Source organism: Bartonella sp. AP4SXKL (assembly GCF_042195845.1).
GTDB lineage: Bacteria > Pseudomonadota > Alphaproteobacteria > Rhizobiales > Rhizobiaceae > Bartonella.
The window spans coordinates 57672-104585 of the sequence record NZ_JBHIPA010000009.1; the positions used below are offsets into that span (position 1 = coordinate 57672).

The 46914-nt window shown below is 36.2% G+C and carries 38 protein-coding genes, 3 tRNA genes and 2 pseudogenes (1 of these 43 cut by a window edge); 20 read left to right on the forward strand and 23 right to left on the reverse strand.

Annotation, left to right across the window (positions count from 1 at the left end):
- Positions 1–143, reverse strand: partial view of a DEAD/DEAH box helicase gene (locus ACFIMI_RS06040; RefSeq protein ID WP_375620798.1) — the 5' portion only. 1261 nt of this gene lie to the left of the window's left edge; only the first 143 of its 1404 coding nucleotides appear in the window; it begins with the start codon at positions 141–143; the stop codon falls past the left edge of the window.
- Positions 144–288: 145 nt separating this feature from the next.
- A complete protein-coding gene (locus tag ACFIMI_RS06045) occupies positions 289–1062 on the reverse strand; it encodes an NAD kinase (RefSeq protein ID WP_375612145.1) in 774 nt (257 codons plus the stop codon).
- A 263-nt stretch (positions 1063–1325) separates the two neighbouring features.
- On the opposite strand from ACFIMI_RS06045, the gene ACFIMI_RS06050 reads away from it, so the two are divergent.
- The 5 genes from ACFIMI_RS06050 (at position 1326) to ACFIMI_RS06070 (ending at position 5379) form a co-directional block, all read left to right on the forward strand.
- Positions 1326–1402, forward strand: a tRNA-Arg gene (locus ACFIMI_RS06050).
- A gap of 530 nt (positions 1403–1932) precedes the next feature.
- Positions 1933–2100, forward strand: a complete 168-nt coding sequence (locus ACFIMI_RS06055; RefSeq protein ID WP_375629647.1) for a hypothetical protein — start codon at positions 1933–1935, stop codon at positions 2098–2100.
- A gap of 152 nt (positions 2101–2252) precedes the next feature.
- Positions 2253–2357, forward strand: a complete 105-nt coding sequence (locus ACFIMI_RS06060) for a hypothetical protein (RefSeq protein WP_375613508.1) — start codon at positions 2253–2255, stop codon at positions 2355–2357.
- A gap of 224 nt (positions 2358–2581) precedes the next feature.
- Entirely contained in the window at positions 2582–2806 is a 225-nt protein-coding gene (locus ACFIMI_RS09865; protein ID WP_375638426.1) for a hypothetical protein, read from the forward strand.
- Between the two features lie 2348 nt (positions 2807–5154).
- The gene (locus tag ACFIMI_RS06070; RefSeq protein ID WP_375613509.1) at positions 5155–5379 is read left to right on the forward strand and encodes a hypothetical protein; all 225 of its coding nucleotides are present in this window, start codon (positions 5155–5157) and stop codon (positions 5377–5379) included.
- A 529-nt stretch (positions 5380–5908) separates the two neighbouring features.
- On the opposite strand, the gene ACFIMI_RS06075 is transcribed toward ACFIMI_RS06070, so the two are convergent.
- Positions 5909–7477, reverse strand: coding sequence for a TerC family protein (locus tag ACFIMI_RS06075; protein WP_375612149.1), 1569 nt, complete (start codon positions 7475–7477; stop codon positions 5909–5911).
- Positions 7478–7913: 436 nt separating this feature from the next.
- On the opposite strand from ACFIMI_RS06075, the gene ACFIMI_RS06080 reads away from it, so the two are divergent.
- Positions 7914–7989: transfer RNA gene (locus tag ACFIMI_RS06080), tRNA-Lys, on the forward strand.
- A 1100-nt stretch (positions 7990–9089) separates the two neighbouring features.
- Here ACFIMI_RS06080 and ACFIMI_RS06085 read toward each other — a convergent pair.
- From ACFIMI_RS06085 to ACFIMI_RS06100, 4 genes are all read right to left on the reverse strand, one after another.
- Entirely contained in the window at positions 9090–10043 is a 954-nt protein-coding gene (locus ACFIMI_RS06085; RefSeq protein WP_375613484.1) for a YbhN family protein, read from the reverse strand.
- A gap of 15 nt (positions 10044–10058) precedes the next feature.
- Complete coding sequence (gene ybaL, locus ACFIMI_RS06090; RefSeq protein ID WP_375613485.1) at positions 10059–11810, reverse strand: YbaL family putative K(+) efflux transporter; 1752 nt, start codon at positions 11808–11810, stop codon at positions 10059–10061.
- 99 nt (positions 11811–11909) lie between these two features.
- Entirely contained in the window at positions 11910–14423 is a 2514-nt protein-coding gene (gene secD / locus ACFIMI_RS06095) for a protein translocase subunit SecD (RefSeq protein ID WP_375620802.1), read from the reverse strand.
- 91 nt (positions 14424–14514) lie between these two features.
- Positions 14515–14892: a hypothetical protein gene (locus tag ACFIMI_RS06100; protein ID WP_375613487.1), complete on the reverse strand. Its 378-nt coding sequence runs from the start codon at positions 14890–14892 to the stop codon at positions 14515–14517.
- Positions 14893–15072: 180 nt separating this feature from the next.
- Between ACFIMI_RS06100 and ACFIMI_RS06105 the strand changes: the two genes are divergently transcribed.
- From ACFIMI_RS06105 to ACFIMI_RS06130, 6 genes and pseudogenes are all read left to right on the forward strand, one after another.
- Positions 15073–17448 carry a mechanosensitive ion channel domain-containing protein gene (locus tag ACFIMI_RS06105; RefSeq protein WP_375613488.1) on the forward strand — a complete coding sequence of 792 codons (2376 nt, stop codon included), beginning with the start codon at positions 15073–15075 and terminating at the stop codon, positions 17446–17448.
- Positions 17442–17714, forward strand: coding sequence for a hypothetical protein (locus ACFIMI_RS06110; RefSeq protein ID WP_375612155.1), 273 nt, complete (start codon positions 17442–17444; stop codon positions 17712–17714). The genes ACFIMI_RS06105 and ACFIMI_RS06110 overlap by 7 nt, the downstream gene beginning before the upstream one ends.
- A gap of 561 nt (positions 17715–18275) precedes the next feature.
- The gene (locus ACFIMI_RS06115) at positions 18276–19202 is read left to right on the forward strand and encodes an outer membrane protein (protein WP_375613489.1); all 927 of its coding nucleotides are present in this window, start codon (positions 18276–18278) and stop codon (positions 19200–19202) included.
- 898 nt (positions 19203–20100) lie between these two features.
- A complete protein-coding gene (locus ACFIMI_RS06120) occupies positions 20101–20403 on the forward strand; it encodes a hypothetical protein (protein WP_375613491.1) in 303 nt (100 codons plus the stop codon).
- Positions 20404–20905: 502 nt separating this feature from the next.
- Positions 20906–21529, forward strand: a pseudogene (locus tag ACFIMI_RS06125) (lambda exonuclease family protein).
- Between the two features lie 72 nt (positions 21530–21601).
- Positions 21602–21795: pseudogene (locus tag ACFIMI_RS06130) on the forward strand (helix-turn-helix transcriptional regulator).
- Positions 21796–21889: 94 nt separating this feature from the next.
- On the opposite strand, the gene ACFIMI_RS06135 reads toward ACFIMI_RS06130, so the two are convergent.
- From ACFIMI_RS06135 to rpmH, 8 genes are all read right to left on the reverse strand, one after another.
- Positions 21890–21974 (reverse strand) — tRNA-Leu (locus ACFIMI_RS06135).
- A gap of 114 nt (positions 21975–22088) precedes the next feature.
- On the reverse strand, positions 22089–22709 hold the full coding sequence (locus ACFIMI_RS06140; RefSeq protein ID WP_375613492.1) for a 2,3-bisphosphoglycerate-dependent phosphoglycerate mutase: 621 nt from the start codon (positions 22707–22709) through the stop codon (positions 22089–22091).
- Positions 22710–22737: 28 nt separating this feature from the next.
- A complete protein-coding gene (gene dapB / locus ACFIMI_RS06145) occupies positions 22738–23550 on the reverse strand; it encodes a 4-hydroxy-tetrahydrodipicolinate reductase (RefSeq protein WP_375613493.1) in 813 nt (270 codons plus the stop codon).
- 1216 nt (positions 23551–24766) lie between these two features.
- Entirely contained in the window at positions 24767–25459 is a 693-nt protein-coding gene (locus ACFIMI_RS06150; RefSeq protein WP_375692345.1) for a glutathione S-transferase family protein, read from the reverse strand.
- A 139-nt stretch (positions 25460–25598) separates the two neighbouring features.
- Positions 25599–26243: a ribosome biogenesis GTP-binding protein YihA/YsxC gene (gene yihA / locus ACFIMI_RS06155; protein ID WP_375652905.1), complete on the reverse strand. Its 645-nt coding sequence runs from the start codon at positions 26241–26243 to the stop codon at positions 25599–25601.
- Positions 26240–28078, reverse strand: a complete 1839-nt coding sequence (gene yidC, locus ACFIMI_RS06160; protein WP_375689359.1) for a membrane protein insertase YidC — start codon at positions 28076–28078, stop codon at positions 26240–26242. The genes yihA and yidC overlap by 4 nt, the downstream gene beginning before the upstream one ends.
- Positions 28068–28460: a ribonuclease P protein component gene (rnpA, locus tag ACFIMI_RS06165; protein WP_375612257.1), complete on the reverse strand. Its 393-nt coding sequence runs from the start codon at positions 28458–28460 to the stop codon at positions 28068–28070. Before rnpA ends, yidC begins: the two co-directional genes overlap by 11 nt.
- 117 nt (positions 28461–28577) lie before the next feature.
- Complete coding sequence (rpmH, locus tag ACFIMI_RS06170; RefSeq protein WP_005864709.1) at positions 28578–28712, reverse strand: 50S ribosomal protein L34; 135 nt, start codon at positions 28710–28712, stop codon at positions 28578–28580.
- A 581-nt stretch (positions 28713–29293) separates the two neighbouring features.
- Here rpmH and ACFIMI_RS06175 point away from each other — a divergent pair.
- On the forward strand, positions 29294–30355 hold the full coding sequence (locus ACFIMI_RS06175) for an Mrp/NBP35 family ATP-binding protein (protein WP_375692346.1): 1062 nt from the start codon (positions 29294–29296) through the stop codon (positions 30353–30355).
- Between the two features lie 373 nt (positions 30356–30728).
- Here the strand turns inward: ACFIMI_RS06175 and ACFIMI_RS06180 are convergent, their stop codons facing one another.
- The 4 genes from ACFIMI_RS06180 to rsmI form a co-directional block, all read right to left on the reverse strand.
- Complete coding sequence (locus ACFIMI_RS06180; protein WP_375613497.1) at positions 30729–31520, reverse strand: pyrroline-5-carboxylate reductase; 792 nt, start codon at positions 31518–31520, stop codon at positions 30729–30731.
- Positions 31521–31576: 56 nt separating this feature from the next.
- Positions 31577–31822, reverse strand: a complete 246-nt coding sequence (locus tag ACFIMI_RS06185; RefSeq protein WP_375612261.1) for a hypothetical protein — start codon at positions 31820–31822, stop codon at positions 31577–31579.
- Positions 31823–31923: 101 nt separating this feature from the next.
- Entirely contained in the window at positions 31924–32292 is a 369-nt protein-coding gene (locus ACFIMI_RS06190; RefSeq protein WP_375613510.1) for a YraN family protein, read from the reverse strand.
- 4 nt (positions 32293–32296) lie between these two features.
- Positions 32297–33184, reverse strand: a complete 888-nt coding sequence (gene rsmI / locus ACFIMI_RS06195; protein ID WP_375613498.1) for a 16S rRNA (cytidine(1402)-2'-O)-methyltransferase — start codon at positions 33182–33184, stop codon at positions 32297–32299.
- Between the two features lie 1311 nt (positions 33185–34495).
- Here rsmI and ACFIMI_RS06200 point away from each other — a divergent pair.
- The gene (locus ACFIMI_RS06200; protein WP_375638534.1) at positions 34496–34654 is read left to right on the forward strand and encodes a hypothetical protein; all 159 of its coding nucleotides are present in this window, start codon (positions 34496–34498) and stop codon (positions 34652–34654) included.
- Between the two features lie 580 nt (positions 34655–35234).
- Here ACFIMI_RS06200 and ACFIMI_RS06205 read toward each other — a convergent pair.
- From ACFIMI_RS06205 to ACFIMI_RS06215, 3 genes are read right to left on the reverse strand one after another with little or no spacing between them, the layout of a single operon-like run.
- Positions 35235–36899 carry a 4Fe-4S dicluster domain-containing protein gene (locus ACFIMI_RS06205; protein ID WP_375647183.1) on the reverse strand — a complete coding sequence of 555 codons (1665 nt, stop codon included), beginning with the start codon at positions 36897–36899 and terminating at the stop codon, positions 35235–35237.
- 3 nt (positions 36900–36902) lie between these two features.
- Complete coding sequence (locus ACFIMI_RS06210) at positions 36903–37823, reverse strand: electron transfer flavoprotein subunit alpha/FixB family protein (RefSeq protein ID WP_375613500.1); 921 nt, start codon at positions 37821–37823, stop codon at positions 36903–36905.
- Between the two features lie 51 nt (positions 37824–37874).
- Entirely contained in the window at positions 37875–38621 is a 747-nt protein-coding gene (locus tag ACFIMI_RS06215) for an electron transfer flavoprotein subunit beta/FixA family protein (protein ID WP_375628246.1), read from the reverse strand.
- A gap of 513 nt (positions 38622–39134) precedes the next feature.
- Between ACFIMI_RS06215 and ACFIMI_RS06220 the strand changes: the two genes are divergently transcribed.
- The 3 genes from ACFIMI_RS06220 to ACFIMI_RS06230 all read left to right on the forward strand — a co-directional run bounded on the left by ACFIMI_RS06220 (position 39135) and on the right by ACFIMI_RS06230 (position 41864).
- Positions 39135–39953: a hypothetical protein gene (locus ACFIMI_RS06220; protein WP_375692347.1), complete on the forward strand. Its 819-nt coding sequence runs from the start codon at positions 39135–39137 to the stop codon at positions 39951–39953.
- Positions 39954–40131: 178 nt separating this feature from the next.
- Entirely contained in the window at positions 40132–41052 is a 921-nt protein-coding gene (locus tag ACFIMI_RS06225; protein WP_375613503.1) for a sulfite exporter TauE/SafE family protein, read from the forward strand.
- A gap of 2 nt (positions 41053–41054) precedes the next feature.
- On the forward strand, positions 41055–41864 hold the full coding sequence (locus ACFIMI_RS06230; protein ID WP_375613504.1) for a TIGR02186 family protein: 810 nt from the start codon (positions 41055–41057) through the stop codon (positions 41862–41864).
- 22 nt (positions 41865–41886) lie between these two features.
- On the opposite strand, the gene ACFIMI_RS06235 is transcribed toward ACFIMI_RS06230, so the two are convergent.
- Entirely contained in the window at positions 41887–42168 is a 282-nt protein-coding gene (locus ACFIMI_RS06235; RefSeq protein ID WP_375613505.1) for a DUF6460 domain-containing protein, read from the reverse strand.
- A 1091-nt stretch (positions 42169–43259) separates the two neighbouring features.
- Here ACFIMI_RS06235 and ACFIMI_RS06240 point away from each other — a divergent pair.
- The 3 genes from ACFIMI_RS06240 to ACFIMI_RS06250 form a co-directional block, all read left to right on the forward strand.
- Positions 43260–44885: an ABC transporter substrate-binding protein gene (locus ACFIMI_RS06240; protein ID WP_375628239.1), complete on the forward strand. Its 1626-nt coding sequence runs from the start codon at positions 43260–43262 to the stop codon at positions 44883–44885.
- A 372-nt stretch (positions 44886–45257) separates the two neighbouring features.
- The gene (locus tag ACFIMI_RS06245) at positions 45258–45446 is read left to right on the forward strand and encodes a hypothetical protein (RefSeq protein ID WP_375613875.1); all 189 of its coding nucleotides are present in this window, start codon (positions 45258–45260) and stop codon (positions 45444–45446) included.
- A gap of 356 nt (positions 45447–45802) precedes the next feature.
- Positions 45803–46914 (forward strand): ABC transporter substrate-binding protein (locus ACFIMI_RS06250; RefSeq protein ID WP_375692348.1); only part of this gene is annotated, 1112 nt, incomplete at its 3' end.

Below are 46914 nucleotides of genomic sequence, written 5' to 3' on the forward strand. Positions count from 1 at the left end.
CCTAAAACGTCTTTTCTTTGAAGGACATGCGGAATTGTTTCACTTTGAATAGGTGTCGGAGCTGTATACCCCGCTGATTTCACCGCATTAATAACCTTTGCGGAAAGACCTAAATCATCAAAACTGTTTAAAGATGGTATCATTTTTTTATCAACTGCTCTGTGATTTTAACTGCGCTATCTAATGATGATTATAACCAATATTCTACACTCTTTAAAAGTGTTAAGATGTTTTCACAAAAAAACTAACTATAACAATCATATACATATAAAACGCATAATACAATCATTAATAGCGAAATTGTTCTGATAAAATGCGCTCATCCCATGAATGATTTGAGTCAAAAAGGATTGAAGCTGTTACTTCTGTTGCCATTGAAATAGTAACTGAATGGACAGATTTAACTTCAATATTATCTGCAGCAGCGTTTACAGGGCGTTTGTCAGGTTCAAGCATATCAAAGCGCACTGTTACTGTATCGGGAAGCAAAGCTCCATGCCAACGCCGAGGGCGAAAAGGGCTAACGGGAGTGAGGGCCATAAGGGGAGCCATAAGAGGTAAGATAGGTCCTTGTGCTGATAAATTATAGGCGGTTGATCCAGCTGGTGTAGCGACGAGGACACCATCACAACTTAATTGTTCCATGCGTACGTTGTTATCAATGGTGATGCGAATTTTTGCCGCTTGATAAGATTGCCGAAAGAGGGATACTTCATTAATTGCAAGCGCCTCGATAGAATCTTGACATTCAGATTTTGCAATCATGCGCAGGGGATGGATTTCTTTTTTATGTGCGGCAGCAATACGATTGGGCAATTTTTTTTCATGAAATTCATTCATAAGAAATCCTACAGAACCTTGATTCATACCATAAATAGGTTTGCCTGTGTTCATGACATCTCGTACGGTTTGTAACATTGTCCCATCACCACCGATTGCAACAACAATATCAGTTTCTTCCAGAGAAGAATGACCATAAACGGAAATTAATTTATGGGTAGCTTTGATAGCCTCCTCAGTTTCTGCGGAAATAAAATGAAAGCGACTTGGTAATGTAGCCATTTAAAAATTATCCTGATACTTATAATTTATGTTGTAACTTATTTTTGAGAGTTTTGAAGTTGTAATAAAAGCTCTTTTTATAATAAAAAGAGCATTGAATAAAGAGAAGTTATTTCAAGGTAAAGTATCATTAAACAGTAAAAGGAATGCGTCGTTAGATAAATTACAAACGAGTAATTTTTTTATTAGAATGATAATTTAGCATTGAAGCTAAGAGTATGATTAGTTAAAAGACCATAACTGATTTTAATAATCAGTGTGAAGCACCCGTAGCTCAGCTGGATAGAGCGCTGCCCTCCGAAGGCAGAGGTCACAGATTCGAATTCTGTCGGGTGCACCAAATTCTTCAACTTCATATCATCCTAAATAACAAGATTACCTAAAAAGAAGCCAATTTCCTCTTTTATGAAAATGGTTATTTGAGTTGTTTATTAAGTTTTGCAGCGAATAAGCAAATGATTTTAAGAGAAGTAAAATTTACGGCTGCGTATATAATTTTTCGGTTAGTCATTTTGAATATCGAGATAAAAAAGCAAGGTTATCTAAATATGCTTTCAATTTAACTATAAACATTTAAAAAGTACATTTAATTCAATATGTTATTGTACAACTGATCTGGCGATGTTGATAGTAGATCGCTAAATATATTGTTTTGAGCATTAAAATAGATAGCTAAATTTGCTTTTATTCTATTTTTGGAGTTAAAGGCTGTTATGGTGATATGGAACGCAGATGAGGAATATCACCAGTTAAAGGAATAATAAGGGGGAAAAAACAACCGTCAAGATTTGAATTGTTTCAAAATGCTGTATTCGATATGGTTTTGATATGGGTATCTGGTGATTTCTCTATACACCAATACTGCCAGTTATGTTGGATGAAGGATTGTTTAGCTTTAATCAACTTTCTTATATACCGAACACTAATTATGGTGGTTATTTAGTTGGGAGTATGTTCTTTACGTTTGGCAGTAATTGGGATTATATTTCTTGCTCCTCGCATACTATCTTGTGCAGCTATAGTGATGAGTGCACTTAATTATTTTCATGGCGTTAACACTTAGTCCTTTTGATCCGTTTTGCTGCTGGTGTTGCGAGTGTAGCAATGATGGTTTTGGGTTCTATTATAGTCATACAGCATAGCCATATGGGCGGATTATTGCTTCGCTTTATGCAGGTGTAGGAGTTGGTATTCTACTACTAGGTAATGAATATGTTATTATTAGTTTGAACAGAGCGCTTGATGCAACAAACATTTGGTTTGGAGCTGGCTTAATGTCTGTTCAAAACTTTTAAAAACATACAGGTTTAATTATGATAACTATATCAAAAAACACCTCCGTTATTTCTTTCATTGCAAATGAAACCGCTCCTGTTAATCAGAAAAAACCATCCAAAATATGAATAGATCAATCAAATGGATTTCGTGACTGGTCATATATATATATATATATATATATATATATATTATCGCATTCGTGCTTTAAACGATTTTGGTGATGTAAAAAAAGGCGATCTGGATGGCTTTTATTGAAAATGAAAGCAATCTCTCTCATGATGGTAATTGCTGGGTTGCTGATAATGTCTGTGTTGTAAAATCTGGTTGTGTTTATGAAAATATAAGGGGCTATGGCAATGCTGCCATTGGTGGCTATGTGTATGGCAATACCCTTATATGTGATAAAACCCATGTGTATTTTGGTGTTCATGTTTATGACAATGCTCATCTTTCTTATAACGTTTGAGTTTATCATTAAGCGCGGGTTTATGGGAATGCAAAATTATCCGGTAGTGCACGTATTCATAGCAATGCCGCGGTTTATGATCATGCGGTTGTTAGGCAAGGTTTACGGCAATGCTAGCGTGGGGTGTCATACTAAGGTCTACGGCTCTGTTTATGGCTATGCCAAGATCTCCTGATTATATCGTGATTAGAAGTAATGTATATGGCAATGCAAGAATAAAAAGACATAGCGATTTATATTCGGTTCCCATAAATTGAGAGGTTTATGAAAGTGATGATGTTATCAAGATTGATAAACAGAATAAATGACAGACGTGGAGGGTGCTTCTTTGATGGTTATAAACGCATCATAAAAGAAAGCTGTGCCAATTGATATGACGCTGCTTTTAAATAGAGGTACTACAGATCATACAAAAGAAGTCAATAATGAATGCATGTATACAAAACGTATCATATTGCAAACGCTCTATTCTATTGATTAAAACTGATCAAAAGGAACGTAAATGACAGATATGATCTTTAATCACTCATTTGAATTACAGAACCTATAAACACTTTATGTATGGCTATAAAGCGTATTAAGAATAACGCTCGCATTTTTGAAGTGGTCATTTGACACAAAGTACATTATCAAAATGTCTCAACGCTTGGTAGGTTCATATCAAGACAATCAAGAGAAAATGCGTATTAAGTAAATATTTGTAACAAAACCCGTTGTTTACATTTACGAACATTGGTTTTTAAAAGCAGCTTTTCATAAGACAATAAACAACCGCTTTTTATAAAATCTAAGGCTTTTAAACTGTTATAAATCTAGGTTTCAAACGTATTTATAGAGATATCATTTTATGTCTCTAAACGTTTAAACGTTCATTTAGTGAGGTTCTCATAAGCGTATTTTCACTTTGCATTTAAACATAACTTCTTTTCAAATAAGCCGCTCTATATTTGGGCTGGCAAAATTAACCAGCTCAAATTCGAGTTCGTTAACTTTAGAATAGAGCATTCTTTAAACATTGTCGCTTTTGACTCAAAATTGAGTAAAACACCATGCCTTTGTAATATGATTGCAATCCTTTTGAAATTTATCTACTTATCTTTGTCTTAATAAGTATCCTCAAATTTTAGGGGACTTCATTTGGTTTCGTATTTTTAAACTGTAACTTTTAAAACGTTTTTTGCTTGTTTGCCTGCGTTATATCATTAAAAATCTTTTGATTTCTACGACATAACATTATCAATTTCATTACCTGTTGTGATGATAGTATCTATATAATGTCTGCTTATTATTGACTAACTTTTTAGTAAGCGGCGCTTTAAAATCGACTTGTCTTTAAATCCTTTTATGTGCCCTTAATGAATTAAAACCTATTCTATGATAGTTTCAAATGATTATTTCTTTTAAGGTTTAGCTCAAAAAAAGAGTAAACCCCATACCATTTTTTAAACGCATGCAATTTATGTTATCGATAATTTCAAACGATTACGTTTTTAATAATGCGATTTGTGTGTGATACAAACGTATCATAAAATTTATGAACTGTTATGAATGATAGCTGCGTTCACTTCATTTGAATGTTTACATGCGTTTTATGGTCTATCCATACATGGTAATTGTTTATGAAAAATGGTTAATTAAATCACGTATAAAAGTGTAGATTTTAAATGGGATTCATATAAAATAATTGCATACAAACTATTGACTTTATTATATTTTTTATGAATAAGATTCCATCTCGTTTAGACGTTGTAAAAGAAATCACCAAAGACCTTATTGATAAGATTCTTCTCTTACACGGCGTTATCACTTTTGTTTGCAAAAATCTGCTTGTCTTTTGACTTTTGATATGGATACAACCTCTTTTGAGGTAGAGCAAAGAATTTTTTAATCATGGAGAGTGCAACAGTGTTCTTCAAAAATCTTGATTGGTTTGTTGAAAAAATTAAAGAGGTAGATAATTATTCAGCATGTTATCAACTACCAGATTGTGAAGTACAAATTCTTTATAATGACGCAATTATCAAAGGTTATCAGTAAGTTGATGTTGGAGTTTCGATTAGTACTGGTATTTTAGCTGCTGCCTGTATGGTAATTGATCCCTATCAATTCTCAGCACTTACAAGATCTACAACTTGATTTTTATAAAAAGGGGTTGAGAGTTTGTGAAGAAGGAATATACGCAGATTGGTTGGAATTAAGCGGGATTATGTCTTGAAATAGGCGATAGAAAAAATTGATCTTCATAAATGCTTTTATTCCAGATATGGAGCACCACCTTGGCGATAGAGTGAAGTTAGAGGCACATAAAGGTTATCAAGGTAGATGATGCAGATTATAGCTTACTTCATATTGGTGCACTGGCTTTATTGGGTGATGTTGCAACCTTACAATCTTATTATCAAAGTTTCGGTGCAGAGGATCATTTAGGCTTTGATGAAAATACCCAACAGATTCATTTTGAACGTGCATTGGCTTTAGTCAAAGAAGTAGTCAAATCTAAGCAACTCAGCTACGCTTTCATTGCAAAAGTAGTAAAAAATATGAACCATCTGGAAGAAAAACAAAGTTCTTAATAAGAGCTTTCCAGAGAGGTGGAGTTTCATTCTTGCAAGGAAAAAAATAGCTAAATTTATCAAAACAAAAGCTAAGGAATAGCTCCTTAAGAAATATCAAGAAGATCTAAAAAGATTATAGGAGCCAGAGTCTGGTTTAAAGATGCCATCATCAGTTGAGTGAACTCAACAATGGTGGAGTTTTATCCATTGGCGGAAATCTGATGTTTGAAAGAGGCTTTCTTGATGTGAAGGTAATGTTGTAATAAATAATTATTATAAATCAATATGTTGTATATATTCATTGTTTTGAGATTAATGACCATTGACAAATAATTTTGCACCATTTTCTCTCTTCCAGCTTTTCGTCAATCATCAATGAAAATTTTTTATAATGGAAAGTTCATTGATAATATAACTTTTGTATGTCATTACTTTACGCTTAAAAAAAATATAAAAATAATGAAATGCAATTGAGTTATCAACTGCTTATTCGTTTCAATTTTTAATCATAAAAAAATCTTTTTATTCATTTTGCTTATAAAAAGAATTAGCTTTTTTCTGGTGATACAAGTGGAGAAATAAGGATTTTAGATATGTTTCGGCGTTCCATTTCAATCACTTTAAAGTGTAAACCATCAGTTTCAAAGCTTTCTCCCTCATTTGGTAAATGACCAAACTGCCAAAGCATAAAGCCTGCCAGAGTCGTATAACGATCTGCTTCATCCACAAGGTTACGCCCAAGATAACCACTTAAACGGCGGATATCAGCATATCCCTCAACAAGAAGACTGCCATTTTCAAGTTGTTCTGCGATCATGAGTTCTTCATCGTCATCAGGAAAGTCTCCTGCAATAGCTTCAAGAATATCGGTTGGTGTTGCAATTCCTTCAAAAGATCCATGCTCATCAACAATAATTGCAAGCTGAATCGAAGAATGACGTAATTGCTCCATCAATCGTAAAACACTTGTATTTTCATGAACAACGAGGGGTTCTCGCATAGCTTTTTTCCAATTAATCTTTTTCCCCTCAGCCAAATTCAAAAGAAGATCTTTTGTCAACGCAACGCCAACAAATTCATCCACTTTTTCACGCGCAAGAATTAAGCGGCTATGTTTAACCTTTTGTAATTCTTCACGCATTTCATTTTCATCAGCATTTAAATCTAACCACTCAATTTCATTACGCGGCGACATGATAGAGCGAACAGGGCGATCAGCTAAATCGAGAACACCACGAATCATCTCCTTTTCTTCTGGTCTAAACAACTCAGAAGCTGCGGCCTGTTCAGCAATAACATCTACAGTCTCAGCAAGGTGACTATCTTTGCTTCCTCCTCCTAAGAGTCTCAAAACAGCATCAGCTGTTCTACTGCGTAGATCATTCGTTTTAATCATTTTTTCACGGTTACGACGTCCAATTTGATTAAAAGCTTCGATAAGAACAGAAAAACCAATAGCAGCATACAAATACCCTTTTGGAATATGAAAACCAAATCCTTCAACAATGAGAGTAAAACCAATCATCATCAAAAAACCAAGACAAAGGATTACAATAGTGGGATGACGATTAATAAAACGCATAAGAGCACCAGATCCGCACATCATTACTCCCATAGCAGCTATGACTGCGATATACATAACTGCTGCCTGCTCTTTTGCAATCATACCTGTTGCGGTAATAATACTGTCTAGTGAAAAAACGGCATCCAGCACCACGACTTGGACGATTACTTGCCAAAAAACAGCATAACCAACGCCTGTTTTTCTTTCATGTGATACTCCTTCTAACCTTTCATGTAATTCTAGCGTTCCCTTTGCGAGCAAAAAGGCTCCACCACCGATTAAAATAAAGCTATGCCAACTAAATACAAAAGATGAAAGTGAAAGAATGACCCTATCGAGTCTCATAACCCATCCAATAACGGTAAGAAGGAAAAGCCGCATAATTAATGCTAAAGTAAGACCTATAAAGCGTGCGCGGTCACGCAAATGCAGTGGCAATTTTTCAGCTAAAATTGCAATAAAGATAAGGTTATCTATTCCTAAAACAATTTCGAGAAAAACCAGCGTGATCAAACCAAACCACGCATGGGGATCAGTGATCCATTCCATCATTCCTTACCTTTTAGAAGCTTAAAAGCGCGCGATTGACAAAAAAAATTCATAGGCTTTTATTCGTATATTGGATCATGAACATTGAATGTAAAAAACTTATATTCAAAGAAAAAAACAGCACAATATTACTTGAATGCATGTGATTGTTGATAAAACAAAATGATGCCCCATCCCGCTTACAACCACAAGAAGGTTCCTCTAATTTTCGCTCGGGCATTATGCTCGATAATCCTCTAACTATAGGTTCTGTATAACAATCAGAACATTTATTTATAAAGCCTCTTATAATGGGTTTATTTTTATATAAGATCAAGTGGTGAATATCATATTTTTAACCTTACAGACAATGAGTTTATATAACAAACAACAAAATATCTGGACATCTATCCTTAGGAGCGTTATAGAAACGCTCATTCTCGTCTTTTGAGAAGCTTATGGGTGATTAGCTCAGTCGGTAGAGCAGCTGACTCTTAATCAGCGGGTCGTGGGTTCGATCCCCTCATCACCCACCATTTTATTTTATACCGTAAATAACTTATTGATTGCGTAATTTTTTTTAAGGTACGAGTTGCTAAATAAAATTGGGCAGTAGGATTTCCCCATATCTGTTTGTTTAAAAGTGAAGATTGTTGATATAGCTTAGTCATCGGTGTTTGTACTTTTTAGGGGACTCAAAGAACTTCCAAAGGACATTTTAAGATCTTTTAATGCGTATTGTTTCTTTTTTTAAGTTGCAATTGGTAAGGAGAAGCCTCTTACCGACAATTGTGTTATTTAAAGGGGTATAAAAATCAACAGTTTTCACTTCTTTTAATATAAATTGATTAAATTTTTTTGGATTTTTAGCATATTGTTTAAAGACAGAAGAAACTTTACACTTTAGTTGTGTCAGCAGCGTGGATATTTTTTGATAACTCTCCCGCTTAAACAAAAAAATTCTGTAATAATCATCAGTATTCCAAGAGGGTAAATCAAGATAAAATAAAGTAGTTAGCTGGACATACAAGTAATAAAATTAGATCAGTTTAATTGTTTAAAGCTAATACCTGTTAAACGAAAGACAATAAACTTTAATGAGGCTTAAAGTTTTAAAATATTAAGCTGTGTGGTTACGCTATGCTGTCTTTCCGTTAGCTAAACCTCTAAAAATATAAATATTAAGAAAGCCACTCAGATTCATTATAATATATTGATTTATAAAGAATTGATTATTCTTTATTTAAAAAAAACTTTACTATCATAAACTTCTTTTGTTTCAATCCCTCTTATAATGAATTAATTAAAATCATTCATTTTTGCATCATAAATGGGATTAACGTGTGGATAAAGACTATTGAAGAAAGGCATAAAAATAATTCTTATTAATGTTCTTAAGTGCTAAAAGTTATCATAACATTGGAAAAATAGTATAATGGCGCAGGCTTGCTCTTTTATTAAGTATAAAGATGATGGTGCAACAATAGCTTTACTATTATACCATTTACGGGTATTGTTGTGTAATGGAGAAGAGCGTTGAGAGAGGTTTCTTAAAAAAGATATGTAAATTGGCAACACGATGGTGTTTTGTTCTTTTATAGGTACATAAAAAAAGAAGTCATTGATAGCCTTTTATTTATTCAGGTGGTGTTTTGGGGGCTCTTTTCCAATATTGTTGCGCCTCAAAAATGACGACCACAAATAATGAAAGGATAAGCGGTATAATCAAATAAAACATTCTAAAGACAATAAGTGCTGCAATAACATCGGTTGGATTTATATTGGGCATGCCTGTTATGAAGAGAGCTTCAAGAACTCCTACTCCTCCTGCTGGAGCATTAGAGAGAAGAGTTATCGTAAAAGATGCTAGGAAAACACCAAGAACAGAGATAAAATGAATATCTGCGTTATGTGGGAGAACAGCATATATAATTCCTGCTGCTCCTAAAAGCTCTAGAGGGCTAATGAGAAGCTGTTGAATAACAATTTTCAGCCGGGGATAGGAGAGTTGAATTTTTTTACCCAAGCGTAAGGGTTTTAACTGAAGCCAGCTGCCAAACGTATAAAGTGCTATACAGCTGAGTAAAATTGCTCCAGCCGTTGTTCCGAGCCATTCAGGAAGTTCTTTATGAATGAGGGTGATAATTTCGGGTTGCAGCACCAAAACGATTCCCAAAAGTAAGATTGTGCCGATTACAAAAGTAAAAGAGCAAAAACCTACTAATATTGCGATTTCTGTTCCGTTTAATCCTTTCATTTTATAGGCGCGATAGCGTACAACGGCACCAGAAAAAACTGAAGCACCGATATTGTGTGAAAGAGCGTAGGTTGTAAATGAACATATAGCGATAAAAATCCAAGAAATTTTATGGCCTAGATGTTGCAAGGCAATTCGATCATATCCAGCAAGAGCAGCATAAGCTAGGAGAGAACATAAACAGGCTAATAACCAGTGCTGTGCATTTAAATTGCTCAAGCGCTCCAATACATCCCCAAATGAAATGGCAGAGAGCTTCATGTAAAGAATTCGAATAGATACCAGCATTGCTAAGATACCAATCAATGGCCATATAAATTGCTTTATTTTCACGATTCTGTATCCATTTTATGTTTTCTGTAAATTTTCATGATTGAGCATATTCCTTACAGATCTTCGTTCTGTTATATACTCTATAATACCATTGGCAATTTCTTCATCATCTGTTACTACAACATCAGCACCTAAATCAATGAGATATGTTGTTTCTGTGTCGGATAATGCATGTGTGATTATCTGGATATCTTTCTTCATATCACGGATATTCACGATACATTCTCCTACTTCAATGGTACTTCGCATTGTAATAACAACTTTATGTGCATTATTTATATTTGCTGCGTTCATTATTTCTTGTTGAATGATATTGCCGCAAATAGCCTCAAAGCCATCTGCAATCGCTTTATCAGAGAGGCGTTTTGATTCTTCTACGATCACTATAGGTTCACCTCTATTTATTAAAGATAATGCAACACACTTACCGATACGACTATAGCCAATAATTACGATATGGTTGTTTTTTAAGGTCATCGGTAAAAAATCTTGGTCAGGATCTTGTGGATCAATATCAATAATTGTTTGGGTATTTTGTGAAGATGCAGAATTTTTTTCTAGACGTTTTTTAATTTTATTACAGGCAATGAAAACAAGAGGATTGAGCAAAATAGAAAAAATTGCTCCTCCAAGAATTAAATCATGAGCGTCATTGTTTAAAAGTCCTAAGCTTAAACTTAAACCAGCAAGGATAAAGGAAAATTCTCCGATTTGGGCAAGGCTTGCAGAAATAGTCAAAGCTGTTGCATTAGAATAGCGAAAAGCTTTAACGATGAAAAAGGCAACAGCAGATTTTCCGATTACGATAATGAATAAGGTTGCTAAGAGAGGGAAAAAATGAGTTAAGAGTTTCTCGGGGTCAAATAACATGCCTACAGAAACAAAAAAGAGAACAGAAAAAGCATCGCGCAGTGGTAAAGATTCTTCCGCGGCACGGTGGCTTAATTCTGATTCGCTCATGACCATACCAGCAAAAAAAGCACCAAGAGAAAGAGAAACTCCAAATAAATGAGCGGCTCCGAAAGCTACTCCTAATGCAATAGCAAAGACGCTAAGACGAAATAATTCACGTGATCCCGATTGTGCGCTCATTTTTAAAAGCCATGGGATAACGCGTCGCCCAATGACGAGCATAAGTGCAATAAATACAATTACCTTCAGGATGGTGAGACCAAAAATACCCCAAATACTTAAATCCAACCATTGAACAAGAGGATCCAACGCTTCTTTTTTGGTATTGCTGAGGGCACTTGCCAAGGAAGGGATGAGGACAAGTATAAGGACCATTGCTAAATCCTCAATAATCAACCATCCAACGGCAATGCGTCCTTTTTCTGTTTCAATAAGATGACGCTCTTGCAAAGCACGTAGCAGGATAACGGTACTTGCTATGGATAAAGCAAGACCGAAAATCAAACTACCACTAAAGCCCCATCCCATAATCAGACCAAGGCACAAACCTAGAAAAGTAGAAAATGCCATTTGTGCAATAGCAGCGGGGACAGCAATAGCTTTGACAGATAAAAGGTCTTTTAATGAAAAGTGGAGCCCAACACCAAACATCAGCAAAATAATACCAATTTCAGCAAGTTGATTAATGATGACGGAATCTATTTTAAATCCGCCTGTATTGGGTCCCACAATAACACCAGCTAACAAATAGCCTACAAGGGGTGAAATACGTAAACGGCTAGCAATCATTCCCAAGAGAAATGCTAAACATAAGCCTGCAACAATAGTTGTGATAAGTGGTGTGTCGTGGAGCATGGATTATTTACTATTCTTGATCAAAAAGCGAATGAATGAAAACGACTATATTTCTATGAGAAGAGAGGCGAGATGTACCATACGCATTAAAGGGCATTTTTATTTCACTTTGATATTTGCACGATTATTTCGCTCACGCCACCAATTTCCTAGCAGGAGTAAAATAGGAGCAGCAATAAAGATAGAGGATGATGTTGCAATAATAATCCCAAAGACCATGGGTAATGCAAAATTATGAACAGCACTTCCACCCCATATCGCCATGGGGAGCATCGCAAGAATTGTTGTGGCTGATGTAAAAAAACAACGTACAAGAACCTGATTAATTGACAGATCAATCAGCTCGCGCAACGGCATTTTTTTATAAAGACGCATATTTTCGCGCATCCTATCATAGACGACAACTTTATCATTTATAGAATATCCAACAATTGTTAAGAGTGCGGCGATAGCCGTTAAATTAAAATCAAATTGAAATAAAGCAAAAAAGCCAATCATTTTTGTGGTGTCTAGAATGAGAGTGATAATTGCTCCAATGGCAAAGAACCACTCGAAGCGTAACCATATATAGAGAGACATGGCAATAGCCGCAAGAATAACAGCAGTAAAAGCAGCTGTGGCAAGCTCACCTGAAATTTTGGGACCAACAACTTCTATTTGATCGAATGTGGTATCGGGATAGATATTTTGTACAGCTGTTTTGACCTTATCAATGGCGGTGGTTTGTTGTGCTTCGCCACCGCTTTGTTTCTGCATGCGAATTAATACGGTATTTTCGTTATCAATATTTTGCAAGGTAACTTCACCAATATTAAGAGTAGAAAGCTTGGAACGCAGAGTTGCTAGATCTGCTGGTCCTTTCGTGGTAATACTCATTTGGCTTCCGCCAATGAAATCAATACCAAAATTCAATCCAGGCTTAAAAAAGAGAAAAACTGAAGCCATTGATAAAACAATTGAGACGCCAATACCAATGAAACGTGCTTTCATAAAGTGGAAAGTTGTGTTTTGTGGCATGATGTTGAAAGCAGAGTGAATATGCAATTTTTTAATTTTCCATTTACGAACGATCCAAATCATGATGATGCGTACAATGGTGATATTTGTAAACATGGAGATGATAATACCAAGCAACATTGTTACGGCAAAACCACGAACGGGACCGGTCCCGAACCAAAATAGTAAGACGGTCGCTATAATTGCTGTAACATTTGCATCAACAATGGTTGCAAAAGCGTGTTTAAATCCACGATCTAGGGCTGCAAAAGCACCCACACCTTTTCGACTTTCTTCACGGATACGTTCATTGATAAGGATATTAGCATCAACGGCAATACCGATGCCTAAAATAATACCAGCAATACCAGGCAGCGTAAGCGTAGCTCCCAAAAGACTCAGTGCAGCAAATGTTAAAATTGTGTGCAGAGCTAGTGCTATATTGGCAATTAATCCCCAAATACGATAGAGAAGAAAAATAAAAATTGCAACAAGAATAAAGCCAATTATGCCGGTGTAAAGTCCCATTTGGATAGCATCAGCACCAAGATTTGGACCTACGGTTCTCTCTTCAATGACCGTGAGTGGTGCGGGGAGGGAACCAGCACGAAGCAGAGCAGCCAGAGTTGAGGCTTCTTTGGGGTCAAAGTTTCCTGTAATTTGACCTTGTCCATTGGGAATGACACTATTGATGGTCGGAGCGGTTAAAACTTTATTATCCAGAACAATGGCAAAAGGACGGTTAATATTTTGTCGTGTTATATCGGCAAATATTTTTGCACCAGCGGAATCTAGCGTAAATGAAATAATGGAACGTCCTGGTATTTGGGGGTCAAAACCTGCACGGGCATCTTTCAGGACATTTCCATCTAAAGCAATTTGATCATAAATTGCATAATGTTGTGTTGCATCAGTGTATCCAGGGAGAATAGAAACACCTATAGGGGGGTTATTGGGGTCCACATTAGAAGGAACAAGATGAAAACTCATCTTAGCGGTTGTTCCTAAAAGATCACGCAGTTGTTTTGGATCTTGTAGTCCAGGCAATTGGACCATAATACGATCATTTCCGACCTTTTGGATGGCTGGTTCTGAAACACCAACTTGATCTATACGACGACGGATGATTTCTAAGCTTTGTTCAATAGCATTGCTGACACGGTCTTTTATACCAGCTTCTGTTAATGTGACGCGGAGAGTTTCATTTTGAGCACTGATCGTGATGTTATGTTCTGTTGTGCCAAAGCTACTGTGTATGGGGGTTATTAATGTTTTCAAAGCAGAGAGTGCTTTTTCAGTTTGCGATGGGTCAGAAATAAGGGCAATAACGCTATCTTCAACGATACGCACACTTGAGGTGCGGATTTGTTTTTCACGCAATACATTGCGCACATTGCTTAAAACTATATGTAACTGATCGCGTTTTAACGTTTTGCTATCAACCTCGAGCAGGAGAGAAGAGCCTCCTTGAAGGTCAAGACCAAGTGCTACACGGGTGTCGGGTAAGAATTTCGAGTTTTTAACTTGTTCGTGTGAAAATAAATTGGGTAAGGCAACATAAATGCTGCTTAAAAGAATAAAACAATAAAGGGTAGTTAACCAACCAGGTGTACGCATGATATATTCCGTAAATAGGCAATCTAACAGTTATTCAAAGTTAAAAGCACAAGTAAAATAAGATGATCGTTTTTATATTCAAGGAAGAGAATTAAGTATGTTCATTGGGAGGAGCGCGTTTATTTGAGAAATATTGTGTTTTAACGTTGCGAAATCGTGTGTCAACAGCTGGAATCTTTATTAAAAAGAAATCCAATGTTAGGATTTTTTGAAAGGTCCTCATAAAAATAGATTCTGTATGGAGTGTTACAAGTTTTTTGTTTTCAGTTGTGGTAACATTCACCTGATCACACTTATGATGTAAATCAAATCTATTCGTTTTAATGACATTATTGGTGTGTGATTGTTTGATTAAATAAGCACGCGTTTCTAGGTTGCTCGTCAAGAATACACCTAAACTGGATAGAAAAATCCAGGTTGTCAAAGGAAGAAAATCTTCTTTTTTGCAATAAAGGTGCAAAAAAAACATGCTAGAGTGCCTTCTTTAATCTTATTGAGTTCAGCTTATTTATCATTCTTTTATCTTATTACCAGTATTATAGGATAAGGGAAAGCTTTTATAAGATTATTCTATAAAAGTTGAAAATATCTACTTTATACCATATTTAAAAGAGAAAAATAAAATCCCTTTTGTGCTCATAAGGTAGATATGTATTCATTTTGTAGAAAAAACATCCACATACTTTTCCTTCTTTTGGGGATTATCTTTGTATTTAATTCTGGTGCATGGGGTAATAGGGGGGCACAAAATACAATTGTCGAACAAACGATAGCTTCTTATTCAGTTGATGAAATTATTCTGCAACAACAGTTGATTATTAAGACTCTTGAAGAAAATACTGAAACTTTAAAAAGAGATTTTGACAGAAAGCCAGAAGATGAGCGTGCTTTAGAAGAATTACGGTTACGTGCACAAGATATCAGTGAACGTGCTATTGAGGCAGCATTTGTTTTGCGTCCTCCTCTTAATGAGATTAATACACTTCTTGATCAATTAATGGAGCTCCATCGTGACGTGAAAAAACTGAAAAGCTCTGTGAAGGAATATTCCTATTTGATAGAGCAAAAAGCTAAAATTAACAGTATCATGCTTCGTTTTGAAGCAATTTTCTTAGCGGCAAATAGAATAGCTGAACTTTCTATTTCTCAATCTCGGGAGCTTTTTAAACGCACGCTTACGTATAGGCTTGAGTTTTCGATTCCGATGGTTAAACATCTCGTCCAAAAAACAAAAGAGGCTTCATCAGATTTTCTTGTGTTGTTAAATTCTTGGTGGAATTTTATATTTTACTTCAAGTTTTTACAACTATTTCTTTGCTTTTTAATTCCACTTTTTATTACTTTGGGACTTTCGTATTTTTCTCAAAAAGTTCTTGTTCATGTGTATTGCCACTTTACGAAGTCTAATGAGGAAATATCTTATTTACAACGCTTATTGATCGCCTTTATTTCAGTTCTCTTACCTTCACTTGTATGTATTCTTTGCGTTTATCTTGTGTTGTTTTTGTTTCGTAGTTTTAACTTAGATCTAGGTAAGCTTACAACAGTTTTTGATATGATAGGTTGTCAAATTATTTTATTATTTTTAATCAATCGATTAGCGGTTGTTCTTCTATCATCGAATAGGCCCCATGTAGGTCTTCTCAAGATTACATCATCGTCTGCTTATCAATTAGTGATTTTACTCACTTCTTTAGGGGGTATTTTGGCATTTGACGCTGTTCTTGATAGTATTTATCAAATCATTTCAGCGCCTCTATCTTTAACAATTGCTAAAAGTTTTATTGCTGTTTTTCTTGTAGCGATATTGCTATTTATAATATCATTTGTACCTTTGCGGTTTAGACGTAGGCGTGTTCAAGAAGAAAAAAAAGAGCCATACTTTTGGCCATTTTATATACGCATTCCTCTTATTGGCTTGGGGTTACTGCTCTTTGTATTGAATTTTTTAGGTTACGTTGGACTTGCGCGTTTTATTACGCAGCAAATTATGATTGATGGAGCATTTTTAGTTCTCATGTATTTAGGAATACAAAGCGCTCAAGCACTTGGAACTAAAGACCAATTTATGAAAACAACGGTTGGTCATCTTTTGATGCAGAGGTTTCATTTAGAAGAAAAAACGATGAATCAATTGGGAGTTTTTGTGAGCGTTTTTCTCAATTTATTTGTTGTTATATTTTGTGCAATGCCAATTGCTGTACAGTTTGGATTTTCCTATTCTGATTTAAAAGCAGTTTTGTGGCAATCGGTGACCGGTTTTCAGATTGGAAATATTAGTCTTTCTTTGATTTCTCTTGTAACAGGAATTATTTCTTTTTGTGTTTGCTGGTTTCTTATTCGCCGATTTATTGGTTGGTTAGATAATGTGGTGTTGGTTCATGGAGAGTTCGATTCTGGTATACGTAATTCTATCAAAACAGTGATAAGTTATGGAGGCGTTGTTGTATCTTCTTTGACCGGATTATCAATGGCAGGTTTGGATCTTAGAAATTTCGCTCTTATTGCTGGAGGACTTTCACTTGGTATAGGTTTTGGTTTACAGAATATTGTCCAAAACTTTGTCTCTGGACTTATTATTTTAGTTGGAAGACCATTTAAAATAGGGGACTATATAGAATCTGGATCAGTAGGGGGTGTTGTTAAGCGTATTAGTGTGCGTGCAACGGAACTTGAGACAATTCAGCGTAAGACGATTATTATTCCCAATTCAAGCCTTATTAATAACAACGTTAGTAATTGGACACGACGTAATAAAGTAGGACGAATTGATATACCAGTTACTGTATCATCTAAGGTTGCTCCAGAGCATGTTGCTGAAATTTTGTTAGAGATTGCTTCTGCGACAGAAGGCGTTTTAAAAAATCCTATCCCACAGGTGAGTTTTACAGCATTTGATCGTAAGAGTTTTTCCTTTAATTTGGCTATTTATGTGCCTAATATTACCTCATCTTCTCATGTAACCAATGCTCTTCGATTTAGCCTATATAAGCGTTTTGCTGAGGAAGGAATCTTAGAATGCTGAAATATACTTATATTTTGATTACAGTTATTCTATTAAGTATTTTTACCATAACAGCTTTTGCTGCAACAGTGAAGAATACTGATTTAAAGATACAATCTCTTATTGTTGTTGAAGGAAGTATACCTTCAAAAATTTCTTTAAATACTCATCAAACAATTACAATTTGTATGAAGGGATGTTTTATAACTTTTCCTAATAAAGACCGTTTTGCAATAAAGGCAGATGATAATATAGAAATCAGTAGGGGAAGAGCAATTTTTAAATAAAATGATTGAGAATTTTTGTTTGGGGACAAGATTTAGAAGGATAATGATATTGTGTGTAATTAATAATCTCATCCTTTAGAAAATGGTAAAAAAAAGGTATGATTTTAGTATAAAATGGATGTTTTTTTATACTATGTAGAATCTACAGTATGCATTTTGGATGTAAGAATATTGAGGTATTTATAGTATTGTTAATGAACATCGATTTTCTAAAAATAATTACATCATTTTTAGAATTTTTTCATAAAAAAAGGCATAAAATATACTATTTTGTGATTTTTTTGCGGTAATTTTAATACAAAATGTTTTATATTTCCTCCTTTTGACAAGATAATATGTATTTTTATTAAATATTTATTATTTGAAGTAATCATTATTATAATATTTTAAAATTTATTTGATAATATTAAATTTTGATGTAATGATATATTAATATAGTAATAGATTTAAATGTAACTATAAAGGAGTACATGCGATTTTGCAGCATAAGATTTTATAAAACTTTGTTTTTCTAAATGTGATTTTTGATTATATTTAAATTTAGAAATGGGGTATAATTTTATGAATACAAAATTTATAACAGCATCTGTTTTTTCTTTGATTTCACCTTCTATAGTACAGGCTGCAGATGTGGTGGCTCACGAAGAGCCAGTACATGTTGCCTCAGAAGTTGTTGCTTCTTCACCTTTTTCTTGGGGAGGTGTTTATTTCGGGGGGCAAGTTGGTGGCTTTTCAAGTAAGATTTCTGCAACAGCGCCTGATGTTAATATTCCTCTCTATCCTGATGAGGGTAGTAAAAGTAAACCATGGATACCTGTCGAGAAACAGCATATGCCCGATCTTTCTGGGTTTATAGGTGGTTTTTATGCGGGTGTTAATTTTGATCTCGGTAATAATTTTATTATGGGGATTGATACGGATATCATTTTAACGGAAAAAAAGGATACAAAAACAAGATTTCATGCAGATGAATCGAGTGCTGGTGGAACTGAAGGATTGGGCACTGAAGGATCGGGTAGTGATACTGAGGAATTAGATACAGAAGAAAAAAGTCGAAAAAAGGCAAAAATTGTCAGGAGACAGGGCAGAGGCTTTTCTCGCTCTTCTGCAGAGGATAAAGAAGAGAAAGACAGTTTAACTTTTAATCATACGTTAAAACAAAAATGGACAGGTGCTACACGGGTGCGTGTTGGGTTTTCTGCAGGGCGTGTGATGCCTTATATTGCTGGTGGTGTTGCTTATGGACAGTTTCAGGATATTTTGTCGACAGTAATTACGGGAGGTGAGCCATTTAATAGGACATCGGATGTAACAAAAACGATGATTGGTTATACTCTCGGTGGTGGTGTTGATTTTGCAATGACAGACCATCTTGTTGTGCGTGCGGAATATCGTTACTCAGATTTTGGTAAAAGGAAATTTAAAGACGAGATTGAAGTTAAGTATAAGACGAATGATTTTCGCGCAGGAATAGCTTACAAATTCTAATTTTGTAGGATAAAGGAGCTTAAATTTAAGAGGTCCTATTTCTTTGATAGGGCCTTTATTTTTTAATTTTATGCATTGTAAACACTATTTTATGGTGAAAAAAAAAGGGGGCTTTGACTTTGAGTGAGAATGAGGAGGTAAGGAAGAGTTACTCAGATTCTTAATTGTTAAGAATAAAAAATTTTTAGTTCACGAGGTGTGGTTGAAACATTTGTTGGCAAAGAAGGATTGCTTCGTCTTTCATATTATTACAGTTATCACTTTATAATACCGTTATAGAGTTGCAAACAGTAAACTTAAAGAGAGTTTTTACTATCTAAGTAATGAGAAAATAAAGAAAATTCACATAGAGTGGTGCGGACGGCGTGCACGTTTGTGCAACAATTTTTTCTTCCCTTAGAACTCTCTACAATATCACCTGATAGCACAGTTTATCTTTTTTCTGTTTAATAACTAATTGTTTTTATTTTATTTTATTTATTAGATTGCCTTTTATATATAATCTTGGTACCAGATGAAAGTGCTCCAAGTGCAATTCAAAAGGTGGTTTTTAAAAGGTGGTTCGAAGAACGTGATAGACTGTCTGTCTTATCTGTAAAAAATCTATCTAAAGGAAAATATGCTGACAGAGCTGGTTTATGGCTTATCAAAACTACACCAGATCAAGGATGATGGGTTTTTAGGTTTGACCTCAATATAAATACGACGAGAAATGGGATTAGGCTCTTGTCGCAATGTATCTTTAAAAGAAGCACTGTTCAAAGCTTTAGCTTGTCGTGATCTTTTAGATCAAAGAATTGACCCGATTCGCCGAAAACAAAAAGAAAATTTACGTCGAGCAGGGGGGTATTTCTTTACGAGAAATTGCCTCTAGTACTTTTGAAGCCAAAAAAACGAATTGAAAAATGAAGGAAAAGCAGCAAGCTGGTTAACACCTCTTGAGTTACATGTTTTTTCTAAACTTGATGATACGCCAATCATTGAACTGACGCAAATTGATATAAAAGGATGCATTTTTCCCATTTGGAAGACAAAAAACGAAACAGCAAGTAAAGCTCTATCCCCGCTTGAATATAGCTATAAAACATGCGGCGGCACTTGGTATAAATGTAGATATGCAATTAAAAGCAAAAGCTTTATTAGGAAAGTTTATTCAAAATACCCAAAATATTCCAGCTATGCCATGGAAAGAAATGCCTAAGTTTTTTCAATCTTAAAATGATGAGCTTGTATCACATCTAGCTTTAAAACTTCTTATTTTGACGGTTTTTTTTATACCAATCAGGCATATTTAGAGATTTATGGATCAATATGGATTATCCCAAAAGAAAATATGAAGAGAATTGTTGGAAAGGTTTCTGATTTTCATGTGCCGCTTACAGCTGAAGCGTTTGCTGTTATTGAAAAAGCAAAAAAATGGTTTTTTATTTGTTGAGAGTTTTGGAAAGCCTATATCTGATGTAGCACTTCCTAAATTCATGAAAGACAAAGGTTTTGATTATAGACTTCATGGTTTCAGATCGATTCTGCGGGACTGGATAGCAGAGACAACGTTAAAAAGCTTGATGATATGTCTGAAGTATAAGCACAAACGGTGTTACATCTTTTGAAAGATAAACAAAACAGGCAAAAGGTAGAAACAGATTCTACTATACAAGATGCCGATATAGCAACGCCACACGAACAGGGAACGGCGGTGTGAGATGGAACAAAGAACAGCGGAATGGTTTCAAGCAAGGCTAGGGAAAGTCACTGCTTAAAATGTTTACAACGTACTCAGTAAGACAGCAAAAGGTTTTCCTACAAGCAAATATGAAGACTACAAAACGAAACTCATGACAGAACGCTTAATAGAGGAAATAAGCCAATCTTATACAACACCTGCTATGTAATGGGGCATTGAACATGAAGAGAATGCCTTAAGAGAATATGAATTCATTTATGACGCAGAAGTCACAAGATGCGGGTTTATCCCACACCCAAAAATGGAAATGGCGGGGGCAAGTCCTGATGGGTTGATTGGAGAGGACGGTTTAATCGAAGTCAAATGTCCACAATCAACCACGCATTTGCGCTTCTTTATGTATGACGAAATCAAGCCTGAATATATCGCACAGATGCAATTCCAAATGGCATGCACTGGACGCAAATGGTGTGATTTCATGAGCTATAATCCAAACTTTGTAGGCAAATCTACTGGTTTGAGAATGAAAATCAAACGCATCAATCGTGATGAGGAACACATTGAAGAGATTAATAAAGCGGTCGAAATCTTTTTAGGGGAAATAGAACAAGAGATGCAAAAGATTTTGACAAAAGCTGCTTAAACCTATGGGGGTGCTCTCTCCTCCCAGCACCCCCGCCCATTTAATTAATATAAAAAAGAGAAAGGTAATGAGATGATATTTGATGATGGAGATGGATATGTAATAACACGTGAGTGTGCAAAGTTTTTTAGTGTATCCACAACCACGATTCGTAATTGGGTGCTTCAAGGGGGCCAGAGCTATATAAGCTAGGGAGAGCAGTGAGATGGAGAAAGAAAGAGATCTTATCCTTCACTCCAAAGAAAAATAAGGAACAAATTAGCTAAAGTTGTATAAACCGTAGAAGGTGGTCTAAAAGTTGGTCTTAAAATAGCTCTTTAAAGAAAAAATCTATATATTTAATGTGTTAAAGATACAAAATGGTGCCCAAAAGAGGACTCGAACCTCCACGCCTTACGGCACAGGTACCTGAAACCTGCGCGTCTACCAATTCCGCCATCTGGGCTTATAAAATTCATCTAAGCGCATGAAGCAACTCTGTCAATAAAATTATAGAATTTATTTTTTCAGCTTAAAACGATAGCATTGAACTTTTGAGAGAGATCATGATTTTAGAAGTTTAAGGTGTGAGGACTGTCTTTGATAAAATTGTTGAATCCGGATTAAATGTGTAAATAATAGGAATGCCGGTCGCTAATTCTTGAGATATAATTTCCTCACCGGAGAGACCTTCAAGCGCCATAATAAGAGCACGAAGAGAATTTCCATGTGCTGCGATCAAAACAGTTTGGGAGCGCAAAATATGAGGCTGGATATGGTAAAGATAATAAGGCCAGATGCGCGCACCGGTGTCGCGTAGGCTTTCTCCATTCGGGGGTGCAATTGTATAGGAGCGGCGCCACATTTGCACTCGCTCTTGCCCCCATTGTTGGCGTACTTCATCTTTATTTAAACCAGAAAGATCACCATAATTACGTTCATTTAATGCGGGATTTTTTATCACTTCTAAATCTGATTGTCCCATTTGCTCTAAAATGTGCTGAGCGGTTTTTTGAGCACGCTGTAAGGCTGATGTATAAGCGATATCAAACTTCAAACCATATTCTTTCAGTTTTTTTCCTGCTGCTATCGCTTCGGCATGACCTTTTTCTGTTAAATCAGGATCTTTCCAACCGGTAAAAAGGTTTTTGAGATTCCATTCACTTTGTCCATGACGAATTAGTGTAAGTATGCGTCCCATTATGAATTGCCTCTATTCTATTGATTGTTTAAAATTCATTGTTCAATCCCAAAACATCGAACATTGAATAAAGACCGCTTTCATGATTTTGTGCCCATAAAGCTGCTTTTAATGCGCCATTGGCAAAGATAGAGCGTTCTTGCGCTGTATGTGAAAGAACAATGCGCTCATTGGAGCCGGCAAAAATGACACTGTGTTCTCCAACAACTGTCCCACCACGTGAACAGGAAAAGCCAATGGTGCCTTTTTTGCGTTTACCTATATGACCATTGCGTTCGTTGACACGCACATTTTTAAGCATAACATTGCGCCCTTCAGCTGCTGCTTGGCCAAGAAGAAGGGCTGTTCCAGAAGGGGCGTCAACTTTGTTAGCGTGATGCATTTCATAAACTTCGATATCAAAATCATCGGCTTCTAATGCTTTAGCGGCTTTCTTTACAAGGTTGGCTAAAAGATTTATTCCAAGGCTCATATTTCCGGATTTGACAATTGTTGTATATTTCGCAAAATCTGCAATTTTTTCTTCTTCTGTTTTGCTAAATCCTGTGGTGCCAATAATATGGACAAGGCTTTTTTGAGCAGCGTAGTTAGCATAAAGAATACTGGCTTCTGGTTGTGAAAAATCTAAAATACCTTCTGTATTAGAAAAGGCATTTTCGGGATCGTCAGTGATACCAATCCCAAGAGAATCTGAACCAATTAAGGCACTGGCATCTTTTCCTACAAACGGTGAGCCTTTGCGTACAAGAACAGCACAAAGTTCTACATCTCTCCTCTGCTGGATTGTTGTAATGAGTTCACGTCCCATTCTTCCATTTGCACCAACAACTGTAAGGCGCATTTTTATCTCCTTATAATACTTTACTGTGCAGTATAGGCAAATTCTTGCCTTCTTTCCAATGGTTCTTTTTCTTTATAGAAAAATTTTTTTCCTGCTTTAATTTATCTTGTTGTGCTGTAAAATACTGTTGTTTAGAGCAAGTGATATAAGATCTACAAATTTAAATAGAGATGTTTTTCGTTAGAGTGTGTAATGAATATTCCTAAGTAAGGTTTGCTTATGACACCTAAAGGAGATTGTGTATTACTTTACGCTTTTGTTTCTTTCGTTCTTTAAGGGGAGAGCGTTCTTCATGCAAAACAAGATCTCCCAAACAAAATACACCTATGTTGTCAATTCATGCGCTTTTCTTAAAGAAATATTTATCAATTCTTCTAAACTTATTTTATGATAGTGCTCGTGAGTGGTATCACGAGAGAGTATCCATGAATAATATAACATCTATTCTGCACCACTATCTTTATGCTTCATAAATAGAGAAAATTAGCATTATCACGTTTTGTTAGCCTTTAATGTTTTAATAATTCTTGGCACTTAGGCATTTTCATTCTTTTCTTTAATATTCTTTCATTTACCAATTCTATTTGTGACGCATAAGAAAGCGATTTTGATTGTTTTAAATGTGATGAAGGTAATGAGAAAAAGGTATTTGGAATTGATGATTAAAGTAAAAAAACGATTATTTATCATTGTATATAAATATGTTATCCATAAATACAATCACGTAAAAAGGGGGTAAAACAAGGGGCTAACAAGAAGTTGGATTGTTTACACACGAGAGTTGGTCGGATTCTTCATCTTTTAGGAAAGTCAGTTAAAAAAATTGTTATGTTGTAAAAACGCATGATGAGGATTTTTTTATTATAGAGCAAATAGTATATATGTTATGCAATGCGTTTTTTCATATATTGGGGAGACTTGAGGATAACATGCGTTAAGTATTGTTATTTTATTTGCCTAGCTTCTAATGATGCTACAGCTCTTGTATTTAAAGAGAGTCGTTAAAATGCTTTCTTAAATATTTTTTATCCCTGTGCTAATCTTTTTTTGTGACACGATAAGAAAGTATTTTCTTTGATTCAATTATAATGGGTCTTATTCCCTGTTGAATACGATTATAAATCATTATATCGTTTATACGCATGCATAAAAATTCATAAACCTATAAATATCCTTTAGATAAAATATCACTTTTATTTTTGTTTGTGAGAGAAGGCTAGAAATCAAGATCTGCATAGTGAGCACTTGCAACAATTCCGCGGACGCGATCTGTTAAAAGAGAACGAAAAGAAGGGCGTGATTTAATTCTCATATACCAGTCTTTGGCAGCAGGAGATTGTTCCCAGTCAATTTCCCCTAGAAAGTCAAGTACAGAAATAGAAGCTGCTGCTGCTAGATCTGCATAGGACAAGGAAGAACCGACTAAGCTATCGCGAGAGGCACAGAGCCAATTGAGATAGTTCATATGTGGTAAAATATTGGCACGTGCATTGCGTAAAATTTGTGAATTAGGAGCACCACCGCCAATGGCAAGTGGCATTTCACGTTTATGGATTCGTTCTCGTACGATATGGCGCGTTGCTTCATTTTCGAATTTATTTAAGAACCAGTCATTGAGACGGCGTACTTCCGCACGATCTAAAGGATTTTCTGGAAAGAGCTTATTTTCTTGTCGTAAACTTCCATGTGTTTCGTCTAAATATTCGCAGATAACAAGAGGACCTGATAATGGAACCTCGTGTTCATCGAGAAAAACAGGAACATGACCAGCGGGATTGAGGGCTAGAAATTCGTGTCTTCTTGCCCATTCATATTCTTCAATCAGTTGAGTGGTTACACCATATTCCCCAAGAATGAGGCGTATGAAGCGCGAGGCAGAGGATAGGGGAGAGTGAAAAAGTGTCAGCATAATTTACACTATCAAATAGAGTTGAAGAGAATTCTTTCAAGTAATCATTTTTATAAAGATGCTTGACTAGAAGTACAAGATCATTAGTAGCTGCTAGTAATTATAATTAATAAATTGCTAATGACTAGGAATTGTTCTCTTATGCGATGGTTTGCAAAATGGCAGCACGTAATTCTTCTAAACCGATAGCTTTTTCTGAAGAGGTTACAAGAAGCTCAGGATAAGCTGCTGGGCGTTTAAGAAGCTTTGTTTGTGTGCTCATAATTAATTTTTCCAAGGCATTTGATTTGATTTTATCGCTTTTTGTCAAAACAATGTGATAAGAAACAGCTGCTTTATCAAGGAGAGCAAGAACATCTTCATCATTATTTTTGATTCCGTGCCGTGAATCAATTAAGATATATACACGTTTTAACGTTGTGCGCCCCCGTAAATAGCTAAAAATCAAATTTGTCCACGCATCAACAAGATTTTTAGGAGCAGCAGCAAAACCATAACCAGGCATATCTACTAATGCTAGAGGGGGAAGGTCTCCTAGTTGTCCACTGAATCCATCGGGGACAAAATAATTAAGCTCTTGAGTCCGTCCTGGTGTATTTGAGGTACGTGCTAAGCTTTTTTGTTGGACGAGTGCGTTGATTAAAGATGATTTTCCAACATTGGAACGTCCTGCAAATGCAATTTCTGGTGGTCCTTCGGGGGGGAGAAAGCGTATTGCTGGTACACCACGAATAAAAATCCAATTGCGAGAAAAAATTCCAGAAAGGGAAGAATCTCTTGTCATTCATGCACTTCTTTTTTGGGTGATCTTCTCCAGATGGCTTTCAGATTATCAAAAAGCTCAATTTTAACTCCTTGGCGCTTCATCATGATACCTTGCTGAATGATTGATAATATATTGTTCCATGCCCAATAGATGACGAGACCAACAGGGAAAGAGGCGAGCATAAAAGTAAAGACAACAGGCATCCATGTGAATATCATCGCTTGGGTTTGGTCTTGAGGAGCGGGATTCATACGCATTTGTAAAAACATCGTTATTCCCATAATCAAAGGCCATGCACCAATCATAAGAAATGTTGGCGTTGTATATGGCAAGAGACCAAACAAGTTAAAAAGAGAAGTTGGATCGGGTGCCGCTAAATCTTTAATCCAGCCAAAGAAAGGGGCATGGCGCATTTCAATAGTGATATAGAGAACTTTATAAAGAGCAAAGAATATTGGGAATTGAACCAACATTGGCCAACAGCCTGCAAGGGGATTTATTTTTTCGGTTTTATATAGATCTATTATTGCCTTTTGTTGTTTGGTTTGGTCATCGGGATACTTTTCTTTTATTTCTAGCAACCGCGGTTGTAAAAGCTTCATGCGTGCCATAGATTTATAAGATTTATTGGCTAGAGGGAAAAGAAGAGTTTTTAAGAGAACTGTGACAAGAAGGATGGCGATACCAAAATTCCCTGTTTGTTTATAAAGAATATCAATGAGGGAAAACATTGGTTTGGTGATGAAATCAAACCAGCCCCAATCAATTAAAAGAGCAAACTTTTTGATTTTTAGGTCATTTTGATAATTATTAATAATTTCAACTTGTTTTGCACCAGCAAAAAGACGATTTGTAACAGTTTTTGTTTCATTTGGGGCAATCGTTAAAAGCGACCCTAGCAAGTCAGACTGATAATGCGTTTGCAAACGATCAAAATAAATAAAACGGCTTGTATATTCTTTATTTTGCGGGGGAATAACTGCTACAGCCCAATATTTATCGGTAATACCAATCCAACCTCCTGTTACTTTGGAAAAAGTCATGCTTTTTTGCCCATTATCAGGATTTGGGTCAAGCTCTGCTAAGGTTTTATATTTTTCAGTTTTGAGCGAATCTCCTGCAATACCTATCATACCTTCATGAAGTAAATAGGTTGCATTTGTATGTTCTGGTGGTGCAGCACGTGCAACGCGAGCATAGGACGAGAGATGTATTGGTTGATCGCTTTCATTGCTGATAGAATCCTCAATGGTAAACATGAAATGATTATCAACAGAAAGGGTCCGCCGGAAGATTTGTCCCTGTCCATTATTATAAATTAAAGTGATGGGTGTTGAAGGAGTCAGGATTGTATTGTTTCCCTCTATTTGCCATTTTGTATCCGATTGTGGCAAGGCTTTTGCTGGCAAAGACGCACTTGCAAAACCAAATTCAGCAAGGTAGGTCGTTTTGAAACCTTTAGGATTTAGCAAATCGATTTCCGGTGATTTTTTATCGACTGTTAAACGATATTTTTTGAGGTGAAGATCATCAAATTGTGCACCAACAAGATTAATAGAGCCTTCCAGTTCATTGGTTTTGATCGCAATACGTTCTGTTTTGTCCAATACAGCTTTCCGGATTTCAGGTGTCATGGGCTGTTCGATGATAGATGTAGCTTGATACGTTGAGGTATCGTCAGAAAAATCCGTTGTGGTAGTAGAAAGGGCTGATTGTTGTTTTGACAATTGCTGTGTGACGACTTGTTGTTTTTGTAACTTTGCTTGTTTGGGAGCAACATGAAGAAATTGCCATGCGATGAGCACTACGAAAGATAAGCCAATAGCGATAAAGAAATTGCGGTTATATTCCATCCGTACACCCTTGTTGTTGTTGCTGATGTTTTATTTTTGGTTTTATTCGCCGATTTAATTCACTAATCAAGGATGTAAAAGGTGCATGTAACACATCACGGTACGCTACAATGACATAGTCTGTTCCTGCTTCCATGTGGTTTGTTACACCAACTCTCACGGCTTCACGCAAGCGCCTTTTAATACGATTACGTTTCACAGCATTACCGTTTTTACGGGTAACAGTGAAGCCTACACGTGCAAAAAGAGAATCTTTTCTTTCTGTTGTTTGTTCACGAGATTTAACTTCGAGCAAAAATAAAGGACCACGTCGTTTTTCTCCTGTACGGACAGCCAAAAAGTCTGCTCTTTTGCGAATACGGCAGGGATGTTTTTTCTTCATAAAAGAATATTTCGCAATTTCATTAAATGCCTGCAAGCAGACATTGTAGGTTCATAATAAAAGTGTCACAACGAAGAAACGATGAGCAATCCTCAACGGTTGTGAAAATTTAAATGGTTAAGCAGAAAGCCGCTTACGTCCACGAGCACGTCTTGCAGCAATAACTTTACGTCCTCCAGCTGTGGCCATGCGTGCACGAAACCCATGGCGGCGTTTACGGACAAGTTTAGAGGGTTGGTAAGTACGTTTCATTTATTTAAATACCGCGGAGTGCGGCCCTTCTTAATTTTCGTTTTATGAGTAGTTATGCGCGAGATAAACAATTTTATCCTATCATACGGCTGTTAACCCATAAGGAAAAATATAAAAAAAGTCAATCTTAGATTGTTTTTCTCTCTCTTGAAAGAATACAAAACACCTTGATAACTATCTGTGATGCTTTTTTACAATACTGTAGGAGTGTTAGAAAATAACGATTGAATCTACAGAACATAAATGGCTAGGGACTTAAAGAATTAAAGAAGGTGTGACTGATTACTGTATGCTCAATTTAAAATATCCTTTAAGATTAAGAGTTTTTTCAGTTTTTTTTACAAAATTTTTATCAGAATATTTATTAAAGTGGTTGTAGCACAAACGTGATTGATAGGATTTTATAGCAGATTTTATGTTTGAGCTTCTTTATTTTAAGGATGGTTTCATATTTTTAAAGAGATAAGAGATGTATACTTTATAATGCTGAGTAAAGTAGAAAATTATCAAGTGATGAACCTTGTAAGTATTTTTCGTTCTTATGCTTATATTTGCTGGTATTTTTATAGAGAGGAAAGAACATGGATCTTATCACAAGTGAGGCTGTCCGTAACGTATTACGTACAATCAAAGGACCAGATCTTGAAAGCGATATTGTGTCGTTGGGTCTTCTTTCAGAAATATTAATTGCTGATGGTAAGGTTTTCTTTTCCATTACAGTTCCTGATGGAGGTGTGCAAGAATGGGAATCATTGCGTCGTTCTGCTGAAAAGGTGGTATGTGCTTTGGAGGGAGTGAAATCTGCTGTTGTTACACTTACAGCAGAAAAAATAACAAAGACAGCACCTAGTCGAAGAGCAAATCTCTTACCGATCAAAATGCCCATAGAAGGTGTGCGGCATGTGATTGCTGTTGCTTCTGGAAAAGGAGGGGTCGGAAAATCTACGATGGCAATAAATATCGCCTTAGCTTTACAAGATTCTGGTTTCAAGACGGGGGTGATGGATGCTGATATTTATGGTCCTTCGTTGCCACGTTTGACAGGACTTGTTAATCAAAAACCACAGCTTATTGGAGAAAAAAAGATTCAACCTCTTGAAAAATTTGGACTTAAATTGATGTCGATGGGATTTTTGGTTGAGGAAGAAAAGCCGGTAGTATGGCGTGGTCCTATGGTTATGGCAGCTGTAACGCAATTGTTACGAGATGTTGTATGGGGGCCTCTGGACGTTTTAGTCGTTGATATGCCGCCCGGTACAGGGGATGCACAATTAACGCTTGCCCAACAGGTACAATTAACAGGTGCGTTGGTTGTCTCTACGCCCCAAGATCTTGCTTTAGTGGATGCACGTAAAGCAATAGAAATGTTCATGAAAGTTAATGTTCCTATTTTAGGACTCATTGAGAATATGAGTTATTTTATCGCTCCTGATACGGGAAAACGCTATGATATTTTTGGCTATGGTGGTGCACGGGCAGAAGCGGAACGTCGAGAAGTCCCTTTCTTAGCGGAAATACCGCTTGATGCAGCTTTACGATTTTCTTCAGATGAAGGAATCCCTATTTTTGTTGCTAAGCCTAGTGAAGAGCATGCTAAACTATATCGTAAAATTGTTGATCAAATAAAAAATCAACTCTTTTGAATGGGGGGGATGTTATAAGAGAGTTTATTAAAACACAATCATGAAAGACATAAAAATAGTCGCTTCTTTGTAAGAGGAAGTTTTAATGTGTGAATGGAGTATATAGGTTAAATAAACAAAAAATTATTCATGCGTTTGGATAACCTGAAGGGGAACAAAATTGAAGAGCTAGAGCTGTGAGGTAGAAAAAAATATTGGACTTGAGGCAAAAAGAAGAAGACCGAAAATAAAAATAATTTAGAAAAATTGTAAAAGGTTGTAAAAAATATTTTAATAATCAATTTTTTCATAAAAAAGCATTTTTTGATGTGAGTTTTCTTGATATACATCTTCAACATTTAGTTTTTTCTTATTGAGATGATAAAAATATTGGTCAAGTCTTTTTAGAAGCATTCATTTTTTGCAAAGTAGCTTCAAGAGCCATTGTTAAAGCATTCTTTCCCCCTTGTTGAGAAAAGTAATTTGACAAAAATTCATTTGTTCCACCCTTTGTTGAAAACTCTTTTTCAAGCAGTGCAAAATCGAGAGATACAGAACGATCCGTTGCTATAGTTTTACGCATTTCATCTGTAAGATTTCCAAACATCATGGTAAGGAATTCTGCTGATTGTTGTTTTTTTAACCCTTGTGTTATAAACCATTGATGGGCAGTTTTTATAAAATTAAAATATACTCCCATAAGTGAACCAGCTGTCATAAAAAGATTAAACTGCTCTTCCTTATCCAGCACCAATGTGCCCCCCAATGCATCAAATAAAGTGCGCAAAAAGGGATGATTGGGATAGATTGGTGTCAAATTTTTGCATTCTGCAACAAAAGGTAATGGAACAGCACGATAAACTTTATGATTAATCCACTCTTCTATTTCTGCTGCTTTTGCCATAGCAAGTACGGAAATAACCAGCTGTTCTGGACGAAAACAAAGAGAGCGCAAAACGTCTTCTGCAATTTGATTGGGCAAGCAAAGAAAAACACAATCACTAACATCGAGCAACGCTTGGTTATTTTCAGCAATCATAACTTTATCATAAGTGCGTGAAAGGCGCTTTGCTGTTTGTGCATTGCGAGGCGAAACAATAATGGAAGAAACATCAAAGTTGCTTGTCATTAAGCCATTCACCATTGAAGCACTGATTGTACCCGTTCCCAAAAAGCCAAGTCTCATTATCTATTTCTCAGTTTCATATTTTAAAAGGAATTTCAATCAACATCTCAGGTGTTTTAACTAACATAAACGCTAATTGAAGAAGCAACACATAACATAGCAAGAATAATCAAAACCAAATAGATTTTGGGCTTGTCAAAGAGAACGGCAAAAGCAGAAAACCAACCAACAACAGCTGCGGCTAATGCAAATAAAAAACCTGGTTTATTCATAAGCACAATATGCATTGCCATTAAACCACCAATAATTAGCGCTCCAAAAATGATGAGCAAACCTGTTGCAAACTTTTCATAATCATCCATATTTCGCTCCTTATAGCGCTCAATTATTACACACTTTTTAACGCATATGCACATAAAAACGAAATGTTTTTTATTGAATATGGTTAAAACGGGGGTGCCGTTTATTGATCAGATGTAAAAAATGCAGGGATATGCTGTGGCCAACGCCAAGGTAAAATTGCAATTAAATCAAAGCGTACAGACAAAAGGGCATAATCTTTTTGCCGTGCGAGCCAAATATCGGCAGCTGCCTCAATTCGCTTTTCATTCATTCGGGAAACCGCTTCCATTGCTTCAGCCAACGTTGAACGTGCTTTAACTTCAACGATTAACACAAGATTTCCGCGTCGTGCAATTAAATCAATTTCTCCACATTTTGTTTTAAAACGCCTTTCGGCAATGTGAAACCCTTTGCAACGTAGCCACAAAGCTGCCAATTTTTCTGCACGAACCCCTCGATAAAAAGACTTTTGTCTGCGTTTTTTTTGTATCATTTTACGCATTTTTTAAAAAGATTAATCGCTGAAAAAGTTCCTGCTTTTTAAAACCGGTTTTTTTTGCAACAAAAGCTGCCGCTTGAGCAGCAGAATGTGTCCGTGCGCGTTCTAATAGCATTTCATCAATTTCTTGATCACTTATCACATTTAAAGAAGAAGATGATTCTCCAACAAGGACAACAATTTCCCCACGAATATGTGCTTGTTTTCTGTAATTTTCTAACAAATTTCCCAAATTGGAAACATCTACTGTTTCAAACTTTTTTGTTAATTCACGACAAATGGCAGCAGGTCGATCAGCCGAAAAAAGAGTGACCATATCCTGTAAAGTTTCAACAAGACGATGCGGTGATTCATAAAAAATCAAAGTTGCTGGAATCTCTTTTAATTGTTCCAACCGTTTTCGGCGCTGTAGCTTTCGTGCACTCAAAAAACCTGCAAAAAAAAAGCTATCAGTAGGAAGCCCTGTCGGTATAAGAGCGGCTAAAAGAGCGGATGCTCCAGGAATAGGAATAATTTTATGACCAGCTTTACGGGCCTCTTCCACCAATCGAAATCCAGGATCAGAAATAAGTGGTGTTCCGGCATCTGAAACAAGTGCTACTGTTTTGTTTTCTGCTAAAGCCGCTAAGAGCTTCGGACCCGCTTTTTGCGCATTATATTCATGATAGAGAAAAGGTTTTTTTTGAATACCGTAACGTTCCAACAAAACACGTGTTACTCGCGTATCCTCACACGCTAAAATATCAATTCCTGCAAGTACTTGCAAAGCACGAAGCGTAATATCTGCAAGATTTCCGATAGGTGTTGCCACAAGATAAAGCCCTGATTCTATAACGGGTGCAGAATAAGCATGCGCACCTATAAAATATGCTTTTTCACACATGCTCTTTTCTTTTCATTAAATTCTCCTCACCACAAGATTTTTATCCATACTCATAAGCCATTTTAGCTCATTTTTTACCAGCACATTTTTTATCATTACAAAGGCTTACCTTATTCGAATAATCGATTACACTACAATAAGATAATTTCATATTTAATATCTTAATTTAACATTATTATCTATTTTGATCCGCGTTATTTTTTCCAGTAAAACAAATTCCAAATGTAACCAATATTCTATCTACCCCATGATTTTCTATAAAGTTTTTCCTTCGAGAACCAAAAAACAATTTTACCCAATGTTATAATCTCATGCTTGTTTGTGCTCTTTTAAAAGCTAAGCTTTTTAGATTATTTCCATAACGCCGATTTTTCAAATATTCTATTGATATCCAAACTGTTTTTCTGAGCAAATGTAAACAGCCCCTTTTGAAACACATACAGTTAACTGGCAGCTGACTTGATCAAATATAAGCTCTTATCAGCAAAATACTTTATTTTTTCATATTCTCTACAGCTTTAACAGTATACAGTATAATGAGTACCTTAGAAAAGTTTAAGGCTAAATTTTATCTTAAACATTTGATTTATAATAGAAAATTTATTATTTTGCCTATTAATTAGGAGCTTTAAATATCGTAACATTATCTCAGCTCTTCTTATAGTCAATTAATCAAAATCATTTTTGTGCATCTTGAAACCTCCTTAAAACAAAGATTATCGCCTCATTGGAGATCGCAGAGAAAATAATGCTGTTAGCTTGTACTTTTTATTTCATAAATATGGAACTGTTCGTTCACAGGATTGCGTTATACCTTTTTCGGATAGTGTCGCAAAATTATTGTTTGATATGAGAGCTATCTCTTAAAAACAAGCCCATGACTGAACAACACAAGTCTGCTTTAATTTTGGATACCTTATTTTTTCTGAAGGATATGCTCCCATAAAAAAACGTAAGTAATAAAAGCGGGGACAATACGTTATCTCTTCTTTTTAGAGGATATTGTGATGCTTTTGAAAGTTTTAAAACCGAATGGACAGATGATAGTAAAGAGGAAAACAGTTTTTTCCTTTCAGATTTGATGTTCTTGCTAAATGAAGCTGTATTTTCGTTTCAGAGATTACTCAAATAGAATATGCAATATTTTTGCTCTAGCTACAAAAGCTGGAACGGCGTGCAGAGCTTTCATTCACCTTAATCTTTCTTTTAAATATACCACTTGTGTTCAATTTGGATGTTGATTTACAAGCAATAGCGAAAGCACAAGCTTTATAAAAAAAACAACTCTATAAAACGCGTCATAGAGTGGTCATGAAAGCTATTTTGTTTTTTATCAGGTGTTTTGCTAATAGCGATAGTCTCCATGGCTTGGCATCTGCTTATTCTTACGGTATTTGTACACATTCATTGCAGTATATTGGTAAGGTTAGATGCAAGGCGATTATCCTTGATGCAAAAATAAAAGGTTAATGTGAGATTAAAGATTTTTTCGTGTCATTATCAGTAGAAACATTATAAAGGGCTTGAACAAGCATGCTCTTTATCTCTTTATCTCACAATGTTTTTTCTACATTCATTCGTGGTTTTTCTTGAGTGAGCATTACTTGGCAAGTGCAGGAGAAAAAATAAACTTGAATTGTACCTCCGTAGGTTTTGCTCTTGGCTAGTTAAAACGACTGATGTTTCTTATGAGAGGGCTAAAAGCATTTTGGATCATATGGGAGAGGGGGTAAAGTAGAACGGGCTTATTTTCCTTCAGGTTTTCGAGAACCGCGGCTGTTCCTTTATCGCAGAATTGTCAAGAATATATTTATTATTGTTTTGTCATTTAAATAAAAAAATTTTGATAAAAATATGTTATGTTTTTCTATTGAAAAAATTCATGCGGTGAAGAGAGTATTTTATATGAGAATAGAGTTCTTTTTACATTGTGAAAGAACGTATGCAGGAAGGTGATTGATAGATTTCTGATCTGAGGGAAATATTTTTATCCATTGCGTTTTGTATATTTCAATTTTAGGAAAATGAACAATGATTATACATTGGGGAATTACATATTGGGATAGAAGGGGCCCTCATTGCCTTGCGGACAGATCCAAGTGATATTTTGGTTTGGATCTTTGATATCGCATGTTTTACAATGTATGCAATTTGAAGCGTTTATCATATAAGTCAGATGATCATTATCCTCTAGCCACTCGTAGACAGCGGCGGGACAATAGCGTGTAGAGGGTCCTCCATAGATTGCATATTCAGAGTCCTTTTGCTTTTTTAATGAGGCTATTTTTAAATGACAAGGTTGATTTTCTTCATGATGCGTATTGGAAAGGGCAACACTTGAAAGGCGATCAAAGGTTACAACGCCATCTGGTTTTGGGTAAGAAATGGGTTGAAATTTTTCTGCTGGTTCAAGGCATGCATAATCTTCCTTTCCGTGGGAGAGTGTTTTAAATAAGGAAAATCCGAACAGTTGTTGCCACCACATATCAAAACCAGCAAGTTTAATTCCATATTTTGTCCCATATTTTGCCCAGAGCGGTTTGGCATTTCGCACTTTATAAAGATCTTTGCCAATGAGCCCTTTTCGCCACTGTTCTTCGATTTCTTTAACCTCATCATGGGCACGCCCTTGTGCAAGAGCGGTAGCCATTTTATCGGCAGCTAATATGCCAGATAAGATGGCATTGTGTGATCCTTTGATACGAGGAACATTGACAAATCCAGCAGAGCAGCCAATAAGCGCCCCACCAGGAAAGGTGAGTTTTGGTACAGATTGCCAACCTCCTTCGCTGATAACACGTGCACCATAGGAAAGACGTTTTGCGCCTTTAAAGATTTTATAGAGTTTTGGATGTGTTTTAAAACGTTGAAATTCTTCAAAGGGAGAAAGATAAGGATTTTTGTAATCTAAGTGCACAACAAAACCGACAGAAATGATATTGTTTTCTTGGTGATAAATAAAGCCACCGCCACCGGTATTATTGTCTAGGGGCCAACCAGTGAAATGTTGTACTAAACCGCGTTGGTGTTTGTTGGGGGCAATTTCCCAGAGCTCCTTGAGACCAAGACCAAATTTTTGTGGTTCTCGATTTTTGCTAAGATTAAAATGTTGTATCAGTTGTTTTGCAATTGAGCCGCGTGCTCCTTCCGCAATCAGAGTATATTTTGCTAATAAAGCCATCCCAGGCATATAATTTTTTCCAGGGGTTCCATCTTTGTTAAGCCCCATATCACCGGTGAGAACACCAATGATAGCTCCGTTATCTTTTTGGATGATGGGTTCTGTTGCTGCAAAACCAGGATAGATTTCAACACCCAACGCTTCAGCTTTTTTGCTTAGCCAGCGGCAGACGCTCCCAAGCGAAACGATATAACATCCGTTATTTGATAAGATTTTAGGGTGCAAAATATTGGGAAATACTGTGGACTTTTGAGGCTTTAGAAAAAAAAATTGGTCCTGTGTGACAGGGGTTGTAAAGGGATGGTCGTTATCATTTCGCCATTCTGGTAAGAGTGTGTCGATACCAATGGGGTCAACAACTGCGCCAGAGAGAATATGTGCACCAACTTCGGTCCCTTTTTCAACAATTGTGACAGAAAGCTCAGGATTAATTTGTTTAAAACGAATTGCGGCAGAAAGCCCTGCTGGTCCTGCTCCGACAATGACTATGTCAAACTCCATACTTTCACGTTGGTCATGCAGAAGTGCTTTCATGGCTTATAAAGCTTTCTCCAATTCTGGAATAATTTGGTGGAGATCACCTACAAGGGTGTAATCGGCAATTTGCATGATGGGAGCTTCTTCATCTTTATTAATGGCAACAATAATTTGTGCATCCATTATACCGGCTACATGCTGGATTGCACCGGAAATGCCAACGGCGATATAGAGTTCAGGGGCAACGACTTTTCCTGTTTGTCCAATTTGCCAATCATTGGGAGCATAGCCTGCATCCACTGCTGCGCGGCTGGCACCTAAAGCAGCATTTAATTTGTTTGCAAGAGGAAGAAGCAGGGCCATAAATTTCTCTTGAGAACCAAGACCACGCCCGCCTGATATAATAACACGTGCTGAGGTGAGCTCAGGACGATCACTTTTGTTTGTCTCTGCTTTTACGAAAGAAGAAAGATTTGGATTGGGAGCTGGTGTTATTGTTTTAATGGGAGCAGAATTATTTTGGGAAGGCGTTGGGGTGAAAGAAGCGGTGCGAACTGTTATAATCTTTTTATAATCATTGGTGCGTACAGTTTCAAATGCATTGCCTGCATAAATTGGTCGTTTGAAGGTATTGGGTGAAAGAATGGCGGTAATATCTGAAATTTGCATAAGATCAAGAAGAGCTGCTACGCGCGGCATCACATTTTTCCCAGTACTGCTGGATGCTGCCATGATCACATCATAATCCTTTGCTAACATGAGAATTGTATCTGACATAGGTTCGGCAAGTTGATGGGCTAAATAGTCTGCTTTTGCAATAAGAACTTGCCGCACACCATTAAGTTTAGCACTATTTTCCGCTATCGTTTGAATTTTTTCTCCGCAAACCAGAATATCGATATCATTACTGAGTACGCGTGCAGCGGTGAGTGCTTTTGCTGTTTCTTCTGTATTATGATCGGCCAATAAAAGAATTGCCATAAGTTTTTGCCCTTTTATGTGAGTGTTGCTTTTACTCTAGTGGTGAGAATATTAAATGCAGTTCTTCTGTTTTAAGGCTCTGACAAGTTCTACTACATTTGCCACTTTTATACCGGATTGACGGGGTTTTGGCTCTTCAACGCTTAAAATTATTAAGCGTGCTTTCGTATCGACGCCAAGATCAGTAAGAGATTTTTGTTCAATGATTTTCTTTTTTGCTTTCATGATATTGGGGAGAGAGGTGTAACGCGGTTCATTGAGCCGTAGATCGGCGGTCATAACCATGGGAAGGGGAAGACAAAGGGTTTGTGTTCCATTATCAACTTCACGAGTAACTGTAGCATGCCCATTTTCTATGTTAAGATGTGAGGCAAAAGTTGCTTGTCCCCACCCAAGAAGAGCAGCGAGCATTTGTCCTGTTTGGTTGCTATCGTCATCAATTGCTTGTTTTCCTAAAAAGACCATGTCGGGTTTTTCTTCATCAACAATGGTTTTGAGAATCTTAGCAATTGCTAAGGGTTCAAGTGTTTGATCCGTTGTGACAAGAAGTGCGCGATCAGCTCCCATTGCAAGTCCTGTTCGTAGAGTTTCTTGAGCTGCTTCTGGGCCAATTGAAACAAGAAGAACTTCTGAAATTTTACCGGATTCTTTTTGGCGAATGGCCTCCTCCACGGCTATCTCATCAAAAGGATTCATAGACATTTTTACGTGAGACAGATCAACGCCTGTACTATCCGGTTTGACGCGTATCTTGATGTTATAATCAACAACACGTTTGACAGCGACAATTATCTTCATAATGATCCTCTTTGTTTGTATGTTACAAGTTTATAGCAATACTCATAAGAAACCAAATTGTTTAGAATGAAGTCTCAATTTATAACTTGTGTTCTCTTTCGTATAAGCTTTTTTATGTTTACTTGTACTTTCTCGTCGTCATTTTCAATCTTCATATTTTTGCATTGCCATAATTGCCTTATTTGCTTGAATAAAAAGTAAAAAAATCAAACTGTCTTGTGAGAATATTCTTTTTTAGTTTCTTATGCTTTGTTTATGATGGTGCAATAGGTCCTTTATGCAATGAAAAATTAAGTGAAAAAGATAAAAATGGGGGAATGATTTTGCTCTTCAAATCTTGAAGATAGAAAAATTAAAGATCTTTCTTTCAAATATTTTAGATAAAGATTGGGGAAAATATTTCTAACAAAAAAGTTTTTGGAAGTTCTTAAAGCTCTATTTACTAAAATAGAGCACACTTTCTCATCATTTGTTGCGATTCTTTTCAAAAAGGTTAATGAGGGGTAGGCGTTTGTGAATACGAAGGGTCATACGATCGACCAGGCGACCAAACAGGTTAGGAACGATAAAGTCTTTTCTTTTGTTGAACAGAAAGAGAGAATGGATACTTCTGTAGAAGTAACGATGTCGGATATTGCTCAAAAATTACGCACCGTTTATGCGCAAATGCAAATGAAGCATTCGCCTCGTTCTTTAATGCAGCAGAATTCGGTAGAAGAGCATTTTAAATCTTACTTAGATGATATTAGTCGGGCCATTTTGGCTGAACATTATATACGTCGTCAAAGAGAAAAAAAGCTTTTCCAGTCTTTAGAGCAGATTAAAACAATTGTTCAAAGTTTGCAGAGTGAAAAAAAAAGCTTAGAAGAAGCAGCGGTAACACGACGGGTGTCTCGTTCAAAATCACCTGATTCTGTTGTACAAAAACTTGCTCACATGGAATGTGAGGGAAATCAAGAACGCTTATTACTTCAAAAGGTGCAAAATTATTCGAAAGAAAACAGCATAATTTCACTCCAAACAAATGTTGAAAATACGTTGCAGCAAGAAAATAGAAGCCCTTTGCCCAGTGATGCTCTGCAATCTTCTTTTAAAAAGGTTGAGGGAGTAGTGAAGCATGCTATGATAGAAGAAAAAGGTATGATGGGTGCTCAGGCATCTAATCATTGTATTGAGAATGATTTTTCTTCTTTAAGGACGCAGTCTCGGGAACATGTGTCGTTTTTATCTTATTTGCTAAAAAAAGGTGTTCTTTGTTTTTTAACCGTTGCATTTGTGGTAGCGATAACGTTATGTTTTTATAGCTTTTTAAAAGGAGCTCGTTTTTTTTAATTTTTATGATGTTGATGTTAATAGATGTGAAATGTATTGCGCATTCGTGTTTGTGCGGAAGCTATAGCAACTAAAATTATCCTTTTAAACACGCAACAGAGATTATTGGGAAAGAGGATAATTGGAGAAGGATTCTCTAATTGTAAAAAAACCTCAAATTATCTTGAAGGTTCTGTAAGTGAGTATTTATTTACCAATTGCTGAAATGTCACTCAATATGCTGATCTTGATTGGTATGGGAGTCGTTGCTGGTTTTTTTTCAGGACTTTTTGGAATCGGTGGTGGGTTTCTCATCACGCCGTTATTGATTTTTTATAATATTCCTCCTGCTATTGCTGTTGGAACAGGTGCTAACCAGATGATTGCTTCATCTGTAACAGGAGCAATTACACATTTTAGAAGACGTACGCTCGATATTAAACTTGGTATTCTTTTGGCGATTGGAGGAGGGATTGGTTCTTTAATCGGAATTCAGGTTTTCTCTGTTTTGAAAAAGTTAGGTCAATTAGACTTAATGATTTCGCTTCTTTATGTGATTCTTCTTGGAAGTGTAGGAAGCTTGATGATCGTTGAAAGTTGGTATGATATGATGCGCAAGCGTAAGGCAGGAAAAGCCAATATTCGTCTTGCTGGTCGACATAATTGGATTCATCGCTTACCCTTAAAAATGCGTTTTCGGACATCTATGATATATGTTAGCATTATTCCAGTTTTAGGGATTGGTCTCATCGTGGGGTTGTTGTCTTCTATTATGGGAATTGGTGGGGGGTTCTTTATGATCCCAGCATTGATTTATCTTCTGCGTGTTCCAACCAGTGTGGTGATTGGGACTTCACTTTTTCAGATTACATTTGTGTCTTCTTTCACGACAGTTTTGCAAAGTATGACTAATCAGTCCGTTGATATTGTCTTGGCTTTTTTGTTAATGCTTGGAGGAAGTATTGGTGCGCAATATGGAACACGGGTTGGACGGAAGTTAAAGGCTGAACAATTGCGTATGGCACTTGCATTTTTAGTGTTGATTGTGTGTATGCGTCTTGCTTTTCAATTATTTATACGCCCTGATAATCTTTTCTCTCTGGATATTCTTATGAGATAAAAATGGGTAGATTATTTTCTTTATACATCATTACAGGTTGCTTTTGTTTTATTTCTTTTTCTACATGGTCACATGTTGGGACGCCAGCTACATTCATTGATCAAGTTGACCACGAAACTGTCCAAATTATTGTAACAACGAATACGATTACTGTGGATGCAAATTTTGCTGGTCGTGATCTTTATATTGCTGGTGTTTTAGAAAATATTGATCCGTTATATTCTCGACAGAACCGTTATGATATTGTTGTAAGCTTGGAGGGACAAGATCGGACAATGGTGATGCGAGAAAAAAAACGCAATGCCGGTGTATGGGTCAATACAGATTCTCTTATTTTTAAAAAGGTTCCTCTTTTTTACTCTATGGTCACAACACGTGAAATTGACGATATTACGAGCATTGAAGATTATAAACGCTTAGGGTTAGGATTACTCTATTTGCCATTGCAGACGGATGAACAAGATCAGAAAAAAATACAAACCTTTCGCGATGAACTTATAAAATTGCAAAAAGCTAAAAGCCTTTATTATGAGGAAGTGGGTGGGGTTCGTTTTGGTTCTGACACACTTTTCACAGCGCATTTTCGTTTGCCAGCAAATATCCCGGTTGGACATTATAAAGTTCGTGCTTATCTTTTTCGTGATGGACAGTTTATTGATAGTGCAACAACGACTCTTGAAATTGTTAAAGCACATATCACCTATACAATTTTTTATGCAGCGCACAAGTATCGTTTTTTATACGGTATTGTTGCAGTGATTATTGCTATTACTACAGGATTTTTATGTCGTTTGATTTTTCGAAAAGATTAACGCAAGGAAAATGTTAAGGCTTTTATTTTTTATGAAAAATTCGTAAGATAAGAAAAATAGGCACAACAACAATAGCTCCTGTCATAGTTATATGGAAGAAATTTGTAAGCGTTATAAATCCTGCTTCCCATAGTGATTGAAAAAAATCTACTATTTTTTGTATGAGGTTTCGAGGTGTCCATCCCAAAAAATTCATTACGATGCCAATGAAGAATGAAAGAATAAGCAATTTTAGACTAACGCGGCTTAATTTTTCTCCAAGAAACGCATGAAAAGAATTTAATAATTTTTTTTTTCGCTTCATTCTAAGATACTTTCGAAGATCGTGTTTTTTATTGTATTATCATAGTACAGCGATGTTATTATCATAAAGGAAAAACATTTTTTTATTTTTTCTTACTTTTTTGAGTTTATCACCTTAGTCTGGTTAACGGTGCTGGTTTTTGAAATATACACATGTTTTATTGCATTTTTTGCGATATTTTCATGGCGCTTCTTTTGTTAAATGAAGGGATATCCTTTCGTCTCGAGAATTTGTAGAGAAATTTTATAACGTTTCGATGTTTCACATCAGAGTGAGAGTTGTAGTATATTGAAGATTTTGTAACGAACTTATTATTATCGTGTATAGAAATAATATTTCAAGACAGTTTACTTAAAAAAAGACTATCTATTCTAATAAGGGTGTGCTTATATAGGTATTATATTTAGATATTTCAACCTTAGTGCATTGAAAAGATCTTTTTTCTGAAAAAATGTAAGCAATGAATTGAGTGTTGTTAAAGGAGCAAAGATATTAAAAATACGATGTGGACAAAAGTTTTGTTATGTATGGGTGCGTAAAGGAATATCAGGGGGAGCCCATGCTCCTTTTATTTAGAAATAAAATATAATTTACAAGCTGTTATTTGGCAGAGGATTATGGAAAAATTCAAAATTCCTCTTGTAGGGGGAGGAGGTCATGTCGGTTGATGGGTGAATTTTCCTGTTTTGTTAAAATGTCAAATTGTTAGTAGAGCTCTTTGTTATTAAGGCGCTTAAGCTAACAAAGAAGAGTCTTTTGATGGCATAAAAAGGCGAGAGGAAAGAAGAGACAAGCTTACCCGACAAAAGAGAGAAAATAGTGGTTTTATAGTCTTCAATCGTAGGCGTTATGACATCATGAATAGGCTCTGTTATGGGGGAGCATTCATTGTATGTCAGAGTGTTTGTTGTTGCATGTTTTGGTTTGTCTTGGCTTATAGCCATGGGTAGAAGTCCGTGGTTGGTAAGTGGTGTTGTTTGAAGGTTTTAATAATACTTTGTTTGAGGCGCTTATGGATCATCTAACCTTATTATTAAGCATGTGCTTGTTGTGTGGGAAATTTATATAGTAAACTTTAAAAGGAAAAGTCTATGAACTTGAAGAAAAAAATATTACAAAATAGCAGCTCTCTTGTTTCTGCTTTTATAGCTTTGGCGATGGTTGCACAACAAGTTTCAGCAAAAACACCCGCTGATACCCTTGTGATGGCTTGGAATCTTGATGCAATTAGTACATTTGATCCCGCACAACTTAATGATGTTTATGGAAGTGAAATTGTTCGCAATGTTTGTGATAATTTGGTCAGTACTGCGACAAATGATCCTGCTAAAATGGTTCCCGCTTTAGCAACACATTGGGATGTTTCAGGTGATGATCACAGTACGGTGATTACTTTTCATTTACGTGATGGTTTGAAGTTTAATGATGGTCGATCAGCCAATGCCAATGATCTTCTTTGGAGTATGAAGCGGATTGTCAAATTGAAGATGGGTAATGCGGCAATTTTTAATGAATATGGAATTACAGAGCAAAATGTTGATGATGCTTTGCAAGCCCCAGATAAGAAAACAGTGGTGATGAAATTTGATAAGCCTTATCCAGCAGAGCTCATTCTTAATAATATTGTTGCAAGTCCGGCAACAGCTTTGCTTGATCGTAAGACGATTATGAAGCATGAAAAAGATGGCGATTTTGGAAATCAGTATTTGAAAAGTCATGCTGCTTGTGTTGGTCCTTATCAGTTAAAAAGTTGGCGCTCTGGAGAAGCTCTTTTGTTGCGTGCAAGCTCTCACTATTGGGGACAAGCGCCTAAACTGAAGCAGATTTTAATTCGCCATGTTGCAGAGCCCGGAACACAACGTTTGTTGTTGCAAAAGCACGATATTGATGTTGCTCGTGATTTGACCCCTGAAGATCTTGCAGATCTGCAAAAAACAACAGATGTTAAAATCGAAGAAGTGTTAGAACCATCTATGATGTACTGGGGATTTAACATGACAAATCCTATTTTTGCTAAGGAAAAAGTACGTTTGGCGATGCGTTATCTCATAGATTATGAAGGTCTTGGCAAGAAGCTTCTCAAAGGTGTTGGTGTTCCACGGGCCAGTTTTATTCCTCTTGGCAACTTTGGGGCTTTAGATGAAAAAGAAGGGCAACCCTTTAAACTTGATATTGCAAAAGCCAAGCAGCTTTTAGCAGAAGCTGGTTATCCGAATGGGTTTGAGGCAAATTTTCTCGTATCAAATGCTCCTTATAGGGTGTTGCTTGCTCAGTCACTCCAAGATAGTGCCGCAAAGGCGGGGGTACGTCTTAAAATTGAACGGATGGCCGGTACACAGTTGTTTTCTAAACTTTATGCACGGGCTTTTGATACGATTTTTGTCGGATGGAATAATGATTCTGCGGATCCTCATACTATGGCTTCACGTCTTGTTTATAATCCAGATAATCGGCTTGAGGCAAAAAATACCGCCTATCCTAGTTGGCAATATGGGTATTTGGATGAAACGATGAATCAAAAGGTTCAGGATGCATTGTTTCAAAAAGATCCGCAAAAACGGGCACAACTCTATGCTGATTTACAACGTGAATTGATGCAAAAAGGACCTTATGCGTTTATCTTTCAGAAATATACTGTTATCGCGATGACGCCTGATATCAAAAAGTGGGTTTGGAATAGTGCGCCACATATTTTTTATAGTAAAATTGAAAAATAAGAGTGTCTTCAATGCTGTTCAATAGATAAAGGGCATCGTCATGATATATTCGGCGTATTGTATAAATTTTAAGCTTTGCAATGCGCCGAAGATCATAGGTAATGCGTGATATATTGTTGAATGTCTTTTCAAGACATTCGTTTAAAGATATTTTTCATTCTCATTAGAGGTGTATTTAAGTGGATGTTAAGATCGATATTTCAATTTTTCTGAATTAGAAAGTGGTCAATTTATTTGTTAAAAAACTGAGTATAACATAAAGAAACGAAGTGTAACAAATATCGCGGAATTTAGTGGTGCTAAAGGTGCAAAGGTTTTGCGATGTTGAAGGAAAGTTTTGTTATGGGGGTACACAAGGGATATCAGTTTTTTATGGTGTTTATATTTTCTTTTGCTTTGAAAGATGATGAGATGTCATTTGGAGGGTGTTATTTTACGGGGAGTGATGAAAAAATTAAATTTTCTTTTGAAGAAGGAATAAAAGTCGTTGCATTTGGCAAACTAACGAATTTTTCTGTTTTATCAAATCGTCAAATTGTTATGAAGGCTCGTTGTTATTAAGGTACTTGAGCTAAAAGGGGTAGTGCTTTGATGGTATAGAAAACGCCGGAAGAAATACGAGACAAGCTTGCTTAACAAGATAGAAAAAATACAGGTTTTATAGTCTTCAATAGTAGGCGTTATGATATCGTGATTAAGCTCTGTTGTTGGTGAGCATTCATTGTATATTAGAGTGTTTTCCTTTGTATGTTTTAGTTTGGCTTATAAGTGTAGACAAGAGGAGTCATTGGCAAGAGGTGCTTGTTCTTGAAGATTTTAAAGTTTGGTCTTTAGGAACCTATCGTTCGTCTAAACTTAAATTAAGCACGTTTTGCTGCATGGAGAATTTATACAATAAACGTTAAAAGGAAAATTCTATGAACGTGAAAAGAAAAATATTGAAAAAGGGCAGTTCTTTTGTTTCTGCTGTTCTTGCAATGGGGATGTTTGTGCAACAAGTTTCAGCAAAAACACCCGCCGATACGCTTGTGATGGCTTGGAATCTCGATCCAATAAATACATTTGACCCTGCACAACTCAATGACCGTTATGGAATTGAAGTGGTTAACAATATTTGTGATAATTTAGTCGTTTCTGCTACAGATGATGCGGCTAAAATGGTTCCCTCGTTAGCGAAGAGTTGGGATGTTTCAAGTGATGATCAGAGTACGGTGATTACTTTTCACTTGCGTGATGGTTTAAAGTTTTATGATGGTCGTCCTGCAAATGCCAATGATCTTGTTTGGGGTATGAAGCGGGTTGTCAAATTGAAATTGTCTAATGCAGCAACATTTAATGAATATGGGATTACAGAACAAAACGTTGATGAGGCTTTTCAAGCACCGGATGACAAAACGGTGGTGATGAAATTTGATAAACCTTATCCAGCAGAGCTCATTCTTAGCAATATTTCCACTAATCGCACTACTGCCTTGCTTGATCGTGAGACACTCATGAAAAACGAACAAGATGGCGATATGGGAAACCGATATTTGGCCAGTCATTCTGCTTGTGTTGGTCCTTATCAGCTAGAGAGTTGGCGCCCTGGAGAAGGAATTTTGTTGCGTGCAAGCTCCAATTATTGGGGGGAGGCGCCTAAATTGAAGAAGATTTTAATTCGCCATGTCGCGGAGCCTGGAACGCAACGTTTATTATTGGAAAAACATGATATCGATGTTGCACGTAATCTGATGCCAGAGGATTTGGCAGATCTCCAAGCAACAACGGATATTAAAGTTGAAAAAGTGTTGGCGCCCTCCATGATCATATGGGGATTTAATGCGACAAATCCAATTTTTGCCAATGAAAAAGTGCGTTTGGCGATGCGCTATCTTATTGACTATGAAGGACTCGGTAAGACTCTTCTCAAAGATGTTGGTATTCCACGTGCAAGTTTTATTCCTCTTGGTAACCTTGGAGCTTTGGATGAAAAAGAGGGACAACCCTTTAAACTTGATCTCCAAAAAGCAAAGCAACTTTTAACAGAGGC

What these genes read in the sequence shown, in the direction of transcription:
- ACFIMI_RS06230 (WP_375613504.1), top strand. Translation starts at nt 41,055, where the DNA reads ATGGGTAGATTATTTTCTTTATACATCATTACAGGTTGCTTTTGTTTT.
- ACFIMI_RS06150 (WP_375692345.1), bottom strand. Translation starts at nt 25,459, where the DNA reads ATGCTGACACTTTTTCACTCTCCCCTATCCTCTGCCTCGCGCTTCATA.
- rnpA (WP_375612257.1), bottom strand. Translation starts at nt 28,460, where the DNA reads ATGAAGAAAAAACATCCCTGCCGTATTCGCAAAAGAGCAGACTTTTTG.
- ACFIMI_RS06235 (WP_375613505.1), bottom strand. Translation starts at nt 42,168, where the DNA reads ATGAAGCGAAAAAAAAAATTATTAAATTCTTTTCATGCGTTTCTTGGA.
- ACFIMI_RS06210 (WP_375613500.1), bottom strand. Translation starts at nt 37,823, where the DNA reads ATGGCAATTCTTTTATTGGCCGATCATAATACAGAAGAAACAGCAAAA.
- ACFIMI_RS06180 (WP_375613497.1), bottom strand. Translation starts at nt 31,520, where the DNA reads ATGAGACTTGGCTTTTTGGGAACGGGTACAATCAGTGCTTCAATGGTG.
- ybaL (WP_375613485.1), bottom strand. Translation starts at nt 11,810, where the DNA reads ATGCTCCACGACACACCACTTATCACAACTATTGTTGCAGGCTTATGT.
- ACFIMI_RS06100 (WP_375613487.1), bottom strand. Translation starts at nt 14,892, where the DNA reads ATGTTTTTTTTGCACCTTTATTGCAAAAAAGAAGATTTTCTTCCTTTG.
- ACFIMI_RS06110 (WP_375612155.1), top strand. Translation starts at nt 17,442, where the DNA reads ATGCTGAAATATACTTATATTTTGATTACAGTTATTCTATTAAGTATT.
- yidC (WP_375689359.1), bottom strand. Translation starts at nt 28,078, where the DNA reads ATGGAATATAACCGCAATTTCTTTATCGCTATTGGCTTATCTTTCGTA.
- ACFIMI_RS06240 (WP_375628239.1), top strand. Translation starts at nt 43,260, where the DNA reads ATGAACTTGAAGAAAAAAATATTACAAAATAGCAGCTCTCTTGTTTCT.
- dapB (WP_375613493.1), bottom strand. Translation starts at nt 23,550, where the DNA reads ATGCGCCTTACAGTTGTTGGTGCAAATGGAAGAATGGGACGTGAACTC.
- ACFIMI_RS06045 (WP_375612145.1), bottom strand. Translation starts at nt 1,062, where the DNA reads ATGGCTACATTACCAAGTCGCTTTCATTTTATTTCCGCAGAAACTGAG.
- ACFIMI_RS06200 (WP_375638534.1), top strand. Translation starts at nt 34,496, where the DNA reads ATGAAAGCTATTTTGTTTTTTATCAGGTGTTTTGCTAATAGCGATAGT.
- ACFIMI_RS06245 (WP_375613875.1), top strand. Translation starts at nt 45,258, where the DNA reads ATGGTGTTTATATTTTCTTTTGCTTTGAAAGATGATGAGATGTCATTT.
- ACFIMI_RS06175 (WP_375692346.1), top strand. Translation starts at nt 29,294, where the DNA reads ATGGATCTTATCACAAGTGAGGCTGTCCGTAACGTATTACGTACAATC.
- ACFIMI_RS06185 (WP_375612261.1), bottom strand. Translation starts at nt 31,822, where the DNA reads ATGGATGATTATGAAAAGTTTGCAACAGGTTTGCTCATCATTTTTGGA.
- secD (WP_375620802.1), bottom strand. Translation starts at nt 14,423, where the DNA reads ATGCGTACACCTGGTTGGTTAACTACCCTTTATTGTTTTATTCTTTTA.
- ACFIMI_RS06215 (WP_375628246.1), bottom strand. Translation starts at nt 38,621, where the DNA reads ATGAAGATAATTGTCGCTGTCAAACGTGTTGTTGATTATAACATCAAG.
- ACFIMI_RS06205 (WP_375647183.1), bottom strand. Translation starts at nt 36,899, where the DNA reads ATGAAAGCACTTCTGCATGACCAACGTGAAAGTATGGAGTTTGACATA.
- ACFIMI_RS06115 (WP_375613489.1), top strand. Translation starts at nt 18,276, where the DNA reads ATGAATACAAAATTTATAACAGCATCTGTTTTTTCTTTGATTTCACCT.
- rpmH (WP_005864709.1), bottom strand. Translation starts at nt 28,712, where the DNA reads ATGAAACGTACTTACCAACCCTCTAAACTTGTCCGTAAACGCCGCCAT.
- ACFIMI_RS06140 (WP_375613492.1), bottom strand. Translation starts at nt 22,709, where the DNA reads ATGGGACGCATACTTACACTAATTCGTCATGGACAAAGTGAATGGAAT.
- rsmI (WP_375613498.1), bottom strand. Translation starts at nt 33,184, where the DNA reads ATGTGTGAAAAAGCATATTTTATAGGTGCGCATGCTTATTCTGCACCC.
- ACFIMI_RS06055 (WP_375629647.1), top strand. Translation starts at nt 1,933, where the DNA reads ATGTTGGATGAAGGATTGTTTAGCTTTAATCAACTTTCTTATATACCG.
- ACFIMI_RS09865 (WP_375638426.1), top strand. Translation starts at nt 2,582, where the DNA reads ATGGCTTTTATTGAAAATGAAAGCAATCTCTCTCATGATGGTAATTGC.
- yihA (WP_375652905.1), bottom strand. Translation starts at nt 26,243, where the DNA reads ATGACAAGAGATTCTTCCCTTTCTGGAATTTTTTCTCGCAATTGGATT.
- ACFIMI_RS06105 (WP_375613488.1), top strand. Translation starts at nt 15,073, where the DNA reads ATGTATTCATTTTGTAGAAAAAACATCCACATACTTTTCCTTCTTTTG.
- ACFIMI_RS06075 (WP_375612149.1), bottom strand. Translation starts at nt 7,477, where the DNA reads ATGATGGAATGGATCACTGATCCCCATGCGTGGTTTGGTTTGATCACG.